Origin of the sequence: Pseudomonas sp. GD03944 (assembly GCF_029839275.1) — a bacterium.
GTDB lineage: Bacteria > Pseudomonadota > Gammaproteobacteria > Pseudomonadales > Pseudomonadaceae > Aquipseudomonas.
Map to the genome: position 1 here is coordinate 1 of NZ_JAOCAH010000023.1, position 42,660 is coordinate 42,660.

The 42,660-nt window shown below is 65.9% G+C and carries 37 protein-coding genes; 25 read left to right on the forward strand and 12 right to left on the reverse strand.

Translation table 11 applies throughout. The features are described from left to right. The 10 genes from N5C28_RS23395 to N5C28_RS23440 all read left to right on the forward strand — a co-directional run. The coding region (locus N5C28_RS23395; protein ID WP_279825839.1) for a gamma-carboxygeranoyl-CoA hydratase at positions 1-800 on the forward strand (800 nt) is incomplete at its 5' end. Continuing rightward, complete coding sequence (locus N5C28_RS23400) at positions 797-2,746, forward strand: acetyl/propionyl/methylcrotonyl-CoA carboxylase subunit alpha (RefSeq protein WP_279825841.1); 1,950 nt, start codon at positions 797-799, stop codon at positions 2,744-2,746. The genes N5C28_RS23395 and N5C28_RS23400, both read left to right, overlap by 4 nt. 515 nt (positions 2,747-3,261) lie before the next feature. After that, on the forward strand, positions 3,262-4,164 hold the full coding sequence (locus tag N5C28_RS23405; RefSeq protein WP_279825843.1) for a hydroxymethylglutaryl-CoA lyase: 903 nt from the start codon (positions 3,262-3,264) through the stop codon (positions 4,162-4,164). Positions 4,165-4,241: 77 nt separating this feature from the next. Then, the gene (locus N5C28_RS23410; protein WP_279825844.1) at positions 4,242-5,648 is read left to right on the forward strand and encodes a sigma 54-interacting transcriptional regulator; all 1,407 of its coding nucleotides are present in this window, start codon (positions 4,242-4,244) and stop codon (positions 5,646-5,648) included. Between the two features lie 243 nt (positions 5,649-5,891). Next, positions 5,892-7,283 (forward strand): GntP family permease, encoded by a 1,392-nt coding sequence (locus N5C28_RS23415; RefSeq protein ID WP_279825846.1) that lies wholly within the window; start codon positions 5,892-5,894, stop codon positions 7,281-7,283. Between the two features lie 25 nt (positions 7,284-7,308). Then, entirely contained in the window at positions 7,309-8,076 is a 768-nt protein-coding gene (locus N5C28_RS23420) for a 3-hydroxybutyrate dehydrogenase (RefSeq protein WP_279825848.1), read from the forward strand. Between the two features lie 55 nt (positions 8,077-8,131). Next, complete coding sequence (locus N5C28_RS23425; protein ID WP_279825850.1) at positions 8,132-9,478, forward strand: TIGR00366 family protein; 1,347 nt, start codon at positions 8,132-8,134, stop codon at positions 9,476-9,478. A 15-nt stretch (positions 9,479-9,493) separates the two neighbouring features. Next, complete coding sequence (locus N5C28_RS23430) at positions 9,494-11,449, forward strand: acetoacetate--CoA ligase (protein WP_279825852.1); 1,956 nt, start codon at positions 9,494-9,496, stop codon at positions 11,447-11,449. An 88-nt stretch (positions 11,450-11,537) separates the two neighbouring features. Next, positions 11,538-12,200 (forward strand): hypothetical protein, encoded by a 663-nt coding sequence (locus tag N5C28_RS23435; protein WP_279825854.1) that lies wholly within the window; start codon positions 11,538-11,540, stop codon positions 12,198-12,200. A 120-nt stretch (positions 12,201-12,320) separates the two neighbouring features. Next, positions 12,321-12,836, forward strand: a complete 516-nt coding sequence (locus N5C28_RS23440) for a thioredoxin family protein (protein WP_279825857.1) — start codon at positions 12,321-12,323, stop codon at positions 12,834-12,836. Between the two features lie 6 nt (positions 12,837-12,842). Here the strand turns inward: N5C28_RS23440 and N5C28_RS23445 are convergent, their stop codons facing one another. After that, positions 12,843-13,454, reverse strand: a complete 612-nt coding sequence (locus tag N5C28_RS23445) for a DJ-1/PfpI family protein (protein ID WP_279825860.1) — start codon at positions 13,452-13,454, stop codon at positions 12,843-12,845. Between the two features lie 97 nt (positions 13,455-13,551). Continuing rightward, positions 13,552-14,766 carry a PilT/PilU family type 4a pilus ATPase gene (locus tag N5C28_RS23450; RefSeq protein ID WP_279825862.1) on the reverse strand — a complete coding sequence of 405 codons (1,215 nt, stop codon included), beginning with the start codon at positions 14,764-14,766 and terminating at the stop codon, positions 13,552-13,554. Between the two features lie 145 nt (positions 14,767-14,911). Here N5C28_RS23450 and N5C28_RS23455 point away from each other — a divergent pair, with 145 nt between their 5' ends. From N5C28_RS23455 to N5C28_RS23475, 5 genes are all read left to right on the forward strand, one after another. Continuing rightward, positions 14,912-15,190: a peptidylprolyl isomerase gene (locus N5C28_RS23455; RefSeq protein ID WP_279825863.1), complete on the forward strand. Its 279-nt coding sequence runs from the start codon at positions 14,912-14,914 to the stop codon at positions 15,188-15,190. A gap of 121 nt (positions 15,191-15,311) precedes the next feature. Then, positions 15,312-16,226 carry an iron-siderophore ABC transporter substrate-binding protein gene (locus N5C28_RS23460; protein WP_279825864.1) on the forward strand — a complete coding sequence of 305 codons (915 nt, stop codon included), beginning with the start codon at positions 15,312-15,314 and terminating at the stop codon, positions 16,224-16,226. After that, positions 16,226-17,227: an iron ABC transporter permease gene (locus N5C28_RS23465; protein ID WP_279825865.1), complete on the forward strand. Its 1,002-nt coding sequence runs from the start codon at positions 16,226-16,228 to the stop codon at positions 17,225-17,227. The genes N5C28_RS23460 and N5C28_RS23465 overlap by 1 nt, the downstream gene beginning before the upstream one ends. A 1-nt stretch (position 17,228) precedes the next feature. Then, positions 17,229-18,287 (forward strand): iron ABC transporter permease, encoded by a 1,059-nt coding sequence (locus N5C28_RS23470; RefSeq protein WP_279825867.1) that lies wholly within the window; start codon positions 17,229-17,231, stop codon positions 18,285-18,287. Next, the gene (locus tag N5C28_RS23475) at positions 18,284-19,105 is read left to right on the forward strand and encodes an ABC transporter ATP-binding protein (protein WP_279825869.1); all 822 of its coding nucleotides are present in this window, start codon (positions 18,284-18,286) and stop codon (positions 19,103-19,105) included. The genes N5C28_RS23470 and N5C28_RS23475 overlap by 4 nt, the downstream gene beginning before the upstream one ends. 23 nt (positions 19,106-19,128) lie before the next feature. Here the strand turns inward: N5C28_RS23475 and pdxY are convergent, their stop codons facing one another. From pdxY to N5C28_RS23500, 5 genes are all read right to left on the reverse strand, one after another. Further along, positions 19,129-20,004 (reverse strand): pyridoxal kinase PdxY, encoded by an 876-nt coding sequence (gene pdxY, locus N5C28_RS23480; protein ID WP_279825871.1) that lies wholly within the window; start codon positions 20,002-20,004, stop codon positions 19,129-19,131. Between the two features lie 332 nt (positions 20,005-20,336). Beyond that, complete coding sequence (locus N5C28_RS23485) at positions 20,337-23,576, reverse strand: efflux RND transporter permease subunit (protein ID WP_279825872.1); 3,240 nt, start codon at positions 23,574-23,576, stop codon at positions 20,337-20,339. Then, positions 23,573-24,766, reverse strand: coding sequence for an efflux RND transporter periplasmic adaptor subunit (locus tag N5C28_RS23490; protein WP_279825874.1), 1,194 nt, complete (start codon positions 24,764-24,766; stop codon positions 23,573-23,575). The genes N5C28_RS23485 and N5C28_RS23490 overlap by 4 nt, the downstream gene beginning before the upstream one ends. Positions 24,767-24,780: 14 nt before the next feature. Then, positions 24,781-26,199, reverse strand: a complete 1,419-nt coding sequence (locus tag N5C28_RS23495) for an efflux transporter outer membrane subunit (RefSeq protein WP_279825876.1) — start codon at positions 26,197-26,199, stop codon at positions 24,781-24,783. Next, positions 26,196-26,852 carry a helix-turn-helix domain containing protein gene (locus tag N5C28_RS23500; RefSeq protein ID WP_279825878.1) on the reverse strand — a complete coding sequence of 219 codons (657 nt, stop codon included), beginning with the start codon at positions 26,850-26,852 and terminating at the stop codon, positions 26,196-26,198. Before N5C28_RS23500 ends, N5C28_RS23495 begins: the two co-directional genes overlap by 4 nt. A gap of 333 nt (positions 26,853-27,185) precedes the next feature. On the opposite strand from N5C28_RS23500, the gene N5C28_RS23505 reads away from it, so the two are divergent. Further along, positions 27,186-28,772: an ABC-F family ATPase gene (locus tag N5C28_RS23505; RefSeq protein WP_279825880.1), complete on the forward strand. Its 1,587-nt coding sequence runs from the start codon at positions 27,186-27,188 to the stop codon at positions 28,770-28,772. Between the two features lie 70 nt (positions 28,773-28,842). Here the strand turns inward: N5C28_RS23505 and N5C28_RS23510 are convergent, their stop codons facing one another. After that, the gene (locus N5C28_RS23510) at positions 28,843-29,451 is read right to left on the reverse strand and encodes an FMN-dependent NADH-azoreductase (protein ID WP_279825882.1); all 609 of its coding nucleotides are present in this window, start codon (positions 29,449-29,451) and stop codon (positions 28,843-28,845) included. A 122-nt stretch (positions 29,452-29,573) separates the two neighbouring features. Here N5C28_RS23510 and N5C28_RS23515 point away from each other — a divergent pair, with 122 nt between their 5' ends. Together N5C28_RS23515 and N5C28_RS23520 are read left to right on the forward strand one after the other, a co-directional pair. Further along, entirely contained in the window at positions 29,574-30,473 is a 900-nt protein-coding gene (locus N5C28_RS23515; protein WP_279825884.1) for a LysR substrate-binding domain-containing protein, read from the forward strand. Between the two features lie 55 nt (positions 30,474-30,528). After that, entirely contained in the window at positions 30,529-30,897 is a 369-nt protein-coding gene (locus N5C28_RS23520; protein ID WP_279825889.1) for an MmcQ/YjbR family DNA-binding protein, read from the forward strand. Here N5C28_RS23520 and N5C28_RS23525 read toward each other — a convergent pair. The 3 genes from N5C28_RS23525 to N5C28_RS23535 form a co-directional block, all read right to left on the reverse strand. Next, positions 30,882-31,616, reverse strand: a complete 735-nt coding sequence (locus N5C28_RS23525) for a DUF1294 domain-containing protein (RefSeq protein WP_279825891.1) — start codon at positions 31,614-31,616, stop codon at positions 30,882-30,884. The two genes, N5C28_RS23520 and N5C28_RS23525, sit on opposite strands and share 16 nt — an antisense overlap. Positions 31,617-31,654: 38 nt before the next feature. Further along, positions 31,655-32,623: an alpha/beta hydrolase gene (locus tag N5C28_RS23530; RefSeq protein WP_279825893.1), complete on the reverse strand. Its 969-nt coding sequence runs from the start codon at positions 32,621-32,623 to the stop codon at positions 31,655-31,657. 85 nt (positions 32,624-32,708) lie between these two features. After that, complete coding sequence (locus N5C28_RS23535) at positions 32,709-33,539, reverse strand: undecaprenyl-diphosphate phosphatase (protein WP_279825894.1); 831 nt, start codon at positions 33,537-33,539, stop codon at positions 32,709-32,711. A 318-nt stretch (positions 33,540-33,857) separates the two neighbouring features. Between N5C28_RS23535 and N5C28_RS23540 the strand changes: the two genes are divergently transcribed. From N5C28_RS23540 to N5C28_RS23555, 4 genes are all read left to right on the forward strand, one after another. Next, positions 33,858-35,492: a methyl-accepting chemotaxis protein gene (locus N5C28_RS23540; protein ID WP_279825896.1), complete on the forward strand. Its 1,635-nt coding sequence runs from the start codon at positions 33,858-33,860 to the stop codon at positions 35,490-35,492. A 14-nt stretch (positions 35,493-35,506) separates the two neighbouring features. Beyond that, complete coding sequence (locus tag N5C28_RS23545; protein ID WP_279825898.1) at positions 35,507-36,121, forward strand: hypothetical protein; 615 nt, start codon at positions 35,507-35,509, stop codon at positions 36,119-36,121. A 77-nt stretch (positions 36,122-36,198) separates the two neighbouring features. Next, positions 36,199-36,765 carry a nicotinamide riboside transporter PnuC gene (gene pnuC / locus N5C28_RS23550; RefSeq protein WP_279825900.1) on the forward strand — a complete coding sequence of 189 codons (567 nt, stop codon included), beginning with the start codon at positions 36,199-36,201 and terminating at the stop codon, positions 36,763-36,765. Next, the gene (locus N5C28_RS23555; RefSeq protein WP_279825902.1) at positions 36,762-37,292 is read left to right on the forward strand and encodes an AAA family ATPase; all 531 of its coding nucleotides are present in this window, start codon (positions 36,762-36,764) and stop codon (positions 37,290-37,292) included. Before pnuC ends, N5C28_RS23555 begins: the two co-directional genes overlap by 4 nt. A gap of 40 nt (positions 37,293-37,332) precedes the next feature. Here N5C28_RS23555 and N5C28_RS23560 read toward each other — a convergent pair whose 3' ends face one another. Further along, a complete protein-coding gene (locus N5C28_RS23560) occupies positions 37,333-38,598 on the reverse strand; it encodes a sigma 54-interacting transcriptional regulator (protein WP_279825903.1) in 1,266 nt (421 codons plus the stop codon). A gap of 272 nt (positions 38,599-38,870) precedes the next feature. On the opposite strand from N5C28_RS23560, the gene N5C28_RS23565 reads away from it, so the two are divergent. The 3 genes from N5C28_RS23565 (at position 38,871) to queD (ending at position 42,457) form a co-directional block, all read left to right on the forward strand. Further along, positions 38,871-40,745, forward strand: coding sequence for a cytochrome c (locus N5C28_RS23565; RefSeq protein WP_279825906.1), 1,875 nt, complete (start codon positions 38,871-38,873; stop codon positions 40,743-40,745). Positions 40,746-40,806: 61 nt separating this feature from the next. After that, on the forward strand, positions 40,807-41,952 hold the full coding sequence (locus tag N5C28_RS23570; RefSeq protein ID WP_279825908.1) for a catalase family protein: 1,146 nt from the start codon (positions 40,807-40,809) through the stop codon (positions 41,950-41,952). 148 nt (positions 41,953-42,100) lie between these two features. Next, positions 42,101-42,457: a 6-carboxytetrahydropterin synthase QueD gene (gene queD / locus N5C28_RS23575; RefSeq protein WP_279825910.1), complete on the forward strand. Its 357-nt coding sequence runs from the start codon at positions 42,101-42,103 to the stop codon at positions 42,455-42,457. The last annotated feature ends 203 nt before the right edge of the window (positions 42,458-42,660 follow it).

Consider the following 42,660-nt stretch of genomic DNA (forward strand, 5'->3'; position numbering starts at 1 on the left):
TGACCGACTTCACCACGATCCAGCTTGAAACCGACCCACGCGGCTTCGCCACCCTCTGGCTCAACCGCCCGGACAAGAACAACGCCTTCAACGCCGAGATGATCCGTGAGCTGATCCTCGCCCTCGACGCGGTGGCCAGCGACAAGTCGCTGCGCTTCCTGCTCCTGCGCGGCCGTGGCAAACACTTCTCCGCCGGTGCCGACCTGGCCTGGATGCAGCACGCCGCCACCCTCGACTACACCGCCAACCTGGGCGACGCCCGGGAACTGGCCGAGCTGATGAACAACCTGTACTACCTGAAGACCCCGACCCTGGCGGTGGTCCAGGGTGCGGCGTTCGGCGGCGCGGTGGGTCTGATCAGTTGCTGCGACATGGCCATCGGCAGCCAGGACGCGCAGCTGTGCCTGTCCGAAGTGCGCATAGGCCTGGCGCCGGCGGTGATCAGCCCCTTCGTGGTCCAGGCCATCGGCGAGCGCGCTGCCCGCCGCTACGCCCTGACCGCCGACCGTTTCAGCGGCGAGCGCGCCCGCGAACTGGGCCTGTTCGCCGAAAGCTACCCAAGCGATGCCCTGGACGCAGCGGTCGAGACCTGGATCGCCAACCTGCTGCTCAACAGCCCCCAGGCCATGCTCGCCAGCAAGGACCTGCTGCGTGAAGTCGGCACTGGCGCGCTGACCCCGGCCCTGCGTCGCTACACCGAAAACGCCATCGCCCGCATCCGCGTGAGCGCCGAAGGCCAGGAAGGCCTGCGCGCCTTCCTCGACAAGCGCCAGCCCAACTGGCAGGAGAAACAGGCATGAGCCCACGCACCCTCGACACCCTGCTGGTGGCCAACCGTGGTGAAATCGCCTGCCGCGTGATGCGCACCGCCAAGGCCATGGGCATTCGCACCGTGGCGGTCCATAGCGCCATCGACCACGCCGCCCGCCATGCCCGCGAGGCCGACATCCGCGTCGACCTCGGCGGCGCCCGGCCCGGCGAAAGCTACCTGCTGATCGACAAGATCATTGCCGCGGCCAAGGCCAGCGGCGCCCAGGCCATCCACCCCGGGTATGGCTTCCTCTCGGAAAACGCCGGGTTCGCCCGGGCCATCGAAGACGCCGGGCTGATATTCCTCGGCCCACCCGCCTCGGCCATCGACGCCATGGGCAGCAAGTCGGCAGCCAAGGCGCTGATGGAAGCCGCCGGCGTGCCGCTGGTGCCCGGCTACCACGGCGAAGCCCAGGACCTGGCGACCTTCCGCGAGGCCGCCGAGCGCATCGGCTACCCGGTGCTGCTCAAGGCCGCCGCTGGCGGTGGCGGCAAGGGCATGAAGGTGGTCGAACGTGAAAGCGAGCTGGCCGAGGCCCTCGCCAGCGCCCAGCGCGAGGCGCAGTCCTCGTTCGGCGACGCGCGCATGCTGGTCGAGAAATACGTGCTCAAGCCGCGCCACGTGGAGATCCAGGTATTCGCCGACCAGCACGGCCACTGCCTGTACCTCAACGAGCGCGACTGCTCGATCCAGCGGCGCCACCAGAAGGTGGTGGAAGAAGCCCCGGCCCCCGGCCTGTCGCCCGAACTGCGCCGCGCCATGGGCGAAGCGGCGGTGAAAGCCGCGCAGGCCATCGGCTACGTCGGTGCCGGCACCGTGGAGTTCCTGCTGGACGAGCGCGGCGACTTCTTCTTCATGGAGATGAACACCCGCCTGCAAGTCGAACACCCGGTCACCGAGGCCATCACCGGCCTTGATCTGGTGGCCTGGCAGATTCGCGTGGCCCGTGGCGAAGCGCTGCCCATTACCCAAGACCAGGTGCCGCTGATCGGCCACGCCATCGAAGTGCGGCTGTACGCCGAAGACCCGGACAACGACTTCCTGCCGGCCACCGGCACCCTGGCCCTGTACCGCGAAGCCGCGACCGGCACCGGGCGCCGCGTCGACAGCGGCGTGGCCGAAGGCGACACGGTGTCACCGTTCTACGACCCGATGCTGGGCAAGCTGATCGCCTGGGGCGAAAACCGCGAGGAAGCGCGCCTGCGCCTGCTGGCCATGCTCGGCGAAACCTGCGTGGGCGGCGTGCGCACCAACCTGGCATTCCTGCAGCGGGTACTCGCACACCCGGCCTTCGCCGCCGCAGAGCTGGACACCGGTTTCATCCCCCGCCACCAGGCGCAACTGCTGCCGGCGCCCGCCGCCCTACCCGATGCGTTCTGGCAACTGGCCGCCGAGGCCCTGGTGCAGAGCGAGCCTGCCCGCACACGGGACGACGACCGCCATTCGCCCTGGGCGGCCAACAGCGGCCTGCGCCTGGGCCTGCCCGCAGCCATCGACCTGCACCTGAGCTGCCAGGGCGAGCGCCAGGTGGTGCGCCTGCGCCACGGCGCCCCGTCCACCGTGCAGTGGGCCGGCGAAGGCCTGACGGTCGAGCACGACGGCGTGCGCCAGCAACACCTGGCCCTGCGCCGCGGCGACACCCTCTACCTGCGTTGGCAGGGCGAATTGCGCGCGGTGCAGGCCATCGACCCGATTGCCGAAGCCGAGGCCAGCCACGCTCAACACGGCGGCCTGACCGCCCCCATGAACGGCAGCATCGTGCGCGTGCTGGTCGAACCGGGCCAGGCCGTGGAAGCCGGCACCGCCCTGGTGGTGCTGGAAGCCATGAAGATGGAACACAGCATCCGCGCCCCGGAAGCCGGCACGGTCAAAGCGCTGTACTGCACCGAAGGGGAAATGGTCAGCGAAGGCACCGTACTGGTGGAGCTCGAATAGCCCCTTGGCCCCGTAGGGTGGATGGCGCTTTTTACACCCTCCATCGCGACTCGATTGGCCATGATGGCGCAATCCTGTAGGAGGGGCTTCAGCCCTGAATTTCGCCGCTGAAGCGCCTCCCACAAAGGTGCTGTATTGGTGGAGATCGGGAAGCGGACGTAGAGTGGATCACGCTTTATCGATCCACCATCTTGTCATTCACCCGGATAGGGTGGACATGAAAAGCGATGTCCACCCTACACAAGTGCGGGAGAGGCTTCAGCCATGAGCATCGCCGCTGAAGCGCCTCCCACGGTAGGCTGCTCCAGGCACCGTAGGGTGGATCACGCTTCATCGATCCACCACTTGGTCATTCGTCAGGCGGGTCGACATGAAAAACGATCTCCACCGTGGGAGGGGCTTCAGCCGCGACGGTGACGCTGAAGCGACGCCCAGGGCAGCCGCCTGCGACAACAGCTTTACGCGCGCGCCCAATCCCAGTATCTACGACACATGGAACACGATGAGGAATCCCGATGAGCCTGCCCCACTCCGTACGCCTGGTCGAAGTCGGCCCCCGCGACGGCCTGCAGAACGAGAAACAGCCGATCAGCGTCGCCGACAAGGTGCGCCTGACCGATGACCTGAGCGCCGCCGGCCTGGGCTACATCGAAGTCGGCAGCTTCGTCTCGCCCAAGTGGGTGCCGCAGATGGCCGGTTCCGCCGAGGTGTTCGCCGGCATCCAGCGCAAACCGGGCGTCACCTACGCCGCCCTGGCGCCGAACATGAAAGGCCTGGAAGCCGCTCTGGAGGCCAAGGTCGAGGAAGTGGCCGTGTTCGCTGCCGCCAGCGAGGCCTTTTCGCAGAAGAACATCAACTGCTCCATCGCCGAGAGCCTGGAGCGCTTCGTGCCGCTGATGGCGGCGGCCAAAGCCGCCAATGTGCGCGTGCGCGGCTACGTGTCCTGCGTGCTCGGCTGCCCCTACGACGGCGCGGTGGACGCCGCCCAGGTCGCCAGCGTGGCCCGCGAGCTGTACGCCATGGGCTGCTACGAGGTGTCGCTGGGCGACACCATCGGCACCGGCACCGCCGGCCAGACCCGCCACCTGTTCAACGTGGTCGGCCGCGAGGTGCCGCGCCACCTGCTGGCCGGGCACTTCCACGACACCTACGGCCAGGCCCTGGCCAATATCTACGCCAGCCTGCTGGAAGGCATCGCCGTGTTCGACAGCTCGGTCGCCGGCCTGGGCGGTTGCCCCTACGCCAAGGGCGCCACCGGCAACGTCGCCACCGAAGACGTGCTGTACCTGTTGCAGGGCCTGGGGATCGAGACCGGCATCGACATGGACCGCCTGATCGACGCCGGCGCCCGGATCTGCAGCGTGCTGGACAAGCCCAACGGCTCGCGCGTCGCCCGGGCGCGCCTGGCCAGCCGCTGAGTGCTGCGACCTTTGTCAGATTGCCCAACCGCCCGCGCCGAGTAAGCTCGGCCTCTTTGCGCCGCATGAGCACCGCGATGACAGACACTTCCCCCCTGCGTGACTACCAGCACGTGCGCCTGCTGGCGATCCGGTCGCTGTTCGAGATCGTCGAGCAGTCCAGCGAAGGCACGGTCATCGTCGACCGCGCCGCGCGCATCGTCTGGATGAACGAACGCTACGCCCGCCGCTACGGGCTGGACGAAGCCAGCCAGGCCATCGGCCAGGAAGTGGAAAAAGTCATCCCCACCAGCCTGCTGCGCCAGGTGGTGGAAACCGGCGAGCCGATCCTGCTGGATATGCTCGACACCCCCGGCGGCCCGCTGGTGGTGATGCGCCTGCCGATCCACGACGACGACGGCGCGGTGATCGGCGCCATCGGCTTCGCCCTGTTCGATCAGTTGAAGAACCTGGCGCCGCTGGTCACCCGCTTCATGCAGATCCAGGAAGAGCTGGCCTCGACCCGCTCGCTGCTGCAGGCGCGCCAGGCCAAGTACAGCTTCGCCCATTTCATCGGCAACGGCGCCGCCAGCCTGGAGGTCAAACGCCGGGCCCGGCGCACCGCGACCAGCGACCTGCCGGTGCTGCTGCTCGGCGAAACCGGCACCGGCAAGGAGCTGCTGGCCCACGCCATCCACAGCGCCTCGCCGCGGGCGCACCGGCCTTTCGTCAGCGTCAACTGCGCGGCCATTCCGGAAAACCTGCTGGAAGCCGAGTTCTTCGGCACCGCGCCCGGCGCCTTCACCGGCGCCGACCGCAAGGGCCGGCCGGGCAAGCTGCAGGTCGCCCAGGGCGGCACGCTGTTCCTCGACGAGATCGGCGACATGCCCCTGGCCCTGCAGAGCAAGCTGCTGCGCGTGCTGCAGGAGAAGGAGTTCGAGCCGGTCGGTTCCAACGACGTGCGGCGCAGCGACATCCGCCTGATCGCCGCCACCTCCCTGAACCTGGAACAGGCCATCGAGAACGGCAGCTTCCGCGCCGACCTCTACTACCGCCTCAACGTGCTGCCGATCCAGCTGCCGCCGTTGCGCGAACGTCTGGATGACCTGCCGGCGCTGTGCGAATCGATCCTCGACGACCTGCCCGGCCACCACGAGCTCGACGACGATGCCCTGGCGCTGCTGGCCAGCCACGCCTGGCCGGGCAACATCCGCGAGCTACGCAACGTGCTGGAGCGCACCGCCCTGCTCAGCGACGACCTGCGCCTGAGCGCGGCGGCCCTGCGCACCGCCATCGGCCGCCTCAGCCCGCTGCCGGCCCCGTTCCAGGCGGCGGCAGTGATCAACGGCCGGGATTTCTACACGGCACGGGACGCCTTCGAGCGCGAGCTGATCCGCCAGACCCTGGACAGCCACGACGGCAGCGTGGTCGAGGCCGCCAAACACCTCGGGCTGGGCCGCTCCACCCTGTACAAAAAGATGCTGGCCCTGGGGCTGTCGTCCTGAAACGGAGACATGTCTCTATTTAGAGACACCCTGATTTACGCAGCTCCAGGCCGATACGCCAGCGATCTGTCCACGAACGGAGACAACGCCGGTAAGCGGAACCTACCAACCTTTTATATTTCTGTTTTATTTCAATGACTTAACGTTCTGGCACGGAAGTCGCTATCACCTGTTTCACGACCCTGGCGGTCGCCAACAAAAACAATGATGCCGCGCAACGACGCGGCGCCAGGAGATAGCTCCATGAGCGTGATCATCGCCCTCGCGGCACTCGCCTTGCTGATGCTCGCCGCCTACCGCGGCTACAGCGTCATCCTCTTTGCCCCCATCGCCGCCCTCGGCGCCGTGCTGTTCACCGACCCGTCCGCCGTGGCGCCCATGTTCACCGGGGTGTTCATGGAGAAGATGGTCGGCTTCATCAAACTCTACTTCCCGGTGTTTCTGCTCGGCGCGGTGTTCGGCAAGCTGATCGAACTGTCCGGCTTCTCCCGGGCCATCGTCGCCGCCGCCATCCGCATTCTCGGCACCGGCCAGGCGATGCTGGTGATCGTGCTGGTCTGCGCCCTGCTCACCTATGGCGGCGTGTCGCTGTTCGTGGTGGTGTTTGCGGTCTACCCGTTCGCCGCCGAGATGTTCCGCCAGAGCGACATCCCCAAGCGCCTGATTCCAGCCACCATTGCCCTCGGCGCGTTCAGCTTCACCATGGACGCCCTGCCCGGCACCCCACAGATTCAGAACATCATTCCCACCACCTTTTTTGGCACCACCTCCTGGGCGGCGCCATGGCTGGGGGTGATCGGCACGATCTTCGTGTTCAGCGTCGGCATGTACTACCTGCACCGCCAGTTGAAGAAGGCCCGGCGCAAGGGCGAAGGCTATGGCACCGAGCTGCGCAACGAGCCGGAAACCGCCGAGGACATCGCCCTGCCCAACCCCTGGCTGGCGCTGTCGCCGCTGGTGCTGGTGGGCGTGGCCAACCTGGCGTTCACTCACTGGATTCCGCAGTTCTACGGCAAGACCCACACCCTGCAACTGGCCGGCATGGCCACGCCAGTGACCAGTGAAGTGGCCAAGCTGACCGGTATCTGGGCGGTGCAGGCCGCGTTGCTGCTGGGCATCCTGCTGGTGCTGATCTGCGGCTTCCGCGCCATCCGCGCACGCCTGGCCGAAGGCACCAAGACCGCCGTCGGCGGCGCGCTGCTGGCGTCGATGAACACCGCCTCGGAATACGGTTTCGGCGCGGTGATCGCCGCCCTGCCCGGCTTCCTGGTGCTGGCCGATGCGCTGAAGAACATCCCCGATCCGCTGGTCAACGAAGCCATTACCGTGACCCTGCTGGCCGGTATCACCGGCTCGGCCTCCGGCGGCATGAGCATCGCCCTGGCGGCCATGTCCGACACCTTCATCGCCGCCGCCAACGCGGCCAACATCCCGCTGGAAGTGCTGCACCGGGTGGCCTCCATGGCCAGCGGCGGCATGGACACCCTGCCGCACAACGGCGCGGTGATCACCCTGCTGGCGGTGACCGGCCTCACCCACCGCGAGGCCTACAAGGACATTTTCGGCATCACCATCATCAAGACCCTGGCGGTATTTTTCGTCATCGCCGTGTTCTACAGCACCGGCATCGTCTGACCGCAGCGCGGCAAAGGAGACACCCATGAATCTGCACGGCAAGACCGCACTGGTCACCGGTTCCACCAGCGGCATCGGCTTAGGGATAGCCCTCAAGCTGGCCGAGGCCGGCGCCAACCTGGTGCTCAACGGCTTCGGCGACGTGGAGGCGGCCGTGCAGGCCGTCTCCGCCCATGGCGGCCAGGTCCGCCACCACCCGGCGGACATGAGCAAACCCGAAGAGATCGAAGCCCTGATGCAGTTCTGCGATGCGCAGTTCGGCAGCCTCGACATCCTGGTCAACAACGCTGGCATCCAGCACGTGGCGCCGGTGGAAGCCTTCCCGGTGGAGCGCTGGAACGCGGTGATCGCCATCAACCTCAGCTCGGCCTTCCACACCACCCGCCTGGCGCTGCCGGGCATGCGCGAACGCAACTGGGGCCGGATCATCAACATCGCCTCGGCCCACGGCCTGGCGGCCTCGGCCGGCAAGAGCGCCTACGTGGCGGCCAAGCATGGCCTGGTCGGCCTGACCAAGAGCGTGGCCCTGGAAACCGCCACCACCGGCATCACCTGCAACGCCATCTGCCCAGGCTGGGTGCTGACCCCGCTGGTGCAGAAGCAGATCGACAGCCGCGCCGTGGACGGCGACATCGCCCGCTCGCGCCACGACCTGCTGGCGGAAAAACAGCCCTCGCTGGACTTCGTCACCCCCGAGCAGCTCGGCGAGCTGGCCCTGTTCCTCTGCAGCGACGCCGCCATCCAGGTACGCGGCGCCGCCTGGAACATGGACGGTGGCTGGCTGGCGCAATAAACGCTATAGACTGGGGTCCAAAGGCGTCACTACAACAACAAGAAGAGGTCACCCGATGTTCAGTCGAATCACCCATTGGAGCGTGCAGCTGGTCCAGCGCTACCTGCCCTCCGCCTTCGTGTTTTCCGCGTTGCTCACGCTGTTCGTGCTGTTCCTGGCCATGTTCAGCACCCAACAGGGCCTGCCCGCCATGGTCAGGCACTGGAACGTCGGTTTCTGGGCGCTCCTGGCGTTCGCCATGCAGATGGCCCTGGTGTTCGTCACCGGGCATGCCCTGGCCAGCGCACCACCGGTGCGCCGCCTGCTCGACCGCGTGGCCGCCATCCCAAGAACCCCGACCCAGGCAATTCTGACCATCAGCCTGATCGCCCTGGCCGGCTGCTGGATCAACTGGGGATTCGGCCTGGTCATCGGCGCCGTGATGGCCCGTGCCCTGGCCCGCCAGGTCAAGGGCGTGGACTACCCGCTGCTGGTGGCGTCGGCCTACTCGGGCTTCCTGGTCTGGCACGGCGGTTTGTCCGGCTCGATCCCGCTGGCGCTGGCCGGCGGCGGCCCGGACGTGGCCAAGGTCAGCGGTGGCGTGATCGATGCCCCCATCGGCGTGGCGCTGACCCTGTTCACCCCGCTCAACCTGACCATCATCGCCCTGCTGGTGATCGGCCTGCCGCTGCTCAACCGTGCTATGCACCCCAAACCGGAGCAGACCAAAGTCGCCGATCCGGCGCTGCTGCAGGAGCCCGAAGCCGAAACGCCCGAGCGCGATACCCCGGCACAGCGCCTGGATGACAGCCGCCTGCTCGGCCTGGCGCTGGTGGCGATGGCCGCACTGTTCTATGTCGGGCACTTCATGGACAAGGGGTTTGCCCTCGACCTGAACACGGTGATCGGCATCTTCCTGTTTCTCGGCCTGCTGCTGCACGGCAGCCCGGAACGCTACATGCGCGCCGTGGACATCAGCGTGCGCGGCATTGGCGGCATCGTCCTGCTGTTCCCCTTCTACGCCGGGATCATGGGCATGATGACCGGTGCCAACGCGGACGGCACCTCGCTGGCCGGGCAGATCAGCCAGCTGTTCATCGACGGCTCGTCAGCGGACAGCTTCCCGTTGCTGGCGTTTCTCAGCGCTGGGGTGGTCAACGTCTTCGTGCCTTCGGGTGGTGGGCAATGGGCCGTGCAAGGCCCGATCATGCTGCCCGCCGGACAGGCGCTGGGCGTGGCGCCCGCCGTTACTGCCATGGCCATCGCCTGGGGCGATGCCTGGACCAACATGATTCAGCCGTTCTGGGCCTTGCCGCTGCTTGGCATCGTCGGCCTCGGAGCCCGCGACATCATGGGCTACTGCCTGATCGCCCTGGTCTATTCCGGGATTGTCATTTCCGCCTGTTTCTATTTCCTCGCCTGATTACTGGATGTACCGATGAACGCACCGCTTTGGACTCCGTCCGCCGAACGCCTCGCCGCCACCCGCCTGGACGCCTTCCGTCACTTCGTCAACCAGCGTCATGCCCTGCAACTGGCCGATTATCCGGCCCTGCACGCCTGGAGCGTGGCCGAGCGCGAGGCCTTCTGGCAGGCCATCGTCGATTTTTTCGACTTGCGTTTCAGCGCCCCCGCCGAGCGCGTGCTGCGTGAAGGACCGGCCATGCCGGACGCCCGATGGTTCCCGGGGGCGCGGCTGAACTTCGCCGAGCACCTGCTGCGCCGCCGCGACGACCACCCGGCGCTGGTGGCCATCGGCGAAGACGGCAGCCGCGAGCAACTCAGCTACGCCGAGCTGGCCGGCCACGTCGCCGGTCTGCAGCGCAGCCTGCGCGAGGCCGGTGTCGGCATCGGCGACCGGGTGGCGGCGTTCATGCCCAACACCTGGCAGACCCTGGTGGGCATGCTCGCCACCACCAGCCTGGGCGCCACCTGGTCGAGCTGCTCACCGGACTTCGGCACCCAGGGCGTGATCGACCGCTTCGGCCAGATCGAACCCAAGGTGCTGATCGCCGCCGCCGGCTACCGCTACGCCGGCAAGAACCTCGACCTCACCGGCAAGCTCAACGAAATCCTCGAGCGCCTGCCGAGCCTTCAACAACTGATCGTCGTGCCCTATTCGCGTGCCGGGGCTAGACCGACTGATTACAAGTCAGTTGCTCTCACAACCCTTTGGCAAGATTTCTACCAGCCCGGCGGCGAACCGCAGTTCACCCAGGTGCCGTTCGACCACCCGCTGTACATCCTCTACTCCAGCGGCACCACCGGCGTGCCCAAGTGCATCGTCCACGGTGCCGGCGGCACCCTGCTGCAGCACGTCAAGGAACTGGGGCTGCACACCGACCTGAGCGCCGACGACACGCTGTTCTACTACACCACCTGCGGCTGGATGATGTGGAACTGGCTGGTCTCCGGCCTGGCCCTGGGCGCCACCCTGGTGCTGTTCGACGGCTCGCCCTTCCATCCGGGCGCCGAACGCCTGATCGACCTGATCGATGCCGAACGCATCAGCATCTTCGGCACCAGCGCCAAGTTCATCGCCGCCCTGGAAAAAGCCGGCATCAAGCCCCGTGAAAGCCACAACCTGGAGCGCCTGAAGGCGATCCTCTCCACCGGCTCGCCCCTGGCCCACGAGAGCTTCGAGTACGTCTACCGCGACATCAAAGCCGACCTGTGCCTGTCGTCGATCTCCGGCGGCACCGACATCGTCTCCTGCTTCGCCCTCGGTAACCCGACCCTGCCGGTCTGGCGTGGCGAGCTGCAGTGCAAGGGCCTGGGCATGGACGTGCAGGTGTGGAACGACGATGGCCAGGCGGTACACGGCGAAAAAGGCGAGCTGGTCTGCGCCCGGCACTTCACCTCGATGCCCGTGGGCTTCTGGAACGACCCGGACGGGGAGAAATTTCGCTCGGCGTACTTCGAGACCTTCCCCGGCGTCTGGGCCCACGGCGACTACGCCGAGGAAACGGAACACGGCGGCTTGGTGATCCACGGCCGCTCCGACGCGGTGCTCAACCCGGGCGGCGTGCGCATCGGCACGGCAGAAATCTACCGCCAGGTGGAGAAGATCGACGCCGTGCTGGAGTCCATCGCCATCGGCCAGCAATGGCAGGACGACGTGCGCGTGGTGCTATTCGTGCGCCTGCGCGAGGGCGTGGTGCTGGACGACGCGCTGCAGGCACGGATTCGCCAGGTGATCCGCGACAACACCACGCCCCGGCATGTGCCGGCCCGGATCGTCGCGGTGGCCGATATCCCGCGCACCATCAGCGGCAAGATCGTCGAACTGGCGGTGCGCAACGTGGTGCACGGCAAGCCGGTAAAAAACACCGACGCCCTGGCCAACCCCCAGGCCCTGGAGCTGTACCGCGACCTGCCGGAGCTGCAAGCGTGATGGCCTGACACTGGCCAAACCGGACCGGGTTGGGTAGTGTCCCACCCTGTCCGGGCCCATGCAGGGCCCCTCGTTCAAGGAAGAAACCATGCGTAGCACGCCCCTGCTCATCGCGCCCCTGGCGCTGGCCGCCTTCACTCAGGCCCAGGCCGCCACCGTCGCCGACGTGTTCAACGGCGACATGCTCGGCACCAACCAGCGCTATTTCGAATCCATCGCCGGTATTCCCCGCGAGTCCGTCGGCGATGACCACACCTTCCGCATCCAGGGCTGCACCCTGACCGCCACAATCAGCAACGGCAGCGTCACCGCCATGCGCCTGGAACTGGCGCCCAGCTGCCAGGCCGACCTAACCAGTTTCATTGGCGACTTCGCCCCGGCGCCCGGCCAGCCCCTGACCTTCGGCGCCTTCGAGCAGGCCGCCGGCAGTGCGCTCAGCTACTCGGCCGACTGCCTGACGATGTGCGGCAACGCCTACGACCCGTCGGTCTACGCCGCCTGGGAAGGCCCGCGGGTGGTCGGCTTCATGGAGGTCCGGCTGGAAGCGCTGCAGGTCGGCGATGCGGCCATCGACGCCGCCTCCGCCTGGAGCGAGCAGATGACCAAGACCATGGGCGAAGACTGGGTGATCGACGGCCGTTTCAACTGCGACACACGCTTCGACCAGACCGCCAGCCAGCTCTTCCAGAACGTCCCGGTCACCGCCGTCAGCATCGGCACCGGCCTGCCCGGCAACCACTGCGAAGGCTGAGCCCGCTACACCGGCTGCCAGGCGGCTCAGCCCCTGGCAGCCCCCCTGTCATGCAGGCTCCAATTGCCCTGCCGCTGGGTTTATGCTGGACTGCCCAGCCGTCTTGCATGAGAACCCAGCATGGTCCCCTACCCGGCACTCTTCGCCATCGGTGAACACTTCGACGCCTTCATCATTCGTGGCCTGCCCGCCGAGGTCGCCACGGTGCAGGCTGCCCGTGACCGGCTGAATGCCACCCCACTCAGCGCTGCGATTCAGCAGCGGCTACAGGCCGTCGAGGGGCGTTATCACCTGCTGGCCGCCGCCGAAATGTGGTGCCCGGATTGCCAGCTCAACCTCGCGGCGATGGATCACCTGCAACGGCTGCAGCCGCGCATCGGACTGGCGATCGTCTCCAAGAGCCGCGCCGAGCACGCGCTGAAGGAGCGCCTGGGCCTGGAGCGCATCTCGATCCCGCTGGTGCTGGTTCTGGATGAGCAGTTCGAGCTGATCGACCGTTTCGTCGAACAGCCGCACGCGGTGACGGCCGGCGGCGACGCCGTGAAATCGGACTACCGCGCCGGCGGTTACCTGGAAAGCACGCTGGACGATGTGCTGGCGATCATCGAGGCGCATGAAGGCCGCACGCACGCCTGAGCCATCTCAGGCGGCCGAGGCCAGGAGATAGGGCCGGATAACCGCCAGGGCCCGCTCGACGAAAGCCTCTTTCTCGCCCACCGGCGCCACGTAGTGCAGCACCTCGGCGCAGGCCTGCTCCCCTGCCAGGCGGGCGATGGCCCAGGCAGCCAGGTACGGTGCAGACAGGCAACCGCCCGCTGTCGCCAAATTGCCCCGGGCGAAGAACGGCTGGTTCAGCACCTCGACGCCAGCCTCGATCACCCAGGGTTTGCTGGTCAGGTCGGTACACGCCGGCATGCCCTGCAACAGCCCGAGCCGCGCCATGAGCAAGGCGCCGGAACACTGGGCACCGATCAGTTGCTTGCGCGGGTCGAGTTGCAGGCGTTCAAGAATGGCGCTGTCTTCGGCAATCTGGCGAGTCTTGATACCACTGCCGAACAGCACCACATCTGCTTCGCGGGCGAACTCCAGGGGTTGCTGAGCCAGGACCTGCACCCCGTTCATCGAGGTGACCCGCTCGCCCGGGCAGGTGATCTGCGCCTGCCAGCCACGGTCACGCAAGCGATTGAGCAGCGCGCTGGCGACGAAGGAGTCGAGTTCGTTGAAACCGTCGAAGGTCAGTATGGCGATGCGCATGGCCGGTGCTCCTGGCAGGTGAGTACCCACCAGAATCTACGGGCAATGCGCCCGCCGCGCTAAGCACAGACCGTGGCTATTTCTGCCATACAGGGCGTCAGATGCCCTGCCGCCCCGGGTCTTCCGGTGGCTGCTCCACTTCGATGTCTTCGAGCTTCAGCTCCAGGCCCCAGTCCCCGGACTCCGCCGCCTTCGGCTGGACGGCCGCCGCCACGGGCGCAGCAGGTGCCACCGGCGTCGGCGTGGATGGGTTGTCGCGGTAGAGCTTGAGCTTGAGGCGCACGTTGTTCGCCGAGTCGGCGTTCTTCACCGCCTCTTCTTCGTCGATGGCGCCCTCGTTCACCAGGTCGATCAGCGCCTGGTCGAAGGTCTGCATGCCGAGGTTCTTCGACTTCTCCATGATCTCCTTGATCTCGGAAAACTCGTTGCGCTTGATCAGGTCGCGGATGGTCGGCGTGCCCAGCAGCACCTCCACCGCCGCCCGGCGCTTGCCGTCGGTGGTTTTCACCAGGCGCTGGGAGACAAAGGCCTTGAGGTTGTTGCCCAGGTCGTTGAGCAGCTGCGGACGGCGGTCTTCCGGGAAGAAGTTGATGATGCGGTCCAGGGCCTGGTTGGCGTTGTTGGCGTGCAGCGTAGAGATCGCCAGGTGCCCGGTGTCGGCGAAGGCCAGGGCATGCTCCATGGTCTCGCGGTCGCGGATCTCGCCGATCAGGATCACATCCGGCGCCTGGCGCAGGGTGTTCTTCAGCGCCGCGTGGAAGCTGCGGGTGTCCACCCCGACCTCGCGCTGGTTGATGATCGACTTCTTGTGCCGGTGCACGTACTCCACCGGGTCTTCGATGGTGATGATGTGGCCGCCGCTGTTGCGGTTGCGGTAATCGATCAGCGCCGCCAGGGAGGTGGATTTGCCGGAGCCGGTGCCGCCGACGAACAGCACCAGGCCGCGTTTTTCCATGACGGTCTTGAGCAGGACTTCCGGCAGTTTCAGGTCTTCGAACTTGGGGATGTCCAGCTTGATGTTACGGGCGACGATCGACACCTCGTTACGCTGCTTGAAGATGTTGATCCGGAAGCGCCCGACGCCCGACACGGAAATCGCCAGGTTCATCTCCAGTTCGCGCTCGAATTCCTCGCGCTGCGCCGCATCCATCACGCCATTGGCGATGGTGGCCACGTCGCCCGCCTTCATCGGCTCCTGGCTGAGGGCCTTGAGCACGCCATTGAACTTGGCGCAGGGTGGCGCGCCGGTCGACAGGTAGAGGTCGGAACCGTCCTGGCTGGAGAGGATTTTCAGCATTGCTTGAAGGTCCATGAGCAGCATTCCCGTCGACTGGATGTAATACGTTAGGTCAAGATTCGGTGGTCTACCGGCGCGAAAGAGCCGGAAAAGTGGCGCCATTCTGATGGCGCAGCAAATGCTGGCACAATACGCGCCCGGTAAAAATGAGGAACCCGTCATGGCAAAGGCAATGGCCCGCCACATCCTGGTCAAGACCGAAGCGGAAGCCGCTGCCCTGAAGAAGCGCATCGCCGCCGGCGAAGCCTTCGACGTGCTGGCTCGCAAGCACTCCACCTGCCCGTCCGGCAAGAAGGGTGGCGACCTGGGCGAAGTGCGCCCGGGGCAGATGGTGCGGGTCATCGATCAGGTGATTTTCAAGAAGCCGCTGCGCGAGGTGCACGGCCCGATCAAGAGCCAGTTCGGCTATCACCTGGTGCAGGTGTTCTTCCGCGACTGACCCGGCGGCAAGCTGTAAAGGCGATGTAAATAGGATGGATTATCATTAAGCAGTGACGTAAAAGGTGGCTCGCTTTCGATTTCGCACGTTGCTCGCGACGTGTTCTGTCTCAGGAGTTGCCATGTCCCTGACCGCCTTCCTGCAGCGCGGCGCCACCCTGGTCGCCGCCTGCCTACTGCTCAGCGCCCCCCTCCACGCCGCCGAACGCACCCTCGAGGGCGCCTACGGCCCGGTCACGTTCAAGGGATCGCCCCAGCGCGTGGTTGCCCTCGGCGACAGCGCCCTGGACGCAGCGCTGTCACTGGGCATTCAGCCCCTCGGCACCCTGGCCAGCCGTGGCGGCAACGACGTGCCGGACTACCTCAAGGAACGCGCCGGCACCCTCGCCCTGGTCGGCAGCGTGCGCGAGCCGAACCTGGAAGCCGTGCTGCGCCTGCAGCCGGACCTGATCCTCGCCTCCAGCGACCTGTCCCGCGACCTGTACGCCAAGCTCAGCCTGATGGCCCCCACCGCCGTGCCCAAGGGCGGCAGCCTCGAAGACTGGCGCCAGGCCTATGCCTTCTACGCCCAGGCCCTGGACAAGGCCGAAGACGGCCAGCAGCGCATCGCCGAGATCGACGCCCGCGTCGCCGACCTGCGCCAGCGCCTGCCGCAGGGCCAGCACGCCAGCGTGGTGCGCTGGAACCCGCAAGGCCCCTTCATCATGTCCAGCCACCTGTTCGTCGGTCAGTTGCTCCAGGGCCTGGGCTTCACCGCCAACGAACTGGCCGCCGCCCAGACCAACAAGCCGCACAGCGACGTGCTGAGCCTGGAAAACCTGTCCCGTGTCGACGCCGACTGGATCTTCCTCGCCACCCTCAACCCGGACGGCCGCAAGGCCCTCGACGCCGCGCGCCAGCAGCCGGCATTCAAACGTCTGAAAGCCGTGGGCAACGACCGCGTGGTCAGCGTCGACGGGCAGATCTGGAGCAGCAGCTCCGGCTACCTCGCGGCCCAGCACATCCTCGATGATGTGGAGAAGGCCCTGCTGCACTGATGCCCGCCTCCCGCATGCCCCTCCCCCGGGCACTGGGTCTCGCGACCCTGTGCCTGTCGTCGTTATGCCTGCTCAGCCTGCTGCTGGGTGCCGGCGATGTCGGCATCTGGCCAAGCCTGCAGGCGCTGCTGGGCGGCGCGGACGACGACGCCCGTTTCGTGGTCCACGAACTGCGCTGGATGCGCACCGAACTGGCCCTGCTGGTCGGTCTGGCGCTGGGCTGCGCCGGCGTGCTGCTACAGGCGGTGACCCGCAACCCGCTGGCCGAACCGGGTCTGCTGGGGGTCAGTGCCGGCTCCTCGTTCGCCGTGGTACTGGCGATCAACCTGGGCGCCAGCGCCGCCACCCTGCACCTGGGCGTGGCCATGCTGGGTGCTCTGGTCGGCTGCGTGCTGGTCCTGGCGGTCACCCGCCTGCGCGGCGTCGGCGATGACCCGGTGCGCCTGGTGCTGGCCGGCGCGGCGTTCTCCGGCATTCTTGGCGCCCTGAGCAGCATGCTGTTGCTGTGGGACCAGCGCACCGCCGACGAAATGCGTTTCTGGGTGATCGGCGCCCTCGCCGGCCGCCCGACCGACACCCTGAGCTGGGCGTTGCCCGGGCTGCTGCTCGGCCTGCTGATCGCCCTGCCGCTGATTCGTCCGCTGTCAGCTCTGGCCCTCGGTGAACGCGTGGCCAGCGGCCTGGGCCATCACCCGCAATTGACCCGCCTCGGCACCCTGCTGGCGGTGTCCCTGCTGGTCGGTACGGCCACTGCCGCGGCGGGCCCAATCGGCTTCATCGGCCTGATCGTGCCCTACATCGCCCGGCGCCTGGTGGGCTCGGACATCCGCCGCACCCTGGTCCTGAGCATGCTACTCGGCCCCTGCGTGCTGCTGTTCGCCGACGTACTCTCGCGCCTGTTGGTGAGCCCCTATGAATTGCCGGTGGGGGTGGTGACCGCCTTCGTCGGCGCGCCCATCCTTATCGCCGTGGTGAGAAATCACCGCCTGCCGACGCTGTGACATGAACGTTTCCCCCCTGCTCCACGCCCCCACCGGCTATCGCCTGCTGCGCCTGGGTGACTACAGCCTGTTGTTGCATGCACGCAGCAGCCTGATCGCGCTGCTGTTGAGCCTGATCCTGCTGCTCAGTGGCGCCTGGATACTCGCCGCCGGCGACGACACCCTGAATGCCTGGAGCGCCCTGGCCGCTGCCCTTGGCCACGGCGAACCAATGCAGGTGTTCCTGATCCAGGAATTGCGGCTGCCGCGGCTGATCGCCGGCCTGCTCAGCGGCGCTGCACTCGGTGCCGCCGGTTGCCTGCTGCAGACATTGGCGCGCAACCGCCTGGCCACACCGGGGGTGATTGGCATCGACGACGGTGCCACGGCCTTTGCCGTCGCCTCCATCGTGGCCGTGCCGACCAGCCTGGCGCCGTCGGTTCTGGCGCTGTCCGGCGCCGCCACCGCCGCCGTGCTGACCTTCGCCCTCGCCGCCGGCGGTGGTGCGCGGGGCTACCGCTTCATCGTGGTCGGCATCGCCATCGGTGCGCTGTTCGGCGCCCTGACCAACCTGATGCTGGCGCGCAGCGATATCGACGCCGCCAACGCCGCCTATCCCTGGACCGTCGGCAGCCTCAACGCCCGCCCCGCCGATGCGGTGCTGCTGCTCGGCATCGGCCTGGCGCTGGGCCTGCCGCTGGCCAAGTTGCTGGTGCGGGCGCTGAGCCTGATGCGTTTCTCCGACAGCGTGGCCATCGGCCTTGGCGTGCGCCTGCAACTGATGCGCCTGCTGACCCTGGGCCTGTGCGTGTGGCTCACCGCGCTGGCCGTGGCGGTGGTCGGCCCGGTGGGCCTGATCGCCCTCGCCGCCCCGGAAATGGCCCGCCACCTGTGCGCCCGCCACGGCGTGCCGGTGCTCAACGCCGCGCTGTCCGGGGCGCTGATGATGATCGTCGCCGACTGGCTGGGCCGCACCCTGCTGGCGCCCACGGAAATTCCCGTGGGGATCATCGCCGCCATCGTCGGCGGCCCTTACCTGCTGTGGATCCTGCTGCGCCAGTCGCCCCGGAGTTCGACATGACCTCGCTACCCTCGCTGCTCACCGAAGGCGCCCGTGCCGATGTGCGCCTCGAAGCCCGCGCCCTGAGCATGGGCTACGGCCAGACCCGCATCATCGAGCACCTCGACCTGCTGATCCCCAGCGGCCAGGTCACCGCCATCGTCGGCCCCAACGGCTGCGGCAAATCCACCCTGCTCGCCGGCCTCTCGCGCCTGCACAAACCCAGCGCCGGTGCGGTGCTGCTCGACGGCAAGGCAATCAGCAGCCTGCCGTCGCGCGACGTGGCGCGCCAACTGGCCCTGCTGCCGCAGGACGCCAGCGCCCCGGATGGCCTGACCGTGGCCGAACTGATCCGCTTCGGCCGCCAGCCGCACCAGAGCCTGCTGCGCCAGTGGAGCGAACAGGACCAGGCCATCGTCGATGCGGCCGTGGAAGCCGCCGACCTCAAGGCGCTGGTCGACCGCCCGCTGGATTCCATGTCCGGTGGCCAGCGCCAGCGCGCCTGGATCGCCATGGCCATCGCCCAGGCCACCCCGCTGCTGCTGCTCGACGAACCGACCTCGGCCCTGGACCTCGGCCACCAGATCGAAGTGTTCGAACTGATCCGCCAACTGGCCGCCGCCGGCAAGACCATCGTCATGGTGGTGCACGACCTGTCCAGCGCCTGCCGCTACGCCGACCACCTGGTGGCCATGCACAACGGCCGCATCATCGCCGAAGGCGCCCCCGCCGAGATCGTCACCCCCGAACTGGTCGAACAGCTCTACGGCGTGCGCTGCACCCTGCTGCGCGACCCCGAGAGCGGCACGCCGGTGATCGCCGGGGTGAAGAAGTTCTAGGCGGTCAACGGCTGTGGCTTCAGCTAGCCCTTCACTTCCCGCGCCACGAAACGCTGCGCTGGCGCGACGATCTGCTCCTGTGCCGCCACCAGCGGCAGATCGCGCGCCGCTTCGGGCGTCTGCTCGACCAACGCATAAAGCGTTGCGGTAGCCAGTTCCAGCGCCTGCGGCAGAGCCTGGCCAGCGAGCAGGCGGCCCAGCAGCGTGGCGGAGAACACATCGCCCATGCCATTGGGCAACGGGTGCAAGGTCAGCCGTGGCGTGGTCACCAGCCAGGCGCCCTCACCGCTGACCGCCAGAGTGCCCAGCTCGTCATCAGCGATATCCGGCGTGGCCAAGCTGGTGATCACCACGGTATCCGGGCCACGACCACGCAACTGACGAGCAATCTTCACCGCCTCGGACAAGTTAGCCGGCTTGGAACCGGTGAGCAGTTCGAACTCGAACTGGTTGGGCGTGATGATGTTGGCGAAGGGAATCGCCTGGTCACGCAGGAAATCAGGAATGGCCGCATTGACGAACACGCCACGCCCCACATCGCCCATCACCGGATCGCACAGGTAGCGCAACGCTGGGTTGTGCTGGCGAATCTCCCCTACCGCCTCAAGGATCACCCGTCCGCTGTCGGCATCGCCCAGGTAACCGGACAGCACCGCTGACAGGCGCTGCAGCACGCCGCGCTCACGCAGCCCGTGCAATACCTCGCGCACATGCTCGGCACCGAACACCTGGCCACGGAACTGGCCATAGCCAGTATGGTTGGAGAACTGCACGGTATGGATCGGCAGCACCTCGAAACCGAGGCGTTGCAGGGGAAAAACCGCAGCGGCATTGCCGACATGTCCCCAGGCAACGTGCGACTGGATGGACAGAACGAGGGGCGGCAGCGTGGCGCTCATGGCGATCCTGACGGTGACGGAACAAGAAGACGGGGATTATTCGCCAAGCTGCCAAGCCATGCCAACATCTTGAGTGCCACTACTCATGGCACCTGCATCACCAAATGCCAACGTGCCTGGTCCGCCCCACCCGGTCTGCACGCACACCTGCGCCGAGGCGCAGGCCGCTGCGAGCCGCGCAAGAAGAAATGCTGCTGGCAGAGACGCGCGACTACCGCGCCTATCGAAAAAAAGCACAGACGATGACGCCCTTCTGCGTTTTCGCATCGGCTTCACAGCGCAGATGGCGAGCCGAGCAGCACGCTTGCCCCCTCACAACCGGAAGCAGTCGTTCAGTCCAGTGACGTGGCCTGGGAGGCGTTGGCCGGCGTGAGCAATAGGTAAAGCGCAGGCACGACGATCAGCGCGAGAACCGAAACGGACACCAGGCCGAAAATGATCACCAGCGTCAGCGGCCGGTAGAACGCACTGCTGACCGCCAGGGGCACCAGCCCGACGATGGTGGTTACCGCCGTGGTCAGCAAAGGTCGCAGGCGGCGTGCCGAGCCGGCCGCCGCAGCCTCGGCGATGGCCATACCCTCCTTCAGATAGCCGTTCATGGTGTCGACCATGATGATGCCGTTGTTGATGGCGATGCCGATCAGCGACACCAGGCCGATCATGGCGAAGAAGGAAAAGGTGATGTCGAAGGCCCAGAACCCCAACGCAGAACCGATGACGGCCAGCGGCATGGTGGCGAAGATGATGAACGCCTGGCGGAAGCTGTTGAACACGATCACCAGCACGCCAACGATCAGCACCACTGCGATGAGCAGCGCGATCAGTGCCGAGGAAAAGGTCTCGGCCGTATCAGCCGACTCACCACCGATCACTGCCCGATAGCCGTCCGGCCAGCCTTCCTGCAGCTCGTTCAGTCGCGGAGCGAGTTCGGCCATGATTTCCCCGACCGTGCGCCCTTCGTTCTTGGCCATCACGGTCAGCGCCCGCTCGCCATTGTTGTGGGAGATGGCGATGGCCGCTTCCGACTGGATCGGCGTAAGCAACTGGTTCAACGCGATCGAGCTGCCATCCTCCTTGAAAGCGCGCACCCGCGACAGTTCCTCGGTGTTGTGCGGCCCGCCTGCCTCGCCGGGCCGGCTGGGCCACTCGGTGCCCAGGCGGATGTCGATGTCATCGGTATCGCTGGCGGTAAGGAAGGTGCCGACGACGTCGGAACTGAAGGCAATCCGGATCTGCGACGCCAGGTCATCATGGCCAATACCGAAGAAATTCGCCGCCTCGCGGTCCGGGCGTAGCGCCAGTTGCGGCTTGAGCATGCCGATGTTGTCGCGCACATCCACCACGCCCTCGACGCTGGCCAGCGACGACTGCATCTGGCGCGAGAGCACCAGCAGTTCGTCCATGTCCGCGCCGATCAGCTGGATCTCGATCGGGTCGCCAGCACTCGGGCCACTGGCCTCCGGCACCACCAGCAGTTGCGCTGCCGCCACATTGGCTTGCAGATACTCGCTCAACTCGTGGCGCAGCTCTTCGGCCAGCACGTAGGAGTCGGCCTCGCGCTCGGCGCGCGGCAGGAAGATCGCCGAGAAGCCCAGGTAGTTTTCCGCCTCGCTGGGCTGCAGCGCCGCAGCCATCGAGCCACCGGCGAACGGGCTCTTGAGACCGACCAGCTTGACCACGCTCTGGAAGTACGGCTTGCCGCGCAGGATTTCCCCCACGTCGTCAGCGACCTGCTGCGCGGAGGCCAATTGAGCCGTGGGCGGCAGCTCGATGTTGATCCCCAGGCGTTCGCCATCGGCAGGCGGGAACAGTTCGATCCGCGCCTGGGTGAAGGCCAGCATCGCCACCATGAACAAGCCGATGGCCGCCAGCACCCACAGCCATGCCTGGCGTCGCGTACGCACCACCCAGCGCGCGTTCCAGCCCTCCAGCGCATTGACCGCGCGGCCAGTGATGCGATCGGAAAACCCCTGTTGCTGCGGGTTGTCGGGCTTGCGCTGGCCACCGAGCAACGCGCGCGACAGCGGCAGCGAGCAGAGCATCGCAACGATGAAGGAGATGACCAGGCAGACCACCGCCGTGGCGGGCAGCACGCGGATGAACTCACCCACCGTGCCACCGATGGACATCAGCGGCGCCAGCGCAAGGATGGTCGTCAGCTGCGCGGCAAACGCCGGCATCGCGTAGCGCTTGACCGTCGCCAGCACGCCCTGACCGAAAGTCTTGCCCTGCACGTAGATTTCATCGTGCAAGCCCTCCATGAGGATGATGAAGACGTCGATGATCATCACCAGGGCGATTACCATGCCGATCACCACCAGTTCATTGAGCGAATAGCCCATGACCAGGATGGCCAGCAATACCCCGGCAAAGGTGATGGGCACCGACAATCCGGCCACCACGGCCTCGCGCCAGGCGATGGTCAGCAGCAGGATGGCGAAGACGATGGCCATGGTCTGCAGAGCGCTGACGAACACCTCGGCGAGCGAGTCCCAGATCTGCCCCGCCTCGTCCTGGGTGATGGTGTACTCCAGGCCTGAGGGCCAGCCGCCACCGCGTTCCATATCCGCCAGGGTGCTGCGCAACCGCTCCACGAGGTTGACGGTGTCGGCGCCGGGCGACTTGCGCACCGATATTTCCAGCGAAGGCTCGTACCCGGCGCCCCGGTCAGCGAAGAAGGCCCGGCTCGTTTCGGTTTCCTGCATGCGGTTGACCGTGGCCACCTCGTCCAGCCGCACGGCGCGCCCGGCACCGCCACTGCCCAGGCGCGCAATCGGCAGCGCGCGCAGGTCGGCCACATCGCGGAAGCGCCCTTCCAGACGGACCACCGCGCCAATACTGTCGCTGCGAATCTCACCGAAGGGCTGCTCGATATTCGCCTGCTGCACGGCACTGCGTACCGCCGCCGGCGAGAGGCCGAGGGCCAGCAGGCGTTCGGGACGCAGCAGGATCTGCACGATCTCTTCGCGCTCGCCACCGATATCCACCTCGTTGACCCCGGCCACTCGCTCGAGCGTGTCACGAATGCGCCGCGCCTGGTCATTCATCGTCGCCGAGCCAGCGGCACCATGCAGGGTGAAGGTGAAGATCGGCCGGTCATCCACCGAAGCCTGGGCAATGGTCGGCCGCTCGACGTCCTCGGGCAACTCGGCTTCGGCGTCAGCGACGGCAGCACGCAAGCGAGTCATGGCATCCAGCGGATCGGCCGAAGCCTCGAATTCGACGGAGATGATCGAGAAGGAATCGAACGAGGCGCTGTCGACACGACGCACGCCCTGCAAGGTGGTCACCTCGTCCTCGATGACATCGGTGACCTGCTCCTCCATGGTGCGCGGATCGGCGCCTGGCCATTCGCTGGTGATGGTGGCCTGGGGAATGTTCAGATCAGGCAGGGATTCCTTCACTAGTTGCGTATAGGCCATCAGCCCGCCCAGCAGCAGCGTGGTGACCAGCAGGATTCCGAAAATCGGCTGCAGGAAGAAGAACCGCGCCAAGGGATGGGCGTTGCGCACCTCTGCGCTTTCCGCTGGCGCCCCGGCATCAGCCAGGCGCTGCTCGTCGACACCCTTCATGGAGCCTCTCCGGCGCCGCCAATGATGCGCACCTGCTGGCCGTCATTAAGGGCTGCGCGGCCGTCCGTCACGACCCGTTCGCCCTCCTCCAGGCCAGAGGTGACAGCTCGGTACTCGCCCGACTGCTGGCCCAGCTCCACCCGCCGCTCGCTGACCTTGTCGCCACCCTCCTCGACCACAAACACGAACGCCTGGTCGTTGCGAAAGCGCAGCGCCTCCAGGGGAACGACCAGGGCATCCTCGACCGCAGGCTCGGCGATCCATACTGCAACGAACTCGCCGTCCTGCAGGCCGGTTTCGTTGCCATGGGTGTGCACGATCACCTCGAAGGTGCGCGTTTCAGGGTCCAGCGAGGGGCTGATGGCGTAAACCTGCCCCTCCACCCGCGAGCGGTTCGCCAGCGGGTCGACATCCTGGCCACCCACCGACACGTTCTCGCCAATCACCGCCTTGGCGCCATCGGCAATCTGTCGGTAGTTGTAGGATGGCAGGTCGACCCTGACCTCGAAGCGGTCGGGATCGATAACCATGGCGGGCACGGTGCGCAAGGCGTTCTGCTCGGTATCGGTCTGTACGGTGCTGGGCATGAAGTAACGCCCCTTCTCGACATTGAGGCGCGCCAGCACCCCATCGATGGGCGATACCAGGCGCGATTCGTCGACACTCAGCTGCGCCTGCGCGAGTTCGGCACGAGCGTTGTCACGCACGGCCCGGGCCTGCTGCACCTGCACCTGCGCTTCGTCGAGTTCCTGGCGGGAGGCGGAGCGCTGTTCGATCAGGTTCTCGTAGCGTTTCTCGGTCACCTCGGCGAGCTTGAGACTCGCTTGCGCCTCGGCAAGCGAAGCCCTGGCAGCCTGCAGGTCGGCCGTCACCCGCTCGGGCGCCTGATTGGCTATCAGTTGGCCGGCCTTGACCGGCATGCCGACGCGCAGCTCTTCATCGACATGGGACACCACGCCCTGCTGGGTGAAGGTCAGGAATTCGCGTTGCCGCGAACGGGCAGTCCCCTGGCTGTACACCCAGGCCTGCAGCTCGCGCCGCTGCGCAGCCTCCACCTTGACACTGGTGGCGCGCTGGGCACTGGTTTTCGCCTGCGAATCATCCTGCGGCTCCTCGGACGGCGAGCCGCCACAGGCTGCCAGGCCGAGCAGCGCAGCGAGGGCAAGGGAGTAGCGACAGAATCGGGTCATGGCGTACGTGCTCATCAGGGTGCGTCCGGTTCGGCAGCAGGCAACGCATCCTCGAAACCGCCGCCCAGCGCCAGGTGCAGGGCAATTCGGTTCTCCAGGCGGGCATGCCGCGCGGTGATCTGTGCGCTGCGCCCATCGAGCGCGCGCTGCTGGCTTTCCAGCACGTTTAGGAAGGGATCGATGCCCTGCAGGTAGCGGTTGAGCGAAACGGTCACCGCCGCCTCTGCCGAGCTGGCCGAGGCGTCCAGGGCCGACTCGCGGCGCGCCAGCAAGGTGTCCACGGCCAGCGCACTCTCCACTTCAGAAAGCGCTACCAATGCGGTCTCGGCATAAGCGTTCAGCGCCTCGTCGCGCTGGCTTTCGGCGATATCCACCTGTGCCACCAGACGACCGCCCTGGAACACCGGCTGCAAGGCCCTGCCGGCGATGGACCAGATCAGGTTGCCGTTGCTGAACAGCTCGGCGAACTCGCTGCCGGCATAACCCGCCGAACCGGTCAGCGACAACGACGGCAGGAAGGAACGCTCGGCGGCGCCCAACTGATAACCGGCGCTGAGCAGGCCCAGTTCGGCCGCCCGGACATCAGGGCGGCGGGCGAGCAGATCGGCAGGTACGCCACTGGCGGGCGCAAGCGGCACGGCGGGCAGCGACGCGGCGGTCTCGACCTGTCCCGATGGGTAATCGCCCATCAGCACCTGCAGCTGGCGCAGGCTGCGGGCCAGGGCCTCACGGCGCTGTTCCAGCCCTGCGCGCGCCGACTCCAGGTTGGCCTCGGCCAGCATGCTGTCCGCCGGCGAGGTGATGCCGACCTCGACACGGTTATTAATCTGCCGGGCCATCTCGGCCAGGGCTTCGGTCGTGCGTTCGGAGAGTTCGACCTGAGCGTGGGCATGTACGATCTCGAAGTACAGTTGCACCGCTTCGGCCGCTACCGACTGGCGCATGCCCCGCAACTGCTCGGCACTGGCCAGGTAATCGGCGCGTGCCGACGCCGTCAGCGCCGAAAGGCGCCCCCACATGTCCAGTTCCCAGCTGACATCCAGCGCGACGTCGTAGTTGTTGCTGATCACCGGGGCCGTACCGCCGCCCATCAGATCGGGCATACCCTGCCGCTGCCGGGCCGCCCCGGCACCGATGCCCACCTGCGGCAACTGGTCGGCCCGGTTCAGCCGCACCTGGGCCTCGGCCATGCGCGAACGTGCGAGCGCCTGGGCCAGGCCAGGATTTCTCTGCAGTGCGATGTCGACGAAGGCATCGAGCCGCTCATCAGCGAACTCCCGCCACCACAGGTCGGCCGGCGCAATTGCGCCAGCGGGCTGCGCTACGAAGGTATTCGGCAGGTCGAAAGGCAGGTGCGCGGGCTCGGGGGTAACACTGGCACAGGCCCCCAGCAGGGCGGCAAGCACGAGCGGCAGGCAATGAGCTCGCTTCATCGACGTTCCCCCCCGGCAAAGAGCATCAGCAGCATCTCCCGGTGGGCACGACGAATACCGGCTACCTCCTGCTCGGCCAGTTCCGAGCCGACCAGCAGGTAGGCCAGCATGGCTATCAGCGCCGGGGCGGTGGTCAGGGAGAAGTTGCGCGACACGGCATTGTCCGGAATCACGCCGCGCTCGACGCACTCGTCGATCTCCGCCTGGCGCCGCTGGGCATGGGGCAGGAAGATGCACGCGTGCCAGTTGCGCAGCCTCTCGGGCGAGCGCCCGCTCTCGGTGATCAGCAGGCGGAAGATGGCCCTGGTCTGCGGGTCGCCGATAGCGGCATAGACGCGATCGAGAAACCGGTCGACGACCTGCTCCAGCGTAGCGCCCTCCTCCCACTGCCACTGGCCCTGGGTCGAGGTGGAGAAGATGGTTTCCCGCAGCAACGCTTCGAAGATCGCGTCCTTGCTCTCGAAGTGGGCGTACAGCCCCGCCTTGGTCAGACCGACACGCCGGGCGATGCGCTCCACGGTCGCGCCCTCGAATCCCAGGGCGCTGAACTCGACCAGGGCGGCATCGAGAATTTGCTGGCGTCGCGCCCCGGCGCTCAAGCGCACGCGCTTGCGCGTCACAGCGGATTCGGCGGGAGCGTTCTGCGACGTCATAGGCCCATGGGCTCCTGGCAGTGGACGAAGGGAAACGACGCTAACATACAAACGGTAGTTAAATTCCCACCCCTCTGTTACGAAGTTTTACTCGCCCATTCCAAAACAGCATGCCTGTGCCCCGTCCATCAACAGGGGATTGGCGATACGATCACGACCGCTGCCATATGACTGCCGTCTCAGCTATGCGACAATTATGCGGCTTCGCCCAGCAACCGGGTTCAACTGCCTGGCCCATCCCTGCGCCACGACGGCGCGCCTCTCGGCACGGGCACCGACAGCAAGTCGAGCCGGCCGAGGCAGCCACATTGCAAGTCACTGATAGGTAACCCCTTGATTTCCACCGCTAATATCACGATGCAGTTCGGCGCCAAGCCGCTGTTCGAGAACGTTTCCGTCAAGTTCAACAACGGCAACCGCTACGGCCTGATCGGCGCCAACGGTTGCGGCAAGTCGACCTTCATGAAGATCCTCGGCGGCGATCTGGAGCCTTCCGCCGGTCAGGTGATGCTCGAGCCGAACGTGCGCTTGGGCAAGCTGCGCCAGGACCAGTTCGCCTACGAAGAATTCAACGTGATCGACACCGTGATCATGGGTCACGAAGAGCTGTGGAAGGTCAAGGCCGAGCGTGACCGTATCTATTCGCTGCCGGAAATGAGTGAAGAAGACGGCATGAAGGTCGGCGAGCTCGAAGGCGAGTTCGCCGAGATGGATGGCTACACCGCCGAATCCCGCGCGGGCGAGCTGCTGCTTGGCCTGGGCATTCCGCTGGAACAGCATTTCGGACCGATGAGCGAAGTCGCCCCTGGCTGGAAGCTGCGTGTGCTGCTGGCGCAGGCGCTGTTCTCCGATCCGGATGTGCTGCTGCTCGACGAGCCGACCAACCACCTGGACATCAACACCATCCGCTGGCTGGAAAACATCCTCACGGCGCGTAACAGCACCATGATCATCATTTCCCACGACCGTCACTTCCTGAACTCGGTCTGCACCCACATGGCCGACCTGGACTACGGCGAGCTGCGCCTGTTCCCGGGCAACTACGACGAGTACATGACCGCGGCGACCCAGTCCCGCGAGCAGCTGCTGGCCGACAACGCCAAGAAGAAAGCGCAGATCGCCGAGCTGCAGACCTTCGTCAGCCGCTTCTCGGCCAACGCCTCGAAAGCCAAGCAGGCCACCAGCCGCGCCAAGCAGATCGACAAGATCCAGCTGGCCGAGGTCAAGCCGTCGAGCCGCGTCAGCCCGTTCATTCGCTTCGAGCAGACCAAGAAGCTGCACCGCCAGGCCGTGACCATCGAGAAGGTGTCCAAGGCCTTCGACGACAAGGTGCTGTTCAAGAACTTCAGTTTCACCGTCGAAGCCGGCGAGCGCGTGGCGATCATCGGCCCCAACGGCATCGGCAAGACCACCCTGCTGCGCACCCTGGTGGGTGAAATGGCGCCGGACGCCGGCAGCGTGAAGTGGACCGAGAGCGCCGATGTCGGCTACTACGCCCAGGACCATGCCCACGATTTCGAGGACGATGTCAGCCTGTTCGACTGGATGGCCCAATGGACCACCGGCGAGCAGGTGATACGCGGCACCCTCGGCCGCATGCTGTTCTCCAACGACGAGATCCTCAAGTCGGTCAAGGTGATCTCCGGGGGTGAACAGGGCCGCATGCTGTTCGGCAAGCTGATCCTGCAGAAGCCCAACGTGCTGGTAATGGACGAACCGACCAACCACCTGGACATGGAATCCATCGAGGCGCTCAACCTGGCGCTGGAGAACTACCCGGGCACGCTGATCTTCGTCAGCCACGACCGCGAGTTCGTCGGCTCCCTGGCCACCCGCATCATCGAACTGTCGGACAACGGCGTGACCGACTTCAGCGGCACCTACGACGATTACCTGCGCAGCCAGGGCATCATCGTCTGACCTGCTGATTGATTGGCGACATGAAAAAGCCCGCTCGATGAGCGGGCTTTTTTGTGGGCGCCAGGTGCGATCAGGCGGTGACGAACAGGTCGCGGATCTGCGCCTGGGCGCCGCCGATGGCGTTGGCACGCGGCTCTTCGCCGTAGGCCAGGCCCTCGGCCCGTACGATTTCGATGTCGGTGATGCCCAGGAAGCCCAGCATGAACTTCAGGTATTCTTCGTGGGCCTGGCCGCTGGGCTGCCCGGCGTGGATGCCGCCGGCGGTGGATACGATCACCACGGTCTTGCCGCCCGCCAGGCCTTTCGGGCCGTTCTCGTCGTAGGCGAAGGTCTTGCCGGCGACGGCGACACGGTCGATCCAGGCCTTGAGCTGGCTCGGGATGGCGAAGTTGTACATCGGTGCGCCGATGACGATGGCGTCGGCAGCCAGGAATTCGTTCAGGGTCGCCTCGGCCAGGGCGATCTCATGCTTCTGCGCGGCATCGCGCAGCTCGGCCGGGGTACCGCCGGCCACCAGGCTGGCAGCGGACAGGTGGCTCAGCGCATCGGCGTCGAGGTCACGGTAAGTCACCTCGATGTCCGCCGAGGCCGCTTTCCAGGCGTCCACCACGGCGCGGCTGAGCTGACGCGAAGCAGAGGCTTCGCCGAGGATGCTGGAATCGAGGTGCAGTAGTTTCATATCGGTCTCCGGGAAAAGGGTCGCTGCTGAGCGGTCAAGATGGTGGAGATACTACCGATGAAAACAATCGCGTATTAGTCGCCGAAAATGCGATAGTTCGTCCCACTGACAGGACAATGACCATGCATGACCTCAATGATCTGTTCTATTTCGCCAAGGTGGTGGAAGCCGGCGGCTTCGCGGCGGCCGGGCGTTTGCTGGGTATTCCCAAGTCGCGCCTGTCGCGGCGTATCGCCGAACTGGAGGACCGCCTGGACGCGCGCCTGCTGCAACGCACCACGCGCAAGCTGGCACTGACCGACATCGGCGAACGCTACCTGCGCCATTGCCAGGCCATGCTGCTGGAGGCCGAGCAGGCCGAAGAAGCCGTGGCCACCCTGACCAGCGAGCCGCGCGGCCGCTTGCGTATCAGCGCCCCGGTGGGGATCGCGGCGCTGCCGGAACTGGTGTCCGGCTTTCTGGCGACCTACCCCCGGGTGCAGCTGGAACTGATGCAGACCAACCGCCGCGTGGACCTGCTCAACGAAGGCATCGACGTGGCCATGCGCGTGCGCAGTGCCGACGACGAAGACCCCAACCTGATCACCCGACGCCTGTCGCCGGCCCAGGGTTACCTGGTGGCGGCGCCCGCCCTGCTTGAGGGCCAGGCCATTCTGACGCCGCACGACCTGGGCAAGCTGCCGACCCTGGGCGCCCTGGAAACCGACCGCAAGGTGCACCTGCGCCTGGTGCACGACAGTGGGCATCAGCAGGAGGTGATCCTGGAAGCGCGGCTGGCCATCGAAGACTTCACCGTGCGCAAGCGCGCGGCCCTGGACGGGCTGGGTTTCAGCATGCTGCCGGCGCCCTTCTGCCGCGAGGAGCTGGACAACGGCCAACTGGTTCGCCTGCTGCCCGACTGGTCATTGCCCCCGGCCCACTTCCAGGCGGTGTACACCCACCGCCGCGGTATGCTGCCGGCGGTGCGCGCCTGGATCGAATACGTCAGCCAGGCCTCGCACGACTGGGAACAACCGATCTGATCCGGCGGTCATCCACCTGGCCGTCCCTTGAACACCACACCTTGGCGCACTTCAGATGAATCAACAGGATATCGCCGCGTTCTGCCTGCAACTGCCCGGGGCGCGGGAAGACTTCAAGTGGGGCAACAACCAGGTGTTCTCGATTGCCGAGAACAAGATGTTCGCCATCCTCAACTTCCTCGGCCATGACCTGGCCTTCAAGGTCGACCGCGACCTGTTCCTCGGTTACGTCGACCGACCGGGCATCCGCCCGGCGCCTTACCTGGCGCGCGCCCACTGGATCAGCATGAGCTGCACGAAACTGCCGATCGGCGATGACGAGCTGCGCCAGTTGCTGACCCGCTCCCATCAGTTGGTGGTGCAGAAGCTGTCCAAACGCAGGCAGGTCGGCCTGCTGCTGGATGACGATCAGATCGGCAGGTAGCGGCGCAGCAAGTCGCCCAGGAACGCGCCGTCGAGCAGCAGCCAGTCGATCCAGACCGCCTGGTGCAGCACGATAATGCCCCAGAACACCACCTGATACGTGGCCTTGCGGGTCTTGTGGCGGAAGCATTGCTGGGCCACCAGCGCGCCGGGCCAGCCACCCACCAGCTCCACCACATGCAGGGCCTTTTCCGGGGTGCGCCAGCGACCGTTCTGCGCGCTGGATTTGTCCTGCCAGTACTGCACGAAGCTGACCAGGCTGGCCACCGGGTAAGCCACCAGCACCCAGACGAAACCCGACGACACCAACAGCTGCAGGCCACCGAGCACCGGCAGGCAGCACAACGCGGCGAGGATCAGCAGTTTGCCGCCGATGTTGTGCACCGGGCCGCTGTCGTTGCGCGGTGCGCGGGCTTTCCTGGGTGCGGCCTTGCGTGCGGCAGGCCTGGCCGCAGCGGGTTTGTCGGCCTGGGGCCGGGGTTTGCGGCGGATGGCCGGACGGTCCAGAGCCAGCTCGCCGTCCAGGCGGATGTGTTCGGCGCGGGGCCGCCCCTGGGCGTCCTTGCCGGCGATGTACAGCACCTGGTCACCCGCTACCGGGCGACGGTCGCCGCGCATGGCCGAGATGTGGGCGAACAGCTCGGCGCCGCCGCGCTCCGGCTGAATGAAGCCGAAGCCCTTATCATCGTTCCAGCTGCGCAACACCCCACGTTGTTCCATCTGTGCCTGCTCGTGCGAAAAGGCCGCACTCTAGCCATTCAGGCGCAAAAGTGGCGCGCCATAAACGCCAGCAACAGGCGATTGACCTCGGCAGCCTGCTCGTTCTGCACCCAGTGCCCGCAGTCGCTTAGCAGATGCTGCTCCAGATGCGGCACACGCTTGGGCATCTGCTTCAGGGTGTAGGCCTCCAGGGTGCCGACCGGGTCCTTGTCGCCCAGCAGGAACAGCGCCGGCTGCTCGACATTCAGCGCGTCCAGCGGCTCGGTGCGCTGCCAGTTGCGCGCGAAGTTGCGGTACCAGTTCAGGGCCCCGTGGAAGCCGCGGCCGGTGAAGGTCTGCTTGTACACGGCAAAGGCCTCGGCATCGCACCAGGGTGGCAGCACGCCGGGGTCCTCCAGGCCGTCCAGCAGGCCAGCGCCAGCGGGCTTTTCCTGGAGGAAGAAATCCTTGGGCACGGCGGCCGAGGTGTTGTGCATCATCAGGCGCAAGGTGCGGGTGATGTCTGCGTCCATCTCCCGTTCGGCCACGCCGGGCTGCTGGAAATACAGCATGTAGTGGAAGCGGTCGGCGTAGTGCTGGCGCATGAAGTCGATCGGTGGCTGGCGCGGCCGCCCGCCATAGGGCACCGCCATGGCCGCCACCGCCCTCACCCGCTGCGGTTCGAGCAACGCCAGGTGCCAGGCCACCGGCGCGCCCCAGTCATGCCCGACCACACAGACGTGCTGCTGGCCAAGCTGGTCCATGGCGGCCTGGATGTCGGCGCAGAGCGTGATCAGGTCATAGGCCGCCGGGTCGGCCGGGGCGCTGCTCTGCCCATAGCCGCGCATCTCCGGGATCAGCACCCGGTAACCGGCCTCGGCCAGCGGCGCGATCTGCTGCCGCCAGGAGTGCCAGCACTCGGGGAAGCCATGCAGCAGCCACACCGGCGCCCCGTCCTCGGGCCCGGCCGCGTAAAGACTGAGAGTGATGCCATTGACGTCGAGCAAGCGGTGGTCGAGTGCGTGCATGGTGCCTCCTTGTCCGTGGCCCACTATGACAAAGGCGCACCCCGGGGTGCGCCTTTCATCACTGCGGCGAATACGGCCCTACGCCTCAACCGGCGGCGGTGCTCCAGTCGATCAGGTGCAGTTGCCAGGTGGCCAGGATCAACAGGCCGAAGCCGATCCGGTACCAGGCGAACACCGCGTAGCTGTGGTGGCCGATGAACTTGAGCAGGGCCCGCACGGCGATCATCGCGAAGATGAACGAGGTGACGAAGCCGATGGCGAACACCGGCAGGTCGGCGGGCTGGAACAGGTCCCGGTACTTGTAGCCGGAGTACACCGCGGCGCCGACCATGGTCGGCATCGCCAGGAAGAACGAGAACTCGGTGGCCGCCTTGCGCGACAGGCCGAACAGCAGGCCGCCGATGATCGTGGCGCCTGAACGCGAGGTGCCGGGAATCATCGCCAGGCACTGGGCGAAGCCGATTTTCAGGGCGTCGGTCCAGCGCATGTCATCCACGGTCTCGGCATGCACCAGGTGCTGACGGCGCTCGGCCCAGAGCATGATCACGCCACCGATCACCAGCGCGGTGGCCACGGTGATCGGGTTGAACAGGTATTCGTGGATCAGGTCGGCGAAGGCTACGCCCAGCACCAGGGCCGGGCAGAAGGCGATCAGCAGGTTGCCGGTGAAGCGCTGGGCCTGCTGCTCTTTCGGCAACCCGACCACGACCTCGAGGATTTTCCGGCGGTATTCCCAGACCACCGCCAGGATGGCCGCGAGCTGGATGATGATGTTGAAGGCGATGGCCCGTTCGCCACCAAAGCCGATGAGATCGGCAACGATAATCTGGTGCCCGGTGCTGGAAATCGGCAAAAACTCGGTGATGCCCTCGACAATACCCAGAATCAGCGCCTGTGCGCCTGCCCAAAGGTCCATCCAAACTCCTATAACGCGCTGACTGCTGCGCAAACTGCAAAATGAGTGGCCGGCCAGCCAGGCCAGCGACTCTCGGACTGAAAGCCTGCACCTTGGTTCCGGCCATGGAGAAAAAACCATGAGCACTCAGGTTTGCGGCGCAAGTGCCGAAATGCTATCAGAGAAGCAGGCTATAAAGCCGCTGCGCTGAATGACTCCGCGCCGCTAAAAAGAAAGACCAGTTGTTACGACGCCAGCCCAGCGTTCACGGGCCGGCGTAAACAGGTGGTCCCCTCCTCGCCCCGACCGCAATAACAATAACCGGGAGCAATCCGATCCATGAACAGTCTGCGTAGCCTTCCCATCAGCCGTCGCCTGTGGCTGATTCTTGCCGTTTCCGTCCTCATGCTGGTCAGCCTGGGCATCATCATGCTCAAGCAGGTGCACAGCGACCTGTACGCCGCCAAGGGCGAAAAGACCCAGCACGTGGTGCAGAGTGCCGTCGGCATTCTTACCTACTACCAGAAGCTGGAAGCCGCCGGCACCCTCACCCGGGAAGAGGCCCAGAAGCAGGCGATGGACGTGATCCGCGGCCTGCGCTATGCCGGCCAGGAGTATTTCTGGATCAACGACCAGACCCCCACCATGGTCATGCACCCGACCAATCCCAAGCTCGAAGGGCAAAACCTCTCCGGCTACAAGGACCCGGACGGCAAGCCGCTGTTCAACGAGATGGTGCGTATCACCAAGGCCCAGGGCGCTGGCCAGGTCGATTACCGCTGGCCCAAGCCGGGCTCCACTGACCCGGTACCGAAGATTTCCTACGTCGAGCTGTTCCAGCCCTGGGGCTGGATCCTCGGTTCGGGTGTGTACGTCGATGACGTGCAGGCCGAGTTCCGCAGCCAGGCGGTGAGCGCCTCGGCGATTGGCCTGGGCATCGCCGTGCTGCTGGCCCTGCTGGTGACCCTGATCGCCCGCAGCATCTCCCGCCCGCTGCAGGACGCGGTGAACGCCATGGCCAGCATCGCCAGCGGCGAAGGCGACCTGACCCGCAGCCTGGATGCCAATGGCCAGGACGAGCTGGGCGCGTTGGCGCGGCACTTCAACGCCTTCACCGACAAGCTGCGCCAGGTGATTCGCCAGTCCCTCGACTCGGCCGGGGCCCTGGACCAGGCGGCGCGCTCGCTGGGCGGCATCGCCGGCAACGCCCAGCAACACAGCCAGCAGCAGTCCCAGCAGATGGAGCTGGTGGCCACCGCGATCAACGAGGTCACCTATGGCGTGCAGGATGTGGCCAAGAACGCCGAACATGCCTCCAGCGAAGTGCACACTGCCGAGGAACAGGCGGCCCAGGGCCAGAAGAACATCGACGCCAGCCTGCGGCAGATCGGCCAGCTGTCCGGCACCATCGATCAGGCGGTCAGCGTCATCCAGACCCTGGCCCAGGAAAGCACCCAGATCGGCAGCGTGTTGGAGGTGATCCGCTCGATCGCCGAACAGACCAACCTGCTGGCTCTCAACGCCGCCATCGAAGCCGCCCGCGCTGGCGAACAGGGCCGCGGCTTTGCGGTGGTGGCCGACGAAGTTCGCCTGCTGGCGCAACGCACGCAGCAATCGACGGCCGAGATTCAGGGTATGATCGAGCGCCTGCAAGGCAACTCCGAAGCCGCGGTGAAAGTGATCAACGAAAGCAGCCGTGCCTCGCAACTGACCGTCGAGCAGGCCAGCCAGGCCGGTGAAAGCCTGACCCAGATCGCCCAGTCGCTGCGCAACCTGACGAGCCTGAACGCGTCCATCGCCAGTGCCACACTGCAGCAGTCCCATGTGGTCGAGGACATCAACCAGAACGTGACCCAGGCCGCCGGCCTGGCACACAACAACGCCATGGCGGCCGAGCAATCCAGCGACGCCAGCCAGCGGCTCGGGCAACTGGCCGAACAACTCAACCGGCTGTTGGGCCAATTCCGCGTCTAGAGGTAGCAGTCTGCATGAGCAGCATGGAACACCAGGAAATCGACCTCGCCCGGCCGCAGAACCAGGACCTGATTTGGGACCTGGACAGCATCGCCCGGCGCGAACTGGCGGAGCGCTTCATCAAGCTGTTCGAGAACCGCCTGTGCGTCTATTCCGAGTCCGTGCGCCAGCTCTACACCAACTACAACCTGCACTTCCCCAGTGACCTGGGGCGCAAGATGGTGGTGCTGCCCAACCCCTACGCCTTCCACGACACCCTGCACGGCATCGAGGCCCATGCCGTGCGCAAGACCGGCCTGTGCGTGCTGCCCGGCGCGGTGATGGGCAAGCCGGGCCTGCTGCTCGCCACCCAGGTTCGCGAAGGCGGCCCGGCGCCCCGCACCATGCCGTTCAAGCCGGCGCTGGCGCAGATCATCAGCAACCAGAAGAAGGTCGGCGACGTGTTCCTGCCGATCATGATGAAAGGCGATCTGCGCGAGTTCGACCAGCAGATGCCCTATATCCACCTGCACCGGCTGCAGGTGGCGCGCCTGACTCGCCTCTCCACCTTCGAGCGTGACGACATTCAGCAGACCATCACCCGCAAGCTGCTGATGCTCTACCGCCAGGCCGACAGCCTGGCCTGCTGAACCGCCCGCCGGACCAAGACCGCGCCCGGCGGAGCCGGTACAATCGCCGGCCATCCCGCCTGCCACACCGGAGTCCCATGTCGTCGATTGAATTGCTGGCGTCCGCCCTCGGGGTCTGGGCGGTCTGGCTCACCGTGCAACAGAACCGCTGGTGCTGGCCGATCGGCCTGGTGATGGTGCTGCTGTATGGCTGGATCTTCTTCCAGGGCAAGCTCTATTCGAACATGTTGCTGCAGGGCGTCTATGCCGCTCTGCAGGTCTATGGCTGGTGGCAATGGAGCCACGGCGGCGATCGCCACACCGGCGTACAGGTCAGCCGCCTCGGCGCCCAGGGGCTGCTGCTCAGCCTGGCGCTGGGCTGCGTCGGCGCGGCGGCACTGGGTTTTGCCATGGCCCATTACACGGACGCCAGCGCCCCCTGGCAGGACGCGGCGCTGAGCGCCTTCAGCCTGGTGGCGCAAGTCTGGATGGCGCAGAAACGGGTCGAATGCTGGCCGCTGTGGATCGTCCTCGACCTGCTGTTCGTGGCGCTCTTCATCGACCAGGGGCTCTATCCAACGGCGGCGCTGTACGGCCTGTTCACCCTGCTGGCCGCGACCGGCTGGGTGACCTGGCGGCGCGACCAGGCGCTGGCGCGCCCATGAAGGTCCTGGTGCTGACAGGGCCGGAGTCCAGCGGCAAGAGCTGGCTCGCCGCCGAAATCCAGGCAACCTTCGGCGGCCTGGTCGTCGGCGAGTATGTGCGCCACTTCATCGACCAGGAGCAGCGCGACACCTGCTACGCCGATATCGGCACGATCGCCCGTGGTCAGCTGGCGTGGGAAGACCAGGCCCGCGCTGAGCGACCGGAACTGCTGATCCTCGACACGCACCTGCTCAGCAACATGCTGTGGAGCCAGATCCTGTTCGGCGCTTGCCCGGCGTGGCTGGAGGGCGAACTGCTGGCCCGGCACTACGATTTGCACCTGCTGCTCGACCCGGTGGACGTGCCCTGGGTCGATGACGGCCAGCGCTGCCAGCCGGAGCTGGAGCAGCGCGTGGCCTTCCACCGTGCCTGCGATGACTGGCTGCAGCGTCACGCCCTGCCCGTCCAGCACATCCAGGGTGACTGGCAGCAGCGCCGGGAGCAGGCCTTGGAATGCGTCGGCCGGTGGCTGCACTCTCCGGCATGAGACCGAACCTCCTGCTGGCGGATGGAAGAGGCACCACGGCCTAGCGCATGCGGTGCTTGTGCAGCAGCCGGTAGAAGGTCGGCCGGGAAATCCCCAGCACCCGGGCGGCCTGGCTCATGTTCTTCGAATAGCAGCGCAGCACGTCGTTGAGCGCCTGCCGTTCCGCCTGCAGGATGTAGTCGGCCAGGGTGCCGAGCGCCTCCCCGATATGGGGTGGATCGAACCCCAGGTCGCTGGCCTCGATCTGCACGCCTTCCCCAAGCGCCACGGCCCGGCGCACCCGGTTGCTCAGCTCGCGCAGGTTGCCCGGCCAGTCATGCTGCTGCAGGGCGCTGATTGCCTGGTCGCTGAAGCGCCGTGGCCGCACCGCGAGGTCGCTGGCGTAGCGCCGGGCAAAATGCTCGGCCAGCAGGAGGATATCGGCGCTCCGCTCGTACAGCGTCGGCAGGCGCACCTGCACACCGACCAGGTGCTGGTAGAGCGCCTCGTGCAGGCGCCCTTCGCTCAGGAGCACAGCCAGGTTCTCATCACTGGCCACTACCAGCCGCCAGTAGCCGTGGGGCACATCCCACGCCTGGACCTCGCGCAGAAACTCGACGAGCAGCGCCTGCTGCGCCTCGTTCAGTGTTGGCAGGCTGGCCACGAACAGGGTGCCGCGCGGATGCTCGGGATTCTCGCCAGCCAAGGCGGCCTGGAGAGTCCCGGCATCGGCGGCGATGAGATCGTCGAATACCACGAAGGATCCAGGTGCATGGCCAGCCGACTGGTGCAACTTCCGCGCGAGCATTTCCTTGCCGGTACCGGACTCGCCCTGGATAAACAAAGAGGCTTCGGTTTCCAGCAATGCGGGTAATGCCTTGCGCAACTCGCGAATCACCCGGCAATTACCCAGCGCGACACTGTCGGCAAGCGGATTCACTTTCGTCGATACGCGCAAACGGGCGACCGCAACGGCACGCTCCAGTGCCAGATGCAGGGAGTCATCGTCGACGGGTAGACAGTGGTAATCGAACAGCCAGTCGACCGCGAAACGCATGACGGAATACTCCGCAGCAGTTGCTTCACCCAACACGGCAATCCATTCGATCTCGCTGTGGGTGATCAGCGCCCGTAATGACGGAAGTTCGTGACGCAGCGGGCCGTCCAGGCAAATCAGCACGGCGTCCCCGGCCTGCCGGGTAAAGGCCGCGCCTGCGACCGGACGTACCTGCCAGCCGCGCGCCTGCAATGAGGCAACGATGCGGCTGCACGCAGGGCATGGCTCAATGATCAATAACTGCCGGGTGGCAATGCTAACGGCTTCCAACCTAACCGATCCTTGGCGCCATTAATTTGTAATTCTATTAAAAACAATAGTTTGGCGCGCGTAGGTGTAACGCTAGCAAGAACTTTGACGCCCTATGGAACAATTACTTATAACGCTAATTTCGGTTCGTTCTGGAACAGGGAATAACACGTCACTTTGCTCGACCGTGGCGCTGTGAATAGGCGATAGACAATTGCGCTATGGCGGCTTGCCATTATTGAGCTTACTTGGCATAAAGTTGCACAAATAATAAAGCTACAAGGACGTCTCCAATGCGCACACTACGCCGTGTTCTCCTCGGGTTTCTGTTGCTGCTCGCAGCCGTGCTCGCCGTGGCCCTGTACTTCATCGCGTTCCCCAACCTTCCGCACTACCAGCAGCCCGACAAGCTCCATTACCTGGATCAATGGAGCGCCGAGCAACGGCAGACGTACTACTACACCCCCCAGGGGACCCAGGTAAAAGGCCTGCAGTACGAGTGGTTCAGCGCGCTGGAAATGCCCTTCGGCAAAAGCAAGTTCGCCACGCCGGACTACCTGGCCCGCTTCGGCTTCCTGGTGGACCCGAAGCAACAGCCGACCGCCCTCAATCCAGGCAACCTGCCGGTGGGTTTCGCCCGTCATGAAGACAGCGAGAGCGGCATCAACTACCTCGACATCAGCTGCGCGGCCTGCCACACCGGCGAACTGCGCTACCAGGGCCAGGCCATTCGCATCGACGGCGGCGCCGCCCTGCACTCCCTGGCGTCGACCGTGCCGACCATCCGCGGCGGCAGTTTCGGCCAGTCGCTCGGCATGAGCATGGCCTTCACCTATTACAACCCGCTCAAATTCCGCCGCTTCGCCAAGGAAGTTCTTGGCGAAGCGTACCCGACGGGCCGGGATGAGCTGCGCCGCGACTTCAAGATCGTGCTCGATCGCCTGCTGGGCACCGCCTTCAACGACTGGCACCGCGGTCTCTACCCGACCGAGGAAGGCTTCGGCCGTACCGATGCCTTCGGCCGCATCGCCAATACCGTGTTCGGCGACGCCATCGACGCCAGCAACTACCGCATCGCCAATGCGCCGGTCAGCTACCCGCAGGTCTGGGACATCTGGAAGTTCGACTGGGTGCAATGGAACGGCTCCGCCATGCAGCCCATGGCGCGCAACGTCGGCGAGGCGCTTGGCGTCGGCGCGACCCTGCGCCTGATGCAGCACAACGGACAAGCGGTGCCTGAAAACGAGCGCTATGCCTCGAGCGTCCGCCTGCACGACCTTTACACCCTGGAAGAAACCCTCAAGCACCTCAAGCCGCCAACCTGGCCGCAGGAGGTGCTCGGCAAGATCGACATGCCGCTGGCAAGCCGCGGGCGCGCCCTGTTCCAGGAAAACTGCGCCTATTGCCATGCCCCCGATCCCAAGCCCCGTGATGAGCGCATGGCGCCCGATCGCGACCCCGAATGGCGGATGCGCATCGTCTCCACCGATGTCATCGGCACCGACTCGACCACCGCCGACAACATTGCCGACCATCGCTTCGACATCAGCAAGCTCGGCTGGACACCTGAAGAGCTGGGCCGTCTCGACGTGACGCTGCAGAACATCACCCCGAGCGAACTCGACATGCGCAGCATCTCCAGCGCCAAGGGCCTCGCCTACATCACCGCCTACGTGGAAAACCGCGCCTATCGGGATGCTGGCGTCACGCCCGAGGAGCGCTGGCGCATGGATGGCTACGGCCTGCCCATCGGCGTCCAGGAGCTACGCGGCTACAAGGCCCGCCCGCTCGACGGCATCTGGGCCACCCCGCCCTTCCTGCACAACGGCTCAGTGCCCACGCTGTTCCAGTTGCTCTCGCCAGTGTCCGAGCGCCAGACCAGCTTCTGGGTTGGCAACTTCGAGTTCAATCCGAAGCAGGTCGGTTTCGTCAGCGACAAGTTCCCGGGCGGCTTCCTGTTCGATACCACCATCACCGGCAACGGCAACCGCGGCCACGAATTCCGTGACGGCTGTCGCCAGGACGGCGTGATCGGCCGGGCACTGCAGCCGGAAGAACGTTGGGCGCTGATCGAATACCTCAAGGTGCTGGGCGATACCGCGCGCGAGGAACAGTTGGAACCGATTCCGGCCAAACCCTGGCGCCCGGGTCCGACCTGTCAGCTCTGAAACGAACGGACCGTAGCGGCAAAGCCGCCAGGAACAACCAACAAGAACAAGGAGTCATTCGATGATCAAACGGCTTTGGCTGTGGCTGGGTCGCCTGCTCGGCAAACTGCTTCTCGCAGTGCTGGTCCTGGGAGTGGGTGGCTGGCTGATTGGCACCGCGTACTACAGCTGGAAGTTCTCGGGCCCGGTGTCCAGCGAAGAGCAGATTCCCCCCGAGGAAGCGGCCCTGACCCAGGGCATCATCGAGGATGCCATCCGCGTCGTGGAACAGCACCGGGACAACACCCGGGTGTTGCGTGATGCTCACGCCAAGGCTCATGGCTGCGTGAAGGCCGAGGTCACGGTGCTACCGGACCTCGACAGCAGCTTGCGCCATGGCGTCCTCAGCGAGCCAGGCAAGACCTGGAATGCCTGGATGCGCCTGTCCAACGGCAACGCCTACCCGCAATTCGACCGCGCCCGCGATGCCCGCGGCATGGCCATCAAGCTGCTCGATGTGCCGGGCCAGAAGCTGCTCAACGCCCCGGGCCGAACCGACGAGCAGGACTTCGTGATGTTCAATCACCCGGTCTTCTTCGTCCGTGACGTCGCCGAGTACAAGACCAACTTCGCCGCCCAGGCCGACGGCAAGAAAGCCATGGCCTTCTTCCCCAGTTGGGACCCGCGCACCTGGGAAATCCGCCACCTGGTCATTGCCCTCAAGACGCTCTCGCCTGCGCCGGAAAGCCCGACCGAGACCACCTACAACTCCATCGCACCGTTCAAGCTCGGGCCGCACAACATCAAGTACCGCGTGATCCCCACCCCGGAGAACTGCCCGACCTACGCCGTACCGGAGCAGAACAAGGACCTGCCCAACTTCCTGCGCAGCGCGCTTTATCAGCAGCTGTCCCTGGACCGGGCGCCGGCGTGCTTCGCCCTGCAGGTGCAACGACAAAACCCCGAGTACTACATGCCCATCGAAGACCCGAGCGTGGAGTGGAGTGAGTCGGTTTCGCCCTTCGAGACCGTCGCCACCATCAAACTCCCAGCCCAGGACTTCGATAGCAGCGAACAGAACCTGTTCTGCGACAACCTGTCGTTCAATCCCTGGCATGCATTGCCGGAGCATCGCCCTATCGGTGGCATCAACCGCCTGAGAAAGGCCGTGTACGAAGCAGTCAGCGTGTATCGGCATGAACGCAACGGGGCCCTCGACGCACAGTGATGCCCGCCAGGCGCGATCGACAAGACTAACGGCACAGGGCGATGGCTTCGGCATTGGTTACAGCACGGACCGAGCTGCTAAAATCGCCCTCCACTTCAGGCGCCCCATCACCATGGGGCGCTCCGCCGCATTGTCGAAGAGAGATCGCGTGGAACTGTTCAAAGAGTTTATGTTCGAGGCCGCTCACCGCCTCCCTCACGTCCCGGAAGGCCACAAGTGCGGGCGCCTGCATGGGCACTCGTTCCGCGTGGCGGTCTATATCGAAGGTGAGGTGAATCCCCATACCGGCTGGATTCGTGACTTCTCCGAGATCAAGGCAATCTTCAAGCCCCTCTATGAGCAGCTTGACCACAACTACCTGAACGACATCCCCGGCCTGGAAAACCCCACCAGCGAAGTGCTTGCCAAATGGATCTGGCAGCAGCTCAAGCCGTTACTTCCGGAGCTGTCGCGCATCCGTATCCATGAGACCTGTACCAGCGGTTGCGAGTACCGCGGCGACTGAGTTGTCGGTGCATTCAAGAAGCCACCCTGCGGGGTGGCTTTTTTGTGCCTGCTGGAAAGAGGCGGCGCCAGGGGGATTGGTGCTTCAAGCTATTGCACAAGTGGTGCGGCTGTTTTGAGCACGATGAGCCTGAGGCGAAGGAGCCCATCCAGGCCTAGTCCATCTCCGCCGCTTTTTCCGCCCTTAAAAGACGAAACCCCAGC

What these genes read in the sequence shown, in the direction of transcription:
- N5C28_RS23435 (WP_279825854.1), top strand. Translation starts at nt 11,538, where the DNA reads ATGCGTAGCACGCCCCTGCTCATCGCGCCCCTGGCGCTGGCCGCCTTC.
- N5C28_RS23425 (WP_279825850.1), top strand. Translation starts at nt 8,132, where the DNA reads ATGTTCAGTCGAATCACCCATTGGAGCGTGCAGCTGGTCCAGCGCTAC.
- N5C28_RS23405 (WP_279825843.1), top strand. Translation starts at nt 3,262, where the DNA reads ATGAGCCTGCCCCACTCCGTACGCCTGGTCGAAGTCGGCCCCCGCGAC.
- N5C28_RS23530 (WP_279825893.1), bottom strand. Translation starts at nt 32,623, where the DNA reads ATGCACGCACTCGACCACCGCTTGCTCGACGTCAATGGCATCACTCTC.
- pnuC (WP_279825900.1), top strand. Translation starts at nt 36,199, where the DNA reads ATGTCGTCGATTGAATTGCTGGCGTCCGCCCTCGGGGTCTGGGCGGTC.
- N5C28_RS23500 (WP_279825878.1), bottom strand. Translation starts at nt 26,852, where the DNA reads ATGACGTCGCAGAACGCTCCCGCCGAATCCGCTGTGACGCGCAAGCGC.
- N5C28_RS23410 (WP_279825844.1), top strand. Translation starts at nt 4,242, where the DNA reads ATGACAGACACTTCCCCCCTGCGTGACTACCAGCACGTGCGCCTGCTG.
- N5C28_RS23490 (WP_279825874.1), bottom strand. Translation starts at nt 24,766, where the DNA reads ATGACCCGATTCTGTCGCTACTCCCTTGCCCTCGCTGCGCTGCTCGGC.
- N5C28_RS23570 (WP_279825908.1), top strand. Translation starts at nt 40,807, where the DNA reads ATGATCAAACGGCTTTGGCTGTGGCTGGGTCGCCTGCTCGGCAAACTG.
- N5C28_RS23455 (WP_279825863.1), top strand. Translation starts at nt 14,912, where the DNA reads ATGGCAAAGGCAATGGCCCGCCACATCCTGGTCAAGACCGAAGCGGAA.
- N5C28_RS23445 (WP_279825860.1), bottom strand. Translation starts at nt 13,454, where the DNA reads ATGCGCATCGCCATACTGACCTTCGACGGTTTCAACGAACTCGACTCC.
- N5C28_RS23465 (WP_279825865.1), top strand. Translation starts at nt 16,226, where the DNA reads ATGCCCGCCTCCCGCATGCCCCTCCCCCGGGCACTGGGTCTCGCGACC.
- pdxY (WP_279825871.1), bottom strand. Translation starts at nt 20,004, where the DNA reads ATGAGCGCCACGCTGCCGCCCCTCGTTCTGTCCATCCAGTCGCACGTT.
- N5C28_RS23540 (WP_279825896.1), top strand. Translation starts at nt 33,858, where the DNA reads ATGAACAGTCTGCGTAGCCTTCCCATCAGCCGTCGCCTGTGGCTGATT.
- N5C28_RS23535 (WP_279825894.1), bottom strand. Translation starts at nt 33,539, where the DNA reads ATGGACCTTTGGGCAGGCGCACAGGCGCTGATTCTGGGTATTGTCGAG.
- N5C28_RS23450 (WP_279825862.1), bottom strand. Translation starts at nt 14,766, where the DNA reads ATGGACCTTCAAGCAATGCTGAAAATCCTCTCCAGCCAGGACGGTTCC.
- N5C28_RS23470 (WP_279825867.1), top strand. Translation starts at nt 17,229, where the DNA reads ATGAACGTTTCCCCCCTGCTCCACGCCCCCACCGGCTATCGCCTGCTG.
- N5C28_RS23510 (WP_279825882.1), bottom strand. Translation starts at nt 29,451, where the DNA reads ATGAAACTACTGCACCTCGATTCCAGCATCCTCGGCGAAGCCTCTGCT.
- N5C28_RS23485 (WP_279825872.1), bottom strand. Translation starts at nt 23,576, where the DNA reads ATGAAGGGTGTCGACGAGCAGCGCCTGGCTGATGCCGGGGCGCCAGCG.
- N5C28_RS23430 (WP_279825852.1), top strand. Translation starts at nt 9,494, where the DNA reads ATGAACGCACCGCTTTGGACTCCGTCCGCCGAACGCCTCGCCGCCACC.
- N5C28_RS23515 (WP_279825884.1), top strand. Translation starts at nt 29,574, where the DNA reads ATGCATGACCTCAATGATCTGTTCTATTTCGCCAAGGTGGTGGAAGCC.
- N5C28_RS23520 (WP_279825889.1), top strand. Translation starts at nt 30,529, where the DNA reads ATGAATCAACAGGATATCGCCGCGTTCTGCCTGCAACTGCCCGGGGCG.
- N5C28_RS23440 (WP_279825857.1), top strand. Translation starts at nt 12,321, where the DNA reads ATGGTCCCCTACCCGGCACTCTTCGCCATCGGTGAACACTTCGACGCC.
- N5C28_RS23525 (WP_279825891.1), bottom strand. Translation starts at nt 31,616, where the DNA reads ATGGAACAACGTGGGGTGTTGCGCAGCTGGAACGATGATAAGGGCTTC.
- N5C28_RS23420 (WP_279825848.1), top strand. Translation starts at nt 7,309, where the DNA reads ATGAATCTGCACGGCAAGACCGCACTGGTCACCGGTTCCACCAGCGGC.
- N5C28_RS23545 (WP_279825898.1), top strand. Translation starts at nt 35,507, where the DNA reads ATGAGCAGCATGGAACACCAGGAAATCGACCTCGCCCGGCCGCAGAAC.
- N5C28_RS23555 (WP_279825902.1), top strand. Translation starts at nt 36,762, where the DNA reads ATGAAGGTCCTGGTGCTGACAGGGCCGGAGTCCAGCGGCAAGAGCTGG.
- N5C28_RS23475 (WP_279825869.1), top strand. Translation starts at nt 18,284, where the DNA reads ATGACCTCGCTACCCTCGCTGCTCACCGAAGGCGCCCGTGCCGATGTG.
- N5C28_RS23400 (WP_279825841.1), top strand. Translation starts at nt 797, where the DNA reads ATGAGCCCACGCACCCTCGACACCCTGCTGGTGGCCAACCGTGGTGAA.
- N5C28_RS23460 (WP_279825864.1), top strand. Translation starts at nt 15,312, where the DNA reads ATGTCCCTGACCGCCTTCCTGCAGCGCGGCGCCACCCTGGTCGCCGCC.
- N5C28_RS23565 (WP_279825906.1), top strand. Translation starts at nt 38,871, where the DNA reads ATGCGCACACTACGCCGTGTTCTCCTCGGGTTTCTGTTGCTGCTCGCA.
- N5C28_RS23415 (WP_279825846.1), top strand. Translation starts at nt 5,892, where the DNA reads ATGAGCGTGATCATCGCCCTCGCGGCACTCGCCTTGCTGATGCTCGCC.
- N5C28_RS23495 (WP_279825876.1), bottom strand. Translation starts at nt 26,199, where the DNA reads ATGAAGCGAGCTCATTGCCTGCCGCTCGTGCTTGCCGCCCTGCTGGGG.